The organism is Nonomuraea longicatena, from assembly GCF_039525605.1.
In the GTDB taxonomy this organism is placed as follows: Bacteria; Actinomycetota; Actinomycetes; order Streptosporangiales; family Streptosporangiaceae; genus Nonomuraea; species Nonomuraea longicatena.
The window spans coordinates 19540-76235 of record NZ_BAAAHQ010000017.1 but is presented as its reverse complement, the minus strand read 5'-3'; the positions used below and the strand labels follow the sequence as shown (position 1 = coordinate 76235).

The following is a 56696-nucleotide window of genomic DNA, read 5'->3' as shown; positions in this document are numbered from 1 at the left end:
CGGTGGTCAGCTCGGTGCCGGAGGCGGCCAGCGCCTGGTCGAGCACCTCCAGCGAAGGCGCCCCGCCGGTGCCCATGATGAGGCGGGAGGAGAACTTCTCGCCGCCGAGCAGCAGCTCATCCACCTTGCACCGCCGTGAGAACCTCGATCCGGTCCCGGTCGGCCAGCGGCGTGCTCTCCCACGAGCCGCGCGAGACCACCTCGTCGTTCACCGCCACCGCGACGCCCGCGGTGGCGGGGGTCAGCCGCCGGACGGCCTGCGCCACCGTCGTCCCCTGCGGGACCTCGTGAGCGGCCCCGTTGATCGTCACATTCACGCTGTCACCCTTTCCCTGTCTCCCTTTTCCCCGGCTCCTCTTTCCGCGTCTCCCCTTTCAGGGCTCCTCTTTCCGGGTCTCCTCCGTCTGGGCCCCTGGTCTTCGGACGGTGGCCGTCGCCGGGCGGCGGGGGTCGCAGACCGAGGCGAGGTCGTCCTCCTCGCCGAGGAGCAGGGCGGCGGTGAGCGGGGCCAGCAGGACGCCGCCCCTGTGGTGCCCGGTGGCGAGGTCCAGTCCGGGCACGCCGCTCGGCCCGATCAGCGGCAGGTTGTCCGGCGTCCCGGGGCGCAGCCCCGCGCTCACCTCGCCCACCTCCAGCTCGGTGATGCCGGGCACCAGCTCGCGGGCGTCGCGCAGCAGCTCGTACAGCCCGCCCGCGGTCACGCGGGTGTCGAAGCCGAGTTCCTCCTGCGTCGCCCCGACGACGAGTTCGCCGTCGCCGCGCGGCACCAGGTAGACGGGCTGCCCGTGCACCATGCCGCGCACGCACCTGCCCAGCAGCGGCCGGGGCGAGCGCAGCCGGACGATCTGGCCCTTCACCGGGCGGACGGGCACGTCGGCGAGATCCCGGCTCCAGGCCCCGGCCGCCAGCACCACCCGTTCAGCGGCGAGCACGCCGGAGTCCTCCAGCAGGACGCCGCGAACGGTTCCCCCGGCGCCCGTCTCGATGCCCGTCCCAGTGCCCGCCCTGGCCGTTGTTCCGGTCCCTGTTCCGGCTGCTGCCCTGGTGCCGGTCTCGCTGCCTGTCCCGGTGTCACGGACGAGTTCCAGCACGCGCTCCCTGACCACCGGGACGCCCCTGCGCTCCAGCGCGGCCAGCAGGGCGGAGGTGACACGGCGCGGATCCACCCAGGCGTCGCCGGGGGCCAGCAGGCCGCCGCGTACCGAGGGCGCGAGCATCGGCTCCAGGCGGCGGCACTCGCGGCCGGTCAGCCGCTCGACCCGCAACCCCAGCTTGTCCATGAAGCCCGCCAGCTCGTCGAGCGCGGCGAGATCGTCCGAGCCGAACGCCACGTCGAGGGTGCCGTCGGTGCGGTAGTCGAGGCCGTCGGAGCCCCCATCGCCGCCCCTGTCGCCGCCCCCATCACCGCCCGCACCACGGGCCCCGTCACCGGCGCCTTCACCGGCCCCGCCGCCGGCCGGTAGCCCCGCGTCCTCGCGGAGCTCCGCGGCGAAGGCGGGCCAGCGGGCGAGGGAGGCCGCGCCCAGCCGCAGCAGCGGCTCCTCGGTGTAGGTGACCTCGCTCACGGGGGCCAGCATCCCGGCGGCCGCATGGGAGGCGCCGGAAGCCGGGGCCGGGTCCACGACGGTGACGACGCGTCCCGCCCTGGCCAGGCGCCAGGCGACGCTGAGCCCGACGACCCCGCCGCCGACGATCACGTCCATGTCCGCTCCCTTCGCCGGCATGATCCGGATCAGGTGTCTTGCGGTCGAAGGCCCGTCCCGCCTTCCTCTCAGCCCGGTCATCGGCCGGACTCCCGCGCGTCTTACGACCCCCAGCCTACGACCTTTCTCCACACAACTCCCAAATGCCCCTTTGTTCGCCGCCGCCTGAGGGCCCGGCCGCCGCCGCCGAAGGCAGGACAGCAGCCGAAGGCAGGAGAGCAAGGGGGCGGTCGGGGCAGGGCGCGGCGGGTGAGTACCTTCGAGGGAGTCGAGAGCACGGCTGGGCGTGGACACGGATAGGGTCGCTTTGTGGATCATGTGATTGTGGTGGGGGCGGGGCTCGGCGGAATCCGCAGCGTCGAGGCGCTCCGCAGCAGGGGCTACGAGGGCCGGATCACGCTCCTGGGACAGGAGCGGCACCGGCCGTACGACCGGCCGCCGCTGTCCAAGGCGGTGCTGCTCGGCGACAGCGACTCCAGCTTCGTCGACACCGACCTCGCCGCGCTGAACGTCGACTTCCGCCCCGGCGTCGTCGCCAAGGGCCTGCGCGAAGGGATCGTCGAGACGACCGAGGGCGAACTGGCCTTCGACGGGCTGGTGATCGCCACCGGCTCGGAGCCGATCACCCTGCCCGGTGACGGGCAGCAGCACGTGCTCCGTACCCTCGACGACGCCCACGAACTGCGCGCCCGCCTGGTGTCCGGCGCCCACGTGGCGATCATCGGCGCGGGCTGGATCGGCGCCGAGGTCGCGACCGCGGCCCGCCGGGCCGGCTGCGAGGTCACCGTGATCGAGGCGGCCTCCGCACCGCTCACCCACGCGCTCGGCGCCGAGCTGGGCGCCCGTACCGTCCCCTGGTACGAGGGCATCGACCTGCGCCTCGACACCATGGTCAGCGAGGTCGTCGAAGGCGGCGTCGACCTGGTCGGCGGCGGCTTCGTCCAAGCGCACGTCGTGGTCGTCGGCATCGGTGCCAGGCCCGCGCTGGAATGGCTCGCCGGCGCCGACCTCGACCTGCACAACGGCGTCGTCACCGACGAGCATCTGCGCGCCTCCATGCCCGGCGTCGTCGCCGTCGGCGACTGCGCCAACTGGTGGTCGCGCCGCTACGGCACCCGCCTGCGCGTCGAACACTGGGACACCGCGCTGAACTCGCCGGACACCGCCGCCGCCACCTTGCTCGGAGAGGACGCCGTCTACGACCCGGTGCCCTACTTCTGGTCGGAGCAGTTCGGCCACATGGTGCAGTACGCCGGGTACCACCCGGCGGGCACGAAGACCGTGCGGCGCGAGGGGACGAGCTGGTCCACGGTGTGGCTCGACGACGCCGACCGGATCGTCGCCGTGGTGGCGGTGGACCGTCCCCGCGACCTCGTCCAGGGCCGTAGACTCATCGCCGCAGACGCCGTTCTGGACGTGGATCGCCTGGTAGATCCAGATGTCGCCCTACGGGACTGTGTTGTTTGAGCAAGCGCGGCATGTGGTAGTTGTGGTTTCGTGACGCTTTCTGTTGCACAGATCGACCGGGAGACCGAGCAGCTCGTAGACGAGTGGCTCACTCTCCCCCAAGTGGCCGCACGCCTGGAGCTCAGCATCGGGCGGGCCAAGCAACTCCTCAAGGACCACAAGCTCCTCGGCGTGAGACGAGGCAGTGGCGGGCCCCAGGTGCCCGCTGTCTTCCTTGACGGAAACGACGTGATGAAGGGCCTGCCAGGCACACTCAACGTGCTGCAGGACGCCGGTTACGACGACGTCGAGTCGTTGCGCTGGCTCTTCACCCCAGACGACTCCCTGCCTGGCTCGCCCGTCGATGCCATCAGGGCGGGTCGCCACACGGAGGTCAAGCGGCGTGCCCAAGCCCTCGCTTTCTGAAGCGCTCTCCCGGGCCCGCCTCTACCTCTGCACCGACAGTCGCCGCGACCGCGGCGACCTGGCCGATTTCCTCGACGCCGTCCTGTCCAACGGCGTGGACATCGTCCAGTTGCGAGAGAAAGGACTAGAGGCGCGTGAGGAACTCGCGCTCCTCGAAGTGTTCCGCGACGCGTGTGACCGCCATGGCCGCCTGCTCGCCGTCAACGACCGGGCCGACGTCGCCTACGCGGCCCGGCCCGACATCCTCCACCTGGGTCAGGACGACCTGCCGGTGACGTTCGCACGGGAGATACTCGGCGACGACATCCTCATCGGCAGGTCCACCCACACCGCCGAGGAGGCCACCGCCGCCTCTGCGGAGGAGGGCGTCGACTACTTCTGCTGCGGCCCGATCCTGCCCACCCCCACCAAACCCGGGCGTCCCGCGCCCGGACCCGGCCTGCTCCGCCACGCGGCGGCGCTCGGCACCGACCGGCCGTGGTTCGGAATCGGCGGCGTCGACCTGGGCAACCTCGACGACGTCAGGGCGGCGGGGGCGACCCGGGTCGTGGTGGTCCGCGCCCTCACCGAGGCCGAGGACCCCGGCGCCGCGGCAGCGGAGTTCGCGAAGCGCCTGGCCACCTGACACCCGCCCCCGTCACGCGGCCGGGCCGCTCGCCCCGCGATCGTTCCGGCCGCCCGTCCCTGTTCGCCCTGTTCGGCCCGCGATGGTTCTGGCCGGCTGTCCCCGTTGCCCCGTTCGGTCCTTGATCGTTCCGGTTGTCGCAACCCGTTCGGTCCGTGATCGTCCCGGTTGCCCCTCCCCGTGCGGGCCCGGCCCGCCGGTGCGGTCCGCGTGCCCGTTTCGCCGTCAGGTCGTCCGGGAGGTCGCGGCGACCGCGAGGGCGGCCAGCGCCTCGTGCGCCTCCGGCGTGACCGGTGCCCGGCCGAGGGCCGCCAGCGCCTGCCCCAGGTATTCGGCGATCAGGTCCTCGCACGCGCGCAGCGCCCCGGTGTCCTCGATGATCGCGCGCAGGCTCGTCACCCCCTGCTCGTCCAGCGCACGGTCGCCCAGCAACTCGCGCACGACCTGCGCGTCGCCGGCCGAGGCCGAGGCGAGCGTCCGGGCGATCAGCATGGTCCGCTTGCCCTCGCGCAGGTCGTCGCCCGCGGGCTTGCCGGTCTCCGCCGGGTCGCCGAACACGCCCAGGATGTCGTCGCGCAACTGGAATGCGATGCCGACGCGTCTGCCGTACTCGACGCACAGGTCCGTGATCCACGGCCGCTCGCCGCCCGCCGCGAGCACCAGGCCCAGCCGCAGCGGCTGCTCGACGGAGTACTTGCCGCTCTTGTACAGCGCCACCCGCAGCGCCGAGTCGAAGGTGTTCTCGCCCTGCGCCTGCTCCAGCAGGTCGAGGTACTGGCCGCACATCAGCTCGGTGCGCATGTGGTCGTGCAGCGGCTGCGCGGCCGCGAGCGCGTCGGCGGGCAGCCCGCTGGTGCGCCACATCTCACCCGACCAGATCAGCAGCAGGTTGCCGAGCAGGATCGCCGCCCCCTCGCCGAACTGCTCGGCCGAGCCCTGCCAGCCGGACTTCTCGTGCACCCCCTGGAACCTGCGGTGCGCGGACGGCATGCCGCGCCGCAGATCGCTCTTGTCCATGACGTCGTCGTGCACCAGCGCGCTCGCCTGCAGCAGTTCCAGCGAGGCCGCCGCGGAGAAGACTCCGGGCCCGTCGTCGCCGCCCGCCGCCCGCCAGCCCCAGTAGCAGAAGGCCGGACGCAACCGCTTGCCGCCCGAGAGCAGATCGTCCGCGGCGGCCATGAGCGGCTCGAGTTCGCCGTCGCCGAACGCCGGCGCCTGCCGATCGAGAAACTGCCGGAGTGAACGGTCCACCTGCTTGCGCAGGGCGTCAGTGGTCATGCATTGAGAGTAACGGCCGCTGTTGAAGGGTTCGATGCCCGGTCGCGCGGTAACCTGGAGAGCATGGCGCTTGGTCGACCCTCCGTCCTGCCCGATCGGGTTCCCACCGTACGCGAGCTGCTCGCCTCAGGCGGGCGGTCCTTCTCGTTCGAGTTCTTCCCGCCGAAGACCGACGCGGGCGAGCGACAGTTGTGGCGGGCCATCCGCGAACTGGAGTCACTGCGGCCGACGTTCGTGTCGGTGACGTACGGCGCGGGCGGTTCCACCCGCGACCGCACGGTCGACATCGTCGAGCGGGTAGCCCACGAGACCACACTGACCCCGGTCGCCCACTTCACCGCCGTCAACCACTCGGTGCGCGAGCTGCGCCACCTCGTCGGCCGCTTCGCCGACGCCGGGGTGCGCAACATCCTGGCCGTGCGCGGCGACCCTCCCGGCAACCCCACCGCCGACTGGGTGCAACACCCCGAGGGGGTCCTGTACGCCGAAGAACTCGTCCGCCTGATCCGCCAGGCGGGCGACTTCTGTGTGGGCGTGGCCGCCTTCCCGTACAAGCATCCGCGCTCGCCGTCCATCGAGTCCGACACCGACTACTTCGTCCGCAAGTGCCAGGCGGGGGCCGACTACGCGATCACGCAGATGTTCTTCCAGGCCGACGACTACCTGCGGCTGCGTGACCGGGTCGCGGCCCGGGGCTGCGGCACTCCGATCATCCCGTGCATCATGCCGGTCACCCAGATGGGCACGATCGCCCGCTCCGAGCAGCTCACCGGGGCGCCGTTCCCCGCCGATCTCGCGGTCCGGTTCGAGGCGGTGGGCGACGACCCGGCGGCGGTGCGGCGGCTCGGCATCGAGCACGGCGCGGAGCTGTGCCAGCGGCTGCTCGACGAGGGTGCCCCCGGCATCCACTTCATCACCTTCAACCGCTCCAGCGCCTCCCGCGAGGTCTTCCAGCGCCTCGACCACGAATCCCTGCGCACCGCCGTCTGATCGGCGCGGCCTCCCGCATAGCCTGGGAAGGCCCGCGCACGCGACGCCGCGCCGCAGGGAAACGGGCGAGGCCGCAGGGGCGCCGGGCTCCGACGAGCCGGACGCCGCGTCGCGCGAGAGCGCGGGCGGGTACCCCCGGTCTCGTATGGGCGTGTCAGGACGCGTTGCGCACGGGTATGGGCGGCCGATGCGGGGTCAGGGCGCGCTCGGCGTTCTCGGCAGCGGCAGCGGGCGGCCCACGATCGCGTACTGCTCGTGGCCGCCGGGGAAGACGTAGGCGCTGAGCAGGTCGGTGAAGCCGAGCGCACCGTACAGGTGGCGGGCGGCCGTCGGCCGGTCGTGGGTCGACAGGAGGGCCGAGCGCTCGGCCCGTCCCGCGCACAGCGTCTCGATCATCGCCCGGCCGATGCCCCTGCCCTGGAAGTCCGGGTGCACGTGGATCTCGGCCAGCTCGAAGGCGTCGCCCAGCCAGGCGTCCGCCTCCTGCGTGCCCGACCGCTCGGCGACCGCCCGGTAGACGACGTCGTGCCACCACTGCCCGGGTGTGCCGTGGAAGCCGTAGGCGAAGCCGACGATCCGGGGCGCCGGCTCGGCGCGGTCGTCCGTCACCTCGACGGCGCCCGGCCGCATCACCGGCGACTCGCGCAGCTCAGCCAGGTAGCACTGGAAGCGCGGGTAGGCGGCGTGGTTGTGCATGATGCCCTTGCGGCCGTCCACCTGATCGGGCGGCGGGCTCATGGCAGCCTGGTAGATCGCCATGACCGTGTCGAGCCGTCCGGCGAACTCGGCGGGGCCGGCGCCGCGGAACTCGACCACCCGCCTACTCGACGTCGGCGGGTGTGCCATCGGTGATCCGTACGAGCTCGGTGAAGCTGGTCGGGAAGACCGTGTGCGGGTGGCCGCCGGCCGCCCACACGACGTCGTGCTTGTCCAGCCAGGTGTCCACCAGGGTGCGCACCGGAGCCGGGTGCCCGACGGGTGACACGCCGCCGATCGGCTGGCCGGTGGCGGCGCGGACGAACTCGGGTGTGGCCCGCCGTACCTGGGCGACCCCTGCCGTGCGGGCGATCAGTCCGGTGTCGACGCGGTGCGCGCCGCTGGTGAGGACCAGCAGCGGGGTGCCGTCGGCGTCGAAGATCAGGCTGTTGGCGATCGCGCCGACGTCGCAGCCGAGCTGGGCGGCGGCGGTGGCGGCGGTCGGCGCCTTCTCCGTCAGGTAGACGATCTCGCCCGCGACGCCGAGCTCCCGAAGGACGGCGGCGACATGCGCGGCGTTGGACGGCAACTTCTCTGGCATGCGGACACTCTAAACAGGTTGACGCTGCGTTTACCGTTTTTAAGGGTGGTATAGGGTCATTTGACTCGATTGTTAGTGAGCTGGAGGGGTGGGTTCACGTGCGGGGAGCACTCTCGACGGCGGCGGTTCTGACGGCGGCGGCCGTCGCGTTCACCGGCGGCGGCCTGGCCGCGACGGCCGCGTCCGCCGCGACGACCTCGGTCTCTACGGCACCGCTCGCGCAGGCCGGTTCGGCGCAGGCACCGAGCAACACAGCACAGGCCCAGACACAGACACAGACACAGACACAGACACAGACACAGCGCGGGACGGCGCAGGCTCCGGGCAAGACGCTGAGGCTCGGTGCCAAGGGCGAGGCCGTCGTCCGGCTGCAGGAGCGCCTGCGTGAACTCGGCTACCGGCCGGGCCGGGCCGACGGCAGGTACGGCGGCACCACACTGGCCGCCGTCTGGGCCTTCCAGAAGGTCAACGGCCTCCGCCCGAACAGCACGGTCGGCGCCCGCACCTGGGCGGCGCTGGAGTCGCCCAGGGCGCCCAAGGTCCTGGTGCCGAACGGCAGGAGCACCCGGGCCGAGGTCAACCTGAGCACCCAGATCATGGTCATGTACGTCTCGGGGAAGCCCGCCCTCATCAGCCACATCTCCTCCGGCAGCGGCGTCGCCTACTGCGAGACGACGAAGTGGCAGGGCAAGACCCAGCGGTTCTGCGGTTCGGCCCGCACGCCGACGGGCGACTACCGGACCACCTGGCGGCGCTCGGGCTGGCACAAGTCGTACTTGGGCGAGCTGTACAACCCGATCTTCTTCAACGGCGGCATCGCCTTCCACGGCGCGCTGTCGGTGCCGCTGCGCCCCGCCTCGCACGGCTGCGTACGGCTGCCGATGAACGTGGGCGGCGAACTGCCCGGCCTGCTCGGCAAGGGCGTGCCCGTGCACGTCAGGGGCGCCTTCAGGGGCTGAGAGCGTCGAGGTCGGCCCAGCACGCCTCGGGCACCGGGTGGCGCAGGGCGGCCAGAGCGGCGCGCACGTGCGCGGGCTCGTGCGCGCCGATGAGGACCGAGACGATGGCCGGATGCCGCAGCGGGAAGCCGAGCGCCGCCGCCGCCACCGGCACGCCGTGGGCGGCGCACACGTCGGCGATCCGCCGGGTTCGAGGAGAGGCGGAGGCTGCGCCGTCGGTGGCGAGCCCGCCCCGGTGGAACAGGCCGGCGGCCACGACGGCGACGCCGCGCTCGTGGCACAGGGGCAGCAGGTCGGCGAAGGCCGAGCGGCGCAGCAGCGTCGCCTGGTCGGCCGCCAGGAGCACGTCGGGGTCGGCGTTCCTGACGTAGTCGGCGAGCATCCCGGACCGGTTCATGCCGACGCCGATCGCCCGCACGACGCCCTGGGCGCGCAGTTCGGCCAGCGTGGCGAAGCCCTCCTCCAGCGCCTGCGGCCAGTGGTGGTCGGGGTCGTGGACGTAGAGGACGTCGACGTGGTCGAGACCGAGCCGGGTCAGCGAGTCGTCGAGGCTGCGCAGCACGCCGTCGCGGGAGAAGTCCCAGGCGGCGTGGCGGTCGTCGGGGATCGCGAAGTCCGGAGGGCGTCCCGGCCCCCGGCGGACGAGCCGGCCGACCTTGGTGGAGACCAGGTAGCCGGCACGGGGGAGCCCGCGCAGGGCCTGGCCGAGACGCCGCTCGGCCAGGCCGAGGCCGTAGTAGGGGGCGGTGTCGAAGTAGCGCACGCCCGCCTCCCAGGCGGCCTCGACGACCGCGTGGGCCTGGGCGTCCGTGATCGCCCGCAGGTAGTTGCCGAGCGGGCCGCCACCGAGGCCGAGCTCCGGCAGGGCGAGGACGGTCACCGTCCGGGCTCCAGGTGCAACCAGGTGGTGACGACGGGGGTGACGGCCTCCAGGTGGTGGTCCTCGCCGGCCTCGACGACGAGCACGTCCCCGGCCGCGAACGCCGAGGGCTCGCCGTCGAGGTGGATCACCCCGGTCCCGGACAGGACTATGAAGATCTCCGGGTCCGGGTGGGTGTGCCGCCCGTTGCCGTGGCTGACGGCGCCGGGCGGCAGCGAGGAGACGCCGCCGGAGGCGATCCGGTAGCCGGGCAGGCCGATGCCGCCCGGGTGCTCGGCCAGTGTGCTCCTTCTCATCGCGCCTCCAGGGGAGAGGGCGCGTGCGCCCTCGGGTCGGCAGGGTGTCACACCGGGACGCCGCTCTCCTTGGCCGCGAGGTCGATGGCGGCCAGTTCCTCCGTGGTGAGGCCGAGCCGGTCGACGGCGGCCACGTTCGCCTCCAGTTGCTCCGGACCGGACGCGCCGACCAGCACGGAGGTGACGCGGGGGTCGCGCAGCGCCCATGCCAGCGCGAGCTGCGCCACCGTCTGCCCGCGCGTGGCGGCCAGCCCGGCGAGGGCCCGGACGAAGGCGAGGACCTCGGGCGTCACCTGGTCGGCGGTCAGGAACCGGCCCTCGGCGGCCCGCGAGTCGGCCGGGATGCCGTCGAGGTAACGGTCGGTCAGCAGGCCCTGCGCCAGCGGCGAGTAGACGACGCAGCCCGCGCCCACGGACTCCAGCACGCCCAGCAGTTCGTCCTCGATCGTCCGGCGCAGCAGCGAGTACGCGGGCTGGTGCACCAGCAGCGGCGTGCCCAGCGAGCGCAGCATCGCGGCGATCTCGGCGGTGCGCGCGGGCGAGAAGTTGGACACGCCCACGTACAGCGCCCGGCCGGAGCGCACGAAGTGGTCGAGGGCCGCAGCCTGCTCCTCCAGCGGCGTATCGGCGTCGTCGCGGTGCAGGTAGAAGATGTCCACGTGGGCGAGGCCGAGCCGGGCGAGCGAGCGGTCGAGCGTGGCCAGCAGGTGCTTGCGGGAGTTGCCGCTGCCGTACGGCCCGTCCCACATGGGGTTGGCGCCCTTGGTGGCGACGACGTACTCCTCGCGCAGCCCGCGCAGGTCCTTGGCGGCGATGGCGCCGAAGGTCTCCTCGGCGGAGCCGAGCGGCGGGCCGTACCTGTCGGCCAGGTCGAAGTGGGTGATGCCCAGGTCGAGGGCCTTGCGCAGGATGGCGCGCCGGCCGTCCAGCGCCTTGCCCTCCCCGAAGTTGTGCCACAGGCCGAGGGAGACCGCGGGCAGCAGCAGACCGCTGCGCCCGCACCGCCTGTACGGCTGGCGTTCGTAGTTCACGTACCGTCTACCTTCCAGCTATCCCGGTGAGGGTGACGCCCCTGATGAACGTCTTCTGAGCGATGAAGAAGATGATCACGATGGGCATCATGGCGATCAGCGCCACCGCCATCATCTGGTTGTACTGCGTCGCGTACTGATCGGTAAACAGGCCGAGGCCGAGCGGCAGCGTGAATTTCTCCGTCGTGCGGATGTAGATCACCGATTCCAGGTACTGGTTCCAGTTGCCGACGAAGGAGAACAGGCAGATAGCGGCCAGCGCCGGTTTCGACAGCGGCAGCATGATCCGCCACAGGATCCGCAGTTCCGAGGCGCCGTCGATGCGGGCGGCGTCGATGAGCTCCTGCGGGATGGTCGTGAAGAACTGCCGCAGCAGGAAGACGTAGAGCGCGACGCCGAAGAACTCGGGCACGATCAGCGGCAGGTAGGTGTCCACCCAGCCGAGCTTGGAGAACAGGATGAACTTGGGCACCAGGGTGATCTCCCTGGGGATCATCATGGTGGCCATGAGCGCGCCGAACATCAGCGTCGCCGCCCCCGCCCGCATCCGCGCGAAGGCGTAGGCGGGCAGCACACAGGAGATCAGGTTGCCCAGCACCGACAGCGCGGTGATGAGCACGGTGTTCAGCATGAACGTGGTGTAGTCCAGTGATCCCGCCCAGCCTCGGACGAAGTTCTCCCAGTGGAAGGAGTCGGGCAGCCACTGCGGGGGGAAGGCGAGGTTCTCGGCGTCGGACTTCAGCGACGTGGTGATCATCCACAGGAACGGCAGCACGAAGACGACCGTTCCGGCGATCAGCAGCACGTACGCTCCCGCGCGCTGGGCCCGCCTGACGCGCTCGGCCTGCGTGGCCGTCAGCGGCCGGGGCGGCTTCCGCGCGGGCGCCCGCCCGTGTGACCCCCCGTGTGACCCCCCGTGTGACCCTACGAGCATCGCCGGCACCTCACCTGAACTCGTAGTGGACCCACCGCCGCGCCAGCGCGAACTGGACGGCGGTGACGGCGATGATGACGGCGAACATCGCCCACGACAGCGCGGCCGCGTACCCCATGTCGAAGTAGACGAAGGCGTGCCGGTAGATGTAGAGGCCGAGGACCATGGTGGCGTTGCCGGGCCCGCCCTCGGTCATGGCCAGGATGAGCACGTAGCCCTGCAGGGCGCCGATGAAGCCGGTGACGACGTTGAAGAAGATGACCGGCGACATCATCGGCACGGTGACGCTCCAGAAGCGGCGCCACCAGCCCGCCCCGTCGATCTCGGCGGCCTCGTAGAGGGTCTTCGGGATGCCCTGGAGCCCGGCCAGGTAGATCACGATGGTGTTGCCCGCGCCCCACACGGCCATGAGCACCAGGGCGGGGATGGCCCACTCCTGCGAGGCGAGCCAGCCCGGCCCCTGGATGCCGACGGTGGCCAGCACCTTGTTGATCAGGCCGTAGTCGGGGTGCAGGATGTTCAGCCACAGCAGCGCCGTCGCGAGGCCGGAGACCACGGACGGCATGTACATCACCGTCCTGAACAGGCCCTGGAAGCGCAGCGGCTGGTTGAGCAGCAGCGCCATCCCGAAGGTGAAGGTGACGCCGAGCACGACGTAGCCGACGCCGTACTGCACCGTGTTCTCGATCGACTCCCAGAACTCGGCGTCGGCGAACATCCGCTCGTAGTTCGCGAGGCCGACCCAGGACGGCGACCTGAGCAGGTTCCAGTCCATGAAGCTGACGACGATCGCGGCGGCGATCGGCCCGGCGGTGAACACCACGAAGCCGATCAGCCAGGGCGAGGCGAACAGGTGGAAGCGGCGCGCCTCCCGCCGGGCGAGCGTGGTCATCAGGCGATCTGGTTCTCGGCCAGCAGCGGCCCGACCTTGGCGGCGATCTCGTCGAGCGCCGTCTTGACGTCGATCTTGCCGAGCAAGGCGCGCTCCCAGATGGGCTTCGCGGTGTCGACGGCCTTCTTGGTCGCGGGCAGGCGCAGCACGCCCTCACTGGTGGCGTAGTCGGCGAGGATCTCCTTGACCAGTTCGGCGGTCTCGGCGGGGATGCCGAGCGCCTCGGCGTTGGGCAGCCAGGCCGACTGGCGGGCGGGGGCGCTGATGCGGCGGAACCGGTAGCCGGAGGAGGACAGGAACTCGTAGATGTACAGCCACGCGGCCTCCTTCTGCCGCGAGCCCTCGGTGATGACCAGGGCGCTGCCGACGGCGGGGGAGAAGCGGCCCTTCGGCCCCTTCGGCACGTGGGTGGCGCCCCATGCGAACGCCTTCTGCTTGGCCAGCTCCGTCATGATCCAGGCACCGTTGATGTGCATCGCGGCGTGGCCGGACTTCCACGGGTCCACCTTCTCCAGCAGCAGTTCCTCGGCCAGGCTGGGGGTGGCGCCGTCCTTGAGCAGCAGGTCCAGCCACATGGACATGGTCCTGACCGCCTCCGGCGAGTTGATCTCGACCCGGGTCTCGTCGGCCGACAGGAAACGCGCGCCGAACGGCAGGAGGAAGACCGTCGCCAGGTCGGGGGCGGGTTTGGCCGTCGGGGAGAAGCCGTAGATCTTGGTGGCGCCGGAGCCGCTCTTCAGTTTTCTGGCGGTCTCGACCATCGTGTCGAAGGTCCACGACTCGTCGGGGTACTTCAGCCCGGCCTTGTCGAAGAGGTCCTTGTTGAAGTAGAGCAGCTTGGGCGCCATGTCGGTGGGCAGGCCGTACAGTGCGCCGTCGCGGCGGAAGTAGGCCAGGCCGGCCTCGGGGAGGTCGTCGGCGGCGAACTCGGGGGAGCGGGCGATGAAGTCGTCCAGCGGGGTGAGGATGCGGTTGGCGATGAAGTTCTGCGTCCAGGAGTAGTGGTTGTACATCACGTCCGGCAGCGAGCCGCCCGCCGCCTGGGCCATGTACTTGGTGAGGAAGCCGTCGAAGGTCGAGGTCTCGCGCTTGATCTCGATGTTCGGGTGGCGCTTCCTGAAGAAGTGGTCGAACTGGAGGTTGCGCACCTCGGCGATGATGTCCGAGGTGGTGGCCACGGTGATCGTCACCTTGGCCGCCGGTTCTGGCACGTTCGTCCTGGGCCAGGTCAGCGAGTCGTTCAGTGCCTCGGCCTCGGCGAAGGGCCAGGTCTCGTTGCCCGGCCGGTTCGGGTCGAGGGTCTGCAGGCCGGTCTTGACCGGCGCGGTCGCCTGCTGCCGTTGGCGGGTGTCGCCGCCGCAGGCGGCGATCACCGGCATGGTCGCGGCGGCCGCTGCGAGGGCCAGGATCTGCCGCCGGTTCATCTCCATGGGGCTGGCCTTTCACAGGAAGATCTCGATGACCGGCACGGCCACGTCCGGGCGCCGCACCGGGAGCCGGAGGGTGAGGGTGCCGGGTGGGAGCGCGCCGAGCTTGGTGTTGCCGCTGTCGATCGCCGGGTCCGGGTTCTCGAAGCGGATCTCCGAGGCGTCGTCGAGCAACTGCGCGTAACGGGCCAGGCCGGACAGGCCCGGCAGGTGGACATGCCGGTACGGCCAGGCGAACAGGTGCAGGTAGAGCCGGTCGCCCCGCTGGGTGTATCGGCAGTCGGGCGGTGCCGTGAACGCGCTCGGCCCGGCGCCGTGGATCGAGCGGCCGTGCAGCCGCATCCACTCCCCGATGCCCCGCAGCGTGGCCAGCGCCCGGGGCTCCAGCTCGCCCCGGCCGTTCGGTCCGACGTTCAGCAGCAGGTTGCCGTCCTTGGAGACGGTGTCGACCAGCATGCGCACGAGCAGGTCGACGGGTTTGAAGTCGAGGTTGTCGCGGTCGTAGCCCCAGCTCCCGTTGAGCGTCTGGCAGGACTCCCATACCTCGCCGGGCGGCTCCGGCGGCTGGAACTGCTCGGGGGTGACGAAGTCGCCCGGGATCTCCAGCCGGTTGTTGACCAGGATGCCCGGCTGCAGGCGCCGGACGAGGGCGAGCAGCCCTTCGGAGTCCCAGTCGGCGGCGCCCTTGCCGCCGGGCGTCGGCCGTCCGGCGCGGCGCCGCGCCGAGTAGGAGAAGTCAAACCACATGGTGTCGACCGGGCCGTAGCGGGTGAGCAGTTCCTCGACCTGCCCGTGCAGGTAGGCGCGGTACTTCGCCATGTCGCGCGGCGGCGCGTCGCCCTGGTCCTCGCCGAAGCGGGGATGCAGCCCGTCGACGGGGAAGTCGGGGTGGTGCCAGTCGATGAGAGAGTGGTAGAAGCCCACGCCGAGACCGCGTTCGCGGAAGGCGTCCACGATGGGGCCGACCAGATCCTTCCCGTGGGGGGTGCCCGCGACCGAGTAGTCGGTGAGAGCGGAGTCCCACAGGCAGAAGCCGTCGTGGTGCTTGGTGGTGAGCACCATGTAGCGCATGCCCGCCGCGTCGGCGGCCTCGGCCCACGCCCGGGGGTCGAACAGGTCCGGTTGGAAGCGGTCGAAGTATCGCCGGTACTCGGGGTCGGTCAGGTGCTCGCGCTGCATCACCCATTCGTGCCGGGCGGCCAGCGCGTACAGACCCCAGTGGATGAACAGCCCGAAGCGCTGCGCACGGAACTCGGTCAGTCTCGCCGCAAAGGTCCGATGACTCAGGGGCATGGCCGTACCGTAGACCTGGTAATTAACTTCGTCAAGAATTGAATTGCAATCGTTTGCAGCCTAAGCTCGGGCGCACTGTGGGCCGGCCCAGGAGGTCTCATGTCGCAGTGGACATGCAGTGAAGACGATCTGGAAGCGACCGTCGGACTGTCCGAGGCCGGTGAACTTTGGTGGGAGGTGCGGCACGCCGGCCGTCCGATGATCGGACGCTCACGGCTGGGCCTTCGGACCGCGCACGCCGACCTGAGCCGGGGCCTGGCCTTCCAAGGGGTCGCGAGCACCCGCGTGGAGGAGACCTACGAGACGGTGACCGGCAAGAGCCGGGGCCACCGGTACGCGGCGACCGAATGGACCTTCGCCTTCGGCGGCGGGCTGGAACTGCAGGTGCGGGTCGGCTCCGGCGGCGTGGCCTACCGCTACCGCGTGAGCTGGAGCGGGCCCGTCACCGTCTGCGAGGAACTGTCGGAGTACGTCCTCGACCCCGGCGCCCGCGCCGTCCTGCTGCCCTACGAGAACGGCCGCTGCGACTACGAGGAGATCCACCACCACACCACCGTCGGCGCGGCCGAGCGCATCCTGTACGGCTACCCGTCCCTGTTCCAGATCGGCGAGAGCTGGATGCTGGTCACCGAGTCCGACCTCGACGGCGGCTACGCCGGTTCCCGGCTGCGCAACGACGGCGGCGCCCTCCGCCTCGACCTGCCCGACCCGTACGTCACCGCCGCCAGCCCGCTCACCACCCCGTGGCGCCTGGCGATCATCGGCGACCTCGCCGCGATCGTCGCCAGCGACCTGGTCACCAGCCTCGCCCGGCCGTCGCGGGTGGCGGACACCTCCTGGATCCGGCCCGGCGCCGCCGCCTGGTCGTGGTGGTCGGACGGCCCCTCCACCCGCGACCTCGACGCCCAGAAGGTCTGGGTCGACTTCGCCGCCGCCATGGGCTGGCCGTACCTGCTGGCCGACTCCGGGTGGAGCAAGGACTGGATGCCGGAACTCATCGCCTACGCCCGCGACCGGGGCGTCGGCGTCTGGCTGTGGTCGCACTGGCAGCACGTGGACAGCGAACTCGAACACCGCGAGAAGCTCGCCCTGTGGAAGCGGTGGGGCGCCGTCGGCGTGAAGATCGACTTCACCGAGTCCGACGGTCAGGACCGCATGCGCTGGTTCGACTCCGTCCTCGCCGCCACCGCCCGCCTGGAACTCATGGTGGTCTTCCACGGCGGCACCATCCCGCGCGGCACCGAGCGCACCTGGCCCCACTTCATGACCGCCGAGGCGGTCAAGGGCGCCGAGTGGATCAAACCCCGGCCGGGCAAGGAGCCGCTCTACCCGCCCGCCCACTACCTGGCCCTGGCCTTCACCCGCAACGTGCAGGGCCCGATGGACTTCACCCCCGTCACCTTCACCGCCGTCCGCAGCATCTCCGCCGGGTTCGAACTGGCGCTGTCGGTGCTGTTCGAGTCGGGGGTGCAGCACTTCGCCGACGGCATCGAGTCCTACGGCGCCCGCCCGGAGGCCCGCCGCCTGCTGTCGCGCGTCCCGGTCGCCTGGGACGAGACCCGGCTGCTCGGCGGCGACCCCGCCGACCACATCCTGCTGGCCCGCAGGCACGGCGAGGTCTGGTACGTCGGCGCCGGCGTCGCCGGTCCGGCCCGGACCCTCACCGTGCCGCTCGGCTTCCTCGGCGACGGCGAGTGGATCGCCGAGATCTACCAGGACGCCCCCGGCGACCGCATCGCGGAGGCGAAGGCCGTCGTCCGCGCCGGGGGCGGACTCGACCTGCCCGTCGCCGCCGACGGCGGGTTCACGCTGCGGTTGGCGCGCGGCTAGCCGTACCCCACGAAGGAGAGGACCCGTGCACCCCACCAGGATCGGTGCCGCAGCCGCGGCCGCCGTCGCCGCCCTCGGGCTCTTCACCGCTCCGACCCAGGCGGACCCGGACGAACGCGGCGGCACGCTCGTCGCCCAGACGACCGCCACCCACGCCCGTGTTCACAGCGACCGCCGCCCCATGGGCGCCGGGCTGTACGACGCGAAGGCGAACAGGACCCACATCTCCTGGATGGGCAAGGACTCCGGCGCCTACGTCCAGGAGTACGACCACGGCACCGGCCGCTGGAGCACTCCCGTCAAGGTCGGCTCCTCGTTCAAGGACAAGCACAACTACCCGGTCATGGTCCAGGCGGACGACGGCAGGCTGCTGGTCTTCCACGGCGCCCACAACTCGCCGCTGCGCCTGGCCACCCGGGCGGCCGACGGCACCTGGAGCGACCGTAGCCTCGGTGACGTCGCGCCGTACCACGCCTCCTACCCGAAGGCCCTCAAGGCGAGCGACGGCGACATCTACGTCTTCTTCCGCGACACCCTCAAAGAGGATGACCGGACCAAGTTCGTCGACGACCGGCCGATGCAGTACCTGGTGTCCACCGACGACGGCACCACCTGGAAGAGCTCGGGTGAGCTGACCGGTCATCCGTACATCCTCGGCTCCGAGCGCGCGGACAACATGGACGAGGTGTACATGGCCGAGATCACGCAGGCGCGCGGCCGCTTCCACCTGCTCTGGACGATGGCCGGCGGCGGGCACCCCGACGTGCATGGACACGGCACCCAGATCCACGACGTCTTCTACGCCGCCTTCGACCCGGCCACCCGGCGCTTCGCGAGCGTCACCGGAGAGGACCTCGGCGACCAGCTCGACGAGAACGAGATGCTCACCAAGGCGATCGTCTGGCGCAGCAACCGCGAACTGCTGCACGGTACCGGCTTCACCCACTCGGTGCAGACACTCTCCGACGGCCGCCCGGTCATCGTCTTCTACGACAACCAGCCGGGCGGGCAGCGCCCCTGGCTGACCGCCGGACGCTGGAGCGGCAGGCAGTGGGAGTTCACCCGCCTCACCCAGGAGTACGGTCTGCTCGACAGCGAGAAGATCGGCCCCGACACCCTGCGTGTCTACACCACGCGCGGCAGCGAACCCGGCATCACCGCCTTCCTGCTCGACCGGGGCCGGACCTGGCGCCGGGGCCAGTACATCTGGACCGACACCAGACTGCAGAAGGGCAACGTCATCGAGGGCGGAAGGGACCCGGTCCGGATGGTGGCCGAGACCAACACCGGCACCCAGGACCAGAGCGCGCAGATCGGCAACGTGTACGCCGTGGGAGAAGCCAGATGATCAGACGACTCGCCGCCGCCCTCGTCCTGCTGGTGGCCGTCGCGCCCGCCGCGCACGCGCGGGACCAGGGGGCACCGCGCTGGGAGCTGCGCTGGAACCCCAGCCCTCACAAGGACGGCGTCGCCGCCTTCGAGGCGCTGGAGGACGACCGGCGCGGCTCGCACCCCGAGGGCCTGCCGCACGTGTACGCCGAGCGCGGCGCCTGGCGCTTCGACTCCCACACCGTCGACCGCGACGGCGCCGACCGTCAGCGCAACGAGGCGCGCGGCATGCGCGACGGCCGGGGCCGGGCGCTGGAGATCCGCGAGGACGAGGTCTGGCGCATCAGCTGGCAGATGTACATACCGGACACGCTCGACGCGACCACGTCCTTCAGCCACGTCTGGCAGCTCAAGACCTCGGACATCGGCACCCCCGTCGCCCAGCTCTCGCTGCCGGTCAGAGGCGGCGTCCAGAAGATCGAGGCGCGCCACTGGACCCTCGCCGACAACACCACCCGCCCCTTCGCCGCCCACGACCTCGAACCCATCCAGAACCGGTGGGTCACCACCACCGTGGAGATCGGGGCGAGCGACCGGGGGTACCTGCGCTGGATCCTCCAGGACGGCCGCACGACCCTCGTCGACCAGCGGATCGACGACATCGACCTGCACTGGAGCGACGAGCAGTACAACCGCCCCAAGTGGGGCGTCTACCGCAGCGTCCGCAGCGCCGGGCTCCAGGACACCCACCTGCTCGTCAGGGACCTCAAGGCGTGGACGCTCGGGCCGGTGAACCCGCCCGTCACGCTGCCGCCGCCCGACACCTCCGCCGGGGCCCACGAGGCCGAGCGCGTGGGCAACGTCTTCGAGGGCGCGGCCGAGCCCGTCTACTGCCGGATCTGCTCCGGTGGCCGCAAGACCATCCTCATCGGCGGCAACACCTACGATCACACAAGGGTGCGCGGCATCCTGTCGGAGACCTCGGGGCCCAGGGAGATGACCGTGCACGCCGTCGTTGACGGCGCCCAGACCTTCCGGATCAGCGTCAACGGGGCCGACTCCGCCGAGGTGACCATGACGGGGACGCGGGAGCGGGTCGCGACGGCGACCGTACCGGTGACGTTGATCGCGGGCGTCAACGACATCCGCTTCTTCAACCTCTCCGCCCGCTCGCCCGAACTGGACAAGATCGTCATCAGGTAGGCGGACGAGACACTCCCGGTCCCGGTGCGGCCCACACCGCCGGGGCCGGGAGCATCACCGGTTCTTTAACCGGGCACCGGTGAGTTCTCCTCTCCCCCGGGGTCTATATGGGGAGAGAAGGGAGTACCACCATGAGCAGACCTGTACTCGGCAGCATCCTGCTGGCCAGCACCGACCCCGCCCGCCTGCGGGACTGGTACGTGAACGCCCTGGAGCCGGAGGCGGTGTCGGAGGACGACGCCTACCGTTTCCTGCGGTTCGGCGACTTCCACGTGCTCATCGACCGGCGGGCCGACGTCTCGGACCGAAACCCGGAGCCGGGCCGGCTGATCCTCAACTTCGACGTGCCGGACGCCAAGGCGACCGCCGCCCGCATGGACGGCCTCGGCGTCACCTGGCTGGCCGGACTGGAGGACCGCGACGGCTCGCTGTTCGCCACCGCGATCGACCCGGACGGCAACTATGTGCAGATCATCGAGCTGAGCCCGAAGCACCGGGCGGAGCTGGAGGCCGGCTGATGTTCGCCGACACGCGGGCCTACAGCGGCTTCTCCGTGAACGACGTCCAGGCGGCCAGGGACTTCTACGAAGGCGTCCTCGGCATCCGCGTCTCGGAGGCGAACGGCATGCTCACCCTGCACCTGGCGGGCGGCAGGGACACGCTCGTCTATCCCAAGGGCGATCGGCACGCCCCCGCCTCCTACACGATCCTGAACTTCCCCGTCGCCGACATCGAGCAGGCCGTCGACCGGCTCGCCGAACGCGGGGTGCGTTTCGCGCGCTACCCGGGGATGCCGCAGGACGACAAGGGGGTGATGCGCGGGGACGGCCCGCCGATCGCCTGGTTCACCGACCCGGCGGGAAACATCCTGTCGGTCGTCCAGGAGTGACGAGCCGGAGCAGCCCACCGGTCGGTACCTCGACCTCGCACACGCCCGCGAGGTCGAGGTCCGCCTCGGCCACCTGCCGTCCCCGGCAGTCGTAGACCGTGCTCTCCGCCCGTGTCCCGGGGGCCGGGCGGAGGAGCACGCCGGTGGAGGCGTCGGCGTTGGCCAGCCACCACACCCCGCCGCCCTCGGGCACCGAGACCGCCACGTCGGCGTACCTGCCCGTGACGGCGACGCCGTCGCCGTACGCGCTGACGAGCGGATAGTGCAGGTCCGGCCGCGACGGGACGAACCGGCCGCCCTGCAGCACGTCCGCGTGCTCGCGGAAGAAGGCCAGCCAGAACCGCAGCACCTCCAGTTGCGCGGGGCTCTGCGCCGACAGGTCGACCGAGATCTGCGGCACCGAGAACAGCACGTTGAGAAGCTGCGCCGCCACCCGCTCCGGGCTCTCACCCGGATGCCACATGAGCATGTCGGAGTGGACGGCCACGGGCCCGGCCACCAGGCGCAGGTCCACCGTGCGCTGCCGGTTGTGCAGCGGGCTCAGCGGGCAGTCGGAGGCCCTGATCATCGTCGCGTGCGGGCGCAGCCCCGGGCTCGTGTACGGCTGGCGCAGCTCGATCGGCGCGTCCGGGGGCAGCCCGGCCGAGATCTGGGCCATGAGCCGCCGCACGCCCTCGGTCACGTCCGCGCAGTCGGCCTCGGGACCGGGCTCCGGCGGGTCCTCGACGGCGAACTGGTCGATGAAGTCGATCTTGAGGCCGTCCGCGCCCCACTCGCGCACCGCCCTGGTCACGTTGCCGGCGAGCAGATCGCGGATGTGCGGGTAGCGGGGATCGACGACGACCGCGTTCATGTGCGGCCGGTACGTCAGGCTGTAGGCCCGTACCCGCTCCCACAGGCGTGTCCGCCGCCCCACGAACGGCAGCGCGTACCACAGCAGGTAGGCCAGGCCGTTCTCGCGCACCCTGGCCACGTGGGCGGCCGGGTCGGCGAAGGTCGGCTCCCACTCGCCGACGTGGGCGTAGCCCCTGCCCCGGTCGTCGCTGTGCCAGCCGTCGTCCACGATGATCGCCGCGCAGCCCAGCTCGGCCGCGAGCGCCGCCTGCCGTTCGACCGCCTCGGCGGTGACGTGCTGCTGCATCGCGTACCAGGTCGAGTAGGCGGGCAGCCGGGCCGCGAGGGGCACCGGCCGCGCCGGGGGCCGCCACCAGGCGGCCACGTCGGCGAGCGTGTCGGCGAAGTGCCTGCCGCTGAGGTCGAGGCGCAGCCGCAGCCCGGCCGAGGGGCTCGCCTCGTGCTCGGCCCAGAAACCGAACTCGCCGGTCTCCTCGACGACGCCCGTGCGGACGAGCACGGGCCGTTCGGCCTCACCGACGGCGTACGTGCACAGCGACCGGTCGCCGGTGCCGACGAGCGCCCCGGCGGGCGCCCCCTTCTCCAGCGACGTCCGCCTCGGCCGGCGCCAGAAGGGCGGCAGCCCCCGGTGCTCGCCGCTGTCGGGCACCCAGAAGGCGACCGCGTCCACACACGGGATCCGCCACGCCGCCCGGACCTCGGCCGGTCGGTCGGGGACGATCAGGATCTCCGCCACACCGGCTGCGGGGCGGGTGAGCGTCCAGGTCAGGGCGGTGGAGGCGGTCGCCTCCACCGCGAGGTCGCCGAGCCCGGTCGCCATGGTGACCGCGTGTGTCGCTGCCGCGTCGTCGTGCGGCTGCCAGATGGCGGTGGTCACGGGGTCATCGCTCCTGGAGGGTGAAGAGGGTCTGGATGGCGACGGCCGCGGCGCCGCGCGCCCACTGCTCGAACGGCCGGGGCCGCAACACCAGCAGGCAGTCGGCGGCGGCGCCGAACGCCTGCTGGGTGAAGGACTGCCGCAGGTGTTGCTCCAGCAGCTCGTAGGCGGCCAGGCCGGGCAGGTCGCCGCTGACCACGATGCGCTCCGGCCCGATCAGGTTGGCCATCGCGGCCATCGCCCGCCCGAGCGCGGTGCCCGCACGGGCGAAGACCTCCCGGGCGGCCGGGTCTCCCGCGCGTGCGGCGGCGATGGCGCCGTCCAGTGTCAGCTCGGGCTCGCCCAGGGCGCGGCGGGCGGCGTGGAGGACGGCGGGGATGCCCGCGATGGCCTCCACGCAGCCGCGCCCGCCGCAGTGGCAGGGCGGGCCGTCGCCGCCGACGGGGACGTGGCCGATCTCCCCGGCCACGCCTCTGGCCCCGGTGACCAGGCGGTCGTCGACGACGACCGCGCAGCCGATGCCGAGGCCGATCGTGACCAGGGCGAAGGAGGAGGTGCCGACGCCCTCGCCGAACCAGTGCTCGGCCACGGTGAGGGCCTTGACGTCGTTCTCGACGGTGACGGCCAGGCCGGTGGCGCCGGTGGCGAGCTCGCCGAGCGGTACGTCGTGCCAGGACAGGAACGGGGAGTAGCGCACCAGGCCGGTGGCCCGGTCGACGTCGCCGGAGACGGCGAGGCCGAGGCAGCGGCAGCGCTCTCGGTAGGCGGGGGAGCGGCCGAGCAGGTCGCCGGTCAGCGCGGCGAGTTCGGCGGCAACCGTCTCCGGCGCGGTCGAGGGCAGCGGGCGGTGGGCCGAGGCGACCACTTCGGAGCGCAGGTCGGTGACCACGCCGATCAGCTCCTCGTGGGTGATCTTCACGCCCAGGAAGTACTCGCGGTCGGGGCGGACCGCGAGGGGGCTGGCCGGGCGGCCGGCCCCCGGGCCGGTGCGCTCGGTGGCGGCCAGTTCCGCCAGGTAGCCCGCCTCGATGAACGGCCGGGCCGCCTTGGTGACGGCGGCGGACGACAGGCCGGTGCGCCGGGCGATCTCGACCCTGGAGACCGGACCCTGCGTGAGGACCATCGTGAAGACCGCCGCCGCGGCCGGGGTGGTGATCGTGGCCCTGGGGCGGGCGAGGTCGAGCATGGACGCATAGTAGCAGTAATTAACTTCGTCAAGAATTGAATTCGTCCGGGGGGCGGCCTACGCTCCGCCTCATGCCCCTCGTGACCTTCGACGCGGCGCGTCGGCGCTGGTCGCTGACCACTCCGGCGACCAGTTACGTGATCGGCCTGGCCGACGACGACACCCCCGTCTGCCTCCACTGGGGGCCGCGCCTCACCGGCGAGCAGGCCGCCGCACTGCCCCCGGCCGGGCGGCGGCCCGTCAGCAGCTTCGACGGGATCTCCGGCGGCGAGGAACTCCTCACCGAGGCCGGCGCCCGCTTCGGCCCCGCCTCCCTGCAGATCCGCTTCCCCGGCGGCGACACCGGCGTCGAATGGCGCCACCTCGGCCACGACATCGACCGCGGCCACCTCACCCTGCGCATGGGCGACCGGGCGCACGACCTGGAGATCGCCCTCCACTACCGGGTCCGCGACGACAGCGACGTCGTCGAACGCTGGACCGAGATCGCCGCCGAGGAGGAGGTCACCCTCCTGCGCTGCGACTCGGCCGCCTGGCGGCTGCCGCCGCTGCCCGGCTACCGCCTCAGCCACGCCGTCGGGGCCTGGGCGGCGGAGAACCAGGTGCGGCGGGAGGAGGTGCCCGTGGGGGAGACCGTACTGACCAGCAGGAGAGGCATCACCAGCCACCAGGCCAACCCGTGGCTCATGCTCGACGCCGGGGACGCGGGCGAGGAACACGGCGAGGTGTGGAGCACCGCGCTCGCCTGGAGCGGGAGCTGGCGCGTCACCGTCGGCCGCACCGCCGAGGGCGCCGTGAGCTGGACCGGCGGCTTCGGCCACGAAGGGCTCACCTGGCGGGGGCGCTCCTGGACCACCCCCGTCTTCGCGGGCCTCTACTCCTCGGACGGCTTCGGCGGGACCAGCCGCGCCTGGCACGCCCACATCGCCGCGCACGTCCTGCCCGCCGCCGGCGAACTGCGGCCCGTCCTCTACAACTCGTGGGAGGCCGTCGGCTTCGACGTCGACGAGGACGGCCAGAAACGCCTGGCCAAGCTCGCCGCCCGGATCGGCGCCGAGGTCTTCGTCATGGACGACGCCTGGTTCGGCGGACGCACCTGCGACCGCGCCGGGCTCGGCGACTGGTGGCCCAACCCCGAGCGCTTCCCCGGCGGGCTCCGACCCCTCATCGACGAGGTACGGCGGCTCGGCATGCGCTTCGGCATCTGGGTCGAGCCCGAGATGGTCAACCCCGACAGCGACCTGTACCGTCAGCACCCCGACTGGGTGATCCACCAGCCCGGCCGCGAGCGCACCGAACTGCGCAACCAACTCGTGCTCGACTTCTCCCGGCCGGAGGTCGCCGCATGGGCGCACGGCTGGCTCGACCGGCTCGTCCGCGAGCACGGGATCGACTTCGTCAAATGGGACTGCAACCGCACCGTCACCCAGGGCGGCCACGACGCGCTCTGGATCGAGCACACCCGGGCCGTCTACGCCGTGATCGACCGGCTCCGGGCCGACCATCCCCGCCTGCGCGTCGAGGCGTGCTCCGGCGGCGGGGGCCGTACCGACCTCGGCATGCTCGCCCGCACCGACCAGATCTGGACCTCGGACAACACCGACGCCGCCGACCGGATCGCCATCCAGCACGGCTTCAGCCAGATCTACCCCGCCCGCGCCATGGCCGCCTGGGTCACCGACAGCCCCAACCCCGTCACCGGCCGCCGCAGGCCGCTGGACTACCGCTTCCACGTCGCCATGGCGGGCGCCCTCGGCGTCGGCGGCGACCTGCCCGCCTGGAGCGAGGCCGAACTCGACCGGACGGCGGCGCTCGTCGCCCTCTACAAGGACATCCGGCCCGTCGTCCAACTCGGCGAACTGCGCCGCCTGCGCGGGGGCGTGCAGTACACCCACGAGGACCGGGTCGTCGTTCTCGTCTTCCGCGGCCCCACCGCACACGGCTCGCCCGCCGTCCCGCTGCGGCTGGCCGGGCTCGACCCGCAGGCCCGCTACCGCGACGAGGACACCGGCGACCTGCACCACGGCCTGCTGCTCACCAGCCTCGGTCTCACCCCGGACCTGCCGAGGGAAGACCACGCCAGCGCGCTGATCCGCCTGCGTAAGGAGCCGTCTTGACGCGCCGCCACGCCATCGTCGGCCTGGGCCACCGGGCCGGAATGTACGTCGAGGCCCTGCGGGGCGACTGGGCCCACGCCGGGCCCCTGGTCGCCTTCTGCGACACCAACCCCGCCCGCATGGCCGCCTACGGCCCCGTCGTCCCCGCCTACGCTCCCGGCGACTTCGGGCTGCTGCTGGAGCGCGAACGGCCTGACGTCGTCATCGTGACCAGCCCCGACCACACCCACCACCACTTCGCCGTCGCCGCGCTGGAACGCGGCTGCGCCGTCATCGTGGAGAAGCCCCTCGCCACCACCGCCGCCGCCTGCGCGGCCGTCGCCGAGGCGGCGGGCGAGGTGACGATCACCTTCAACTACCGCTACGCGCCCCGCAACTCCGAGGTCAGACGGCTGATCGCCGAGGGCGCCATCGGCACCGTCACCTCCGTGCACTTCGAATGGCTGCTCGACACCGTGCACGGCGCCGACTACTTCCGCCGCTGGCACCGCGACAAGGCCAACTCCGGCGGCCTGCTCGTCCACAAGTCCGGCCACCACTTCGACCTGGTCAACTGGTGGCTCGGCGCCACCCCCGTTAGCGTGTACGCCCACGGCGACCTGCGCTTCTACGGCGACGCCAACGCCCCGGGTCCCCGTCCGGCCCGCAGCCGGGACTCCGGGCTGGTCGGCACCGACCCCTACTCCCTCGACCTGCGCGCGGACCCCCGCCTCGACCGCCTCTACCTCCAGGCCGAGCACGAGGACGGCTACCACCGCGACCAGGACGTCTTCGCCCCGGGCGTCACCATCGAGGACAACCTGTCGGTGCTCGTCCGCTACGACGACCGCGCCCTGCTCACCTACTCGCTCAACGCCCACGCTCCCTGGGAGGGCTACCGCGTCGCCCTCAACGGCACGCTCGGCCGCGTCGAACTCGACGTCGTCGAACGCGAATGGGCCGACCCCGGCGCGGCCGCCGCGCTCGGCAAGGGCGCCCGCCGCCTCGAACCCGGCAGCACCCGGACGCGCGGCGAGCGGCTTGTCCTGCAACGGCACTGGGAACCCGCCCGGGAGATCCCCATCCCGAAGGGGAGGGGCGGGCACGGCGGCGGCGACCGGCTGCTCCTCGACGACCTGTTCGGCCCCCGGGACGGCGAGCGCGCCCCGGACCCGCTCGGACGCCGGGCCGACCACACCGACGGCATCAAGGCGGCGAGCATCGGCATCGCCGCCAACACCTCCCTGGAGACGGGGGCGCCGGTCCGCCCATGACCGGCGCGTCGCGGACGGCTCTCTCGTCGGGGCGCGCATCGGCGCGGGCCGGCTGGTCGCCGGTGGACGAGGAGGTCAGACCGCCGGTGGGGGAGGCATGGGCGCGCAGGGCCGCGGCCGTCGCGATTCGGGACCTGTCCGTCCATCGCCGGAGTCCCTGGGTGGGGTGAGCCGCCGCACCCCTTCGAGCGCGACCGTGGTGCCGATCTTGACCGCATCCTCGATCCGGGCGTTCGGCTCGCCCTTGAGCAGCACCATCATGGCGGCCACCTTGATCGCGCCCACGACGGCGCCCACCGCCGCCGCGGCCTGCTCGGGGCTCAGCTCGCCCGCGAACACCTCGTGGAGCGTCCACGCCAGCTGCGTCTGTGAGTCGAGCATGACCTGCATCGCCCTGGCCTGGAGGGCGGGGGCCGCAAGGACCAGGCGGGTGCGCTGTGTGTCCAGCGACAGGTGGAGGTCGTTGTCCTCGATCGTGAACTCCATGCTGTCGGACACCATCCGGCTCAGCAGGTCGGCCACCGGCTCGCCGGGGCGGCGTCCGGCCAGCACCGCCTGGGCGCGCCGCAGCCGGGCCTCGGCGTCGAAGAAGAGCACGTCCTCCTTGCTGTCGAAGTAGCTGAAGAACGTCCGGGGCGAGATGTCGGCCTCGGCGGCGATCTCCGCGAGCGTGGTCTGCTCGTAGCCCTTCTCGGTGAACAGCCGCAGTGCGGCCTCGATCAGGGCGTGCCTGGTGCGCACCTTCTTGCGCTCGCGTAGCCCGCTCATGCTCGAACTCTACAACCACTAACTTTTTGCAACCATTGCAAAACTGCACTGATTGATGTTTTCCTTGGATCATGACCACTCTTCCGATGGAGCGTGAAACGCCGTTCGACCCGCCGGGCAAGCTGCTCGACCTCGCGGCACGGGCGCCGATCCACCGCATGACGTACACCGACGGCCACCTCGGCTGGCTCGTCACCGGCCACGCGCTGGGCCGGGCCGTACTTGCCCATCCGGATTTCACCTCCAGCCCCAAAGACCTCCACCCGCCGGTGCCCGGCAGGGAGAAGGTCTTCGGCGGGGGCTCCGACTTCCTCACGCCGCCCGGGTTCTTCATCCGGATGGACCCGCCGGAGCACACCAGGTTCCGCAAACTGCTCACCGGCCAGTTCACCGTCCGCCGGATGCAGCGGCTCGAACCCCGGATCACCGAGATCACCGAACAGGTCCTCGACGCCATGCGGCCGCCCGCCGACCTCGTGGAGGACTTCGCGCTGCCGATCCCGTCGCTGGTGATCTGCGAACTGCTCGGGGTGCCGTACGAGGACCGTGACAGCTTCCAGGACGACACCCGCGTCATCGTCAACCTGGAATCCGAGGCGGAGGAGATCTTCGCCGCGGGGGGACGCCTCCAGGCCTACTTCGCCGACCTCGTGGCGAGGAAGCGGGCCGAGCCCGACGACGCCCTCATCAGCGGCCTGCTCGAACTCGACGACGAAGACCTGGTCGGCGTCGCCTTGCTGCTGCTCGTCGCCGGTCACGAGACCACCGCGAACATGCTCGGCCTCGGCACCTACGCCCTGCTCACGAACCCCGACCAGCTCGCCGTGATGCGCGAGCGCCCGTCGGTCGTCGACGGCGCCGTCGAAGAGCTCCTCCGATACCTGTCGATCATCCACCTCGGCCCGTTCCGCGTCGCCACCGCCGATGTCAGCATCGGCGGCCAGACCATCAAGAAGGGCGACAGCGTCACGATCTCCACCTCGGCCGCCAACTTCGACCCCGCACGCTTCCCCGACCCCGCCCGCCTCGACCTCACCCGGCAGGCCACCGGCCATCTCTCCTTCGGCCACGGCATCCACCAGTGCCTCGGGCAGCAACTGGCCCGCATCGAGATGCGGATCGCGTTTCCCGCGCTGCTGCGGCGATTCCCCGAACTTCGCCTGGCGTGCGATCCCGCGGAGGTTCCGATGCGTTCGCACATGTCAATCTACGGGGTGCACCGTCTGCCGGTAACCTGGTGATCATGAAAGTCAATGCGGACCGGTCTGTGTGCATCGGTGCAGGGATGTGTGCCCTGACGGCCCCTGCCGTCTTCGATCAGGACGACGACGAGGGCCTGGTGGTCCTTCTCACCGAGGAGATCCCCGACGACCGCCATGAGGTGGTATGCCGGGCGGTCACCCTGTGCCCTTCGGGGGCGCTCTCGCTGGAGAACGACCCCAGCTCCTGATCCGCCCCATTCGGGCATCCGGCATCCACCAGAGGACCGGGCCGCCCTCGCTCACCCGGCCCGCCGTCCTCGGTGGCCGCATGCCCGAACCAGGGCTCGGTGTCCGGCGTGGGCCCCGGACACCCGGTGCGGACCCGCCACTCCCGCGGGCCCGCACCACCCGGCGGTCCGGCCGCTCCTGCACTACCGCCTCTCCCCGCCCCCGGCCGGCGAACACCGTGGCCTCGCCCGTGTGAGCGAGGCCGTCGAGCCACGACGCCGATGCCTCGCCGTTGGGCGCCCGTGCGACGCCCGCCGCTGACCGCCTTCGTCCGCCGGTCGGGCGGAGAGTCTCGCACGCCAGGTCGTAAGCCGTTGGGCGTTCGGTGCTGGTGCGACGCCTGCCGATGGACGCCTGCCTCCGCCGGTCGGTCCCGGAGATTCTTGCTTGTCGGGTCGGTAAGGCGTTCGTGCGTTGGTGCGTTCGGTGCTGGCGCGACGCTTGCTGATGACCGCCTGCCTCCGTCGCTCAGGCCGGAGAATCTCGCCCGCCAGGTCGGCAAGCCGGAGCACGGCGCGGGCTGCAGGAGTGGGGGGGTGAGAGCACGGCCACCCAGAAGCGCGCCGCGGGGCGCCCGGTGGCCGGACTCAGGCTCCGTGGCGGAGGGGCGCGAAGATTGGCCGCGTGGCATCGGGGCGGAGAACCGGCTGCGTGGTGTGAGGGGTGTGGAGAACTGGCCGTGTGGTGTGAGGGGTGTGGAGAACTGGCCGTGTGGCGTGGACGCTTGACGGTAATGCTTTTGCGTCTCGTGAAGTGGGCGAGCGCGGGCATGGCAATGGGCCGGTCCGGAGCGGCGCTCGCGGACGGCGAGAGGTGTCTGGCCCGTCAGGGTCGTCAGGGTCGTCAGGTGAGGCGGGCCATGCGCGGCTTCGGGGCCGGGTGGCTCAGCCCGCCAGTTGGATCGGGAGGGGCGGCTGGGTGGGGGCGCCCAGGAGTTCTTCGGCCGTTCTGACGAAGGTCTCCGCCTCGGACAGCAGTTCGTCGGCGTCGGCCGCGCTGATGCCGCGCACCATGCCCGCCTCGGCGGCGGCGCGCTTGGCGGCGCTCACCGAGAAGTAGGCCGCCCACTCGGAGAGCCGGGGCTCGGCCTCGGGCAGGAGCTCCCACGCGCTGCGCAGGCGGCGTCTGCGTCCCTCCATGGGACGTGGGCGTGCGGCCAGGATGGCGGCCGCCGCCCGCAGCGCGGCGAGGTGGGCCGAGACGTAGCGGGTGGCCGGGGTGCGGGCCGTGACCGCCTCGGTCAGGTGGGAACGTGAATCCGCCAGGTATGCCCGCACCGTGGCCGGCAATCCGGGCCCGGTGGTCTCTGGCTGCCTTGGGGACATCTTGCGCGCCTCCTTGGGGGTTGTGGCGGCTGCCGGCGTTCCCGCCGGTGAAGCCAACGATCGCAGACCCCACCGACATTTCCGCCGGGCGGCCGGACGAGGAGCTTCCCCTCTCCCCGTCCGGCCGGGACGCGCCCGATCGTCTCCGCCGACGACGAGGACACGCCCTTTCGCCCGTGGACCCTGGCCGCGGGCAGCCGCCATGGGGATGGCGAAGTGCCCGCGACCAGGTCCTGCGCGAACGTGAGCCGCGAGCCTCACGTTCGCTATCGAACATAGTTTCGATCGACGTGGATGTCAATCACTTGGAGAACACAAGTTCGATCGCCGCCCCATGCTTCACATCGTTCCCGCCTCGGCCCACCGATCTGATGTCTCAAACGCCCGAATCCCCTAGCGAAAGGCCCCGGATCTCTTACGGCGCGGCCACCCTCGGCCGCGTCCACGCTGCGTAGGCGCCTCGGCTGAAGGGCGGACCGCACTCGCCGTGATCGCGGAGGAGGCGATGGCGTTCACCGGCGCTCGGCGCCCGCCGCACGACAGCCCGGTTGCCGGGCACCGGTCGCGAAGCGGGGAGAACCCCGCTCGTGCGGGCGAGGCGATGACGGATCCCGATGTCGGACAGTACGCTCAGGGCCCGCTCATGCGGGCGAGACGATGACGTGGCCGACGACCTGGGGAGGAGCGCGTGGTGGGGGCGCTAGGGCGAAGGGGCGAACGGGTGCGAACCAACTGATCCAATGAATCAACGGTGAAGGAGCGGCCAGTGGGAGACGTCAGGTTGGCAGGGGCTGTGGAGATGCCCGATCACTGCTGGGTACGCGGGCGCGGCCTGCGGCATGGGCTCCCCGAGGGGCCGTTGCCGGAGTTCGGCCTCTACCTGGTGTCGGCGCGGGTCTGGCGCAAGCAGGAGGTCGCCTGGGAGCACATCTGGGTTGAATGGCCGGACTTCCTGCTGCCGCGTGACCGTGACGCCGCCGTACGCGCGATCCGGGAGTTGCATCGGCGAGCTCTCGACGGGCAGCGGGTCGAGGTGGCCTGCGGAGGAGGTGTCGGTCGGACGGGAACCGTCATGGCCTGCCTGGCGACACTGTCCGGGCTGGCGCCGGACAAGGCGGTGAACTGGGTGCGTGAGGAATACCATCCCCGGGCCGTCGAGACGCCGTGGCAGCGCCGCTGGATCGGCCGGTTCGCGGAGTGACGTCCGGCGTGACGCCCGGCCGTCCGCATGACGGCGGCCGCCCGATTGTCTGCGGGACGCGGATGCGCGGGCCATCCGTGGGGCGGCGGCCACCCGTGAGGCGGCGGTCATCCGTGGGGCGGCTGCCACCCGCGACGGCGGCTGCACGGGGCGGCGGCCGCCCGGTTGTCTGCGGGACGCGGATGCGCGGTCATTCGTGCGGCGGCGGCCGCGCGGGGCACGGATGCGTGGGACGGCGTGCCCCCGGGAGGTATCGATCGTCGTAAGAACCGCGCGGGGCGCGGGTGCGTGGGACGGCGGCCGCGCGGGCTGCGGCCGGTCTTCACGACGCCGTCAGGGCGGGTTCGGGTGAACGGAGCACGCGTCCTGGAGCCCCGGCCCTGAAGCGGTCGTCCTGAAGGTGCTCACCGCGGTGCGCGCCTCGTATGGAGCGTGAGCACGACGAGGGGGCGTGTCGCGACACGCCCCCTCGTCACCTGCCTGACGTCAGAACGACTCGACCGCGCGGCGGGCCTCCGCGTCGAGCACGCCCCAGCTGATCAGTTCCTCGGTCAGCTCGCTCGGCGACTTGTCGTAGATCACCGCCAGGGAGCGCAGGTCCTCCTGGCGGATCGACAGCACCTTGCCGTTGTAGTCGCCCCGCTGCGACTGGATGGTGGCCGCGTAGCGGGCCAGGGCCCCGGCCTTCTCCTTGGGCAGCGCGGCAAGGCGCTCAAGGTCGATCACGAGCTTCGGCGTCGGCCCGAGCGGGCTCGGCGCGGCGCCTCCGGGCAGCAGCTCGGAGACGGGCACCCCGTAGAAGTCGGCAAGCTCGGCAAGCTTCTGCACCGTGACCGCCCGGTCGCCACGCTCGTAAGAGCCCACGACCACGGCTTTCCAGCGGCCGCGTGACTTCTCCTCGACCCCGTGCAGGGACAGGCCCTGCTGGGTGCGGATGGCGCGGAGTCGCGCACCCAGCGACTTTGCGTACTCAGACGGCATTGTTTTGGCCCCCGGCTTCTCGTATGTACTTCTATCGGTAGATTGTGCCCCCTTGCGGCGGATCGCCGGGCCACCGGGGGTCGTGTGCCGAGCGCGGCACCATCGGCAGCCGTGGCTCCGGATTTACTCCGGATCGCCGCGAGGTGTGGTTACGCACAGTGACGGTAAAGGGGGGAAAGCCGGAGGTCAAGCTGATTGGAAAAAAGATGCTGAATCCGGTCCGACATGGATCGCCTCAATCGCCCCTGTTGCCCCATTAATACCAGTACTTAGGCATAGTTTGCCGGAGGATATCCCCCCTACGGCTCGCGGGTGAGGATCATCACCGGCCGGGTGGCCGCCTTGACGATTTTGATCGAGGTGTCGCCCAGGAAAACCCGCCTCAGCGGCCCTGTACTGCTCGACGCGCAGATGATCAGCTCGCCCGGCAGCCAGTCCGTCTCCGCCAGCGCGCGGGCCACCGTACGGCCCTCCAGGACCTCCACGTCCACCTCCAGCCTCCGCCGCTGGCCGCGCGCCGCCGCCCGCAGGTCGGCGGCCGCCTGCCGGCGCAGGCTCTCGGCCATCTCCTGCTCGATCCTCGCCCTCCTGCCCCCGTCGACGACCAGGGTGACCAGCCGCAGCGGCACGTCCAGACCGGCCGCCGTCCGCGCGGCGAGCGGCACCGCCGCGTCGCAGCCGGGACCGCGCCGGTAGGCCACCGTCAGCCGCTCGAACTCCGGCGGACCGTCCTCCGCCCAGCCCTTCGGCGCCAGCAGCACCGGCACCGGCGAGGAGTGCAGCAGCTGATCGGCCGTACTGCCGAGCGAGATGCGCCCCCTGCCGCCGCCGGGTGCCGAGCCGATCACGACCACGTCCACGTCGCGGCGGCGGGCCAGTTCGACGAGCCCGCGCCCGCTGCCCTTGTTCGTGTGGACCACGTACTCGGCCTCCGGCCCGCCCCGCTCGCCGATCAGCCCGCGCGCCTGCTCCAGCGTCGCCGCCGCCTGCTCGCGCAGGTAGGCGCGCCAGGCGCTCTCGTCGGCCCTGGCCGGCCCCGGGGTGTTCCAGACCGGCGGCTGTACGGTCGCCACCGCCAGCCGCGCCCCCGCCTGGCGCGCGAGCGCGAGTGCGAGGGTCAGCGCGTCGCGTCCCCTGGGTTCCGGGATGAACCCGGTGAGCACGTTCTCGATCTTCATGACTGCATCTCCGTGCGCAGGCGGGAGTGACGGTAGCCGTACAGGAAGTAGCAGCCGAACCCGACGGCCAGCCACAGCAGGAACGCCACCCACGTGACCCCGGCCAGCCCGGCCATGACCACCACGCACATGATCACCCCGAGGACGGGCGTCAGCGGGAAGAACGGCGTCTTGAAGTCGCGGGGCAGATCCGGCCGCGTACGGCGCAGCACGATCACCCCCACGTTGACGATCGCGAACGCGAACAGCGTGCCGATGCTCGTCGCCTCGGCGAGCTGCCCGAGCGGGATCAGCCCGGCCAGTACGGAGACGAACGACGCCACGATGAGCGTGTTGGCCACCGGCACCTGGCGGCGCGGGTTCACCTTCTGGAACACGCGCGGGATCAGCCCGTCGCGCGACATCGCGAACAGGATGCGGGTCTGGCCGTACATGACGGTGAGCACGACGCTGGCGATGGCGATGACGGCGCCGAAGGACACGATGACGCCCGGCCAGGTGGCGCCGGTGGCCAGGTTGACGATGAGCGCGAGGCCGGCCTCGGTCGTCTCGGGGTTGAACTCGGTCCACGGCATGGCGCCGACCGCGGCCGTGGCGACGAGCACGTAGACGACGGTGACGATGACCAGCGACAGCACGATGGCCAGCGGCAGGTCGCGCCGGGGGTTCTTGGCCTCCTCGCCCGCCGTGGAGGCCGCGTCGAAGCCGATGTAGGAGAAGAACACCTGGGAGGCCGCGGCGGTGATGCCGGCGATGCCGAGCGGGGCGAACGGGGTGAAGTTCTGCGCCTGGAACGCGGTGAAGGCGACCACGCAGAAGAACAGCAGCACCGCGACCTTGATGAGCACGAACACCACGTTGGCGGCGGCGGACTCCGAGGCGCCGCCGAGCAGCACCCAGGTGGCCAGCAGCACGATGAGGATGGCGGTGACGTTCACGACGCCGCCGCTCTCGCCGGGGGAGTGGGTGATCGCGGCGGGCAGTTGCCAGCCGAACAGGTCCTGGAGGAAGGCGTTGAGGTACTGCCCCCAGCCGACGGCCACGGCGGCGACCGACACGGCGTACTCCAGCATCAGGCACCAGCCGCACACCCAGGCCACGATCTCGCCGAGCGTCGCGTAGGCGTAGGAGTACGACGAGCCGGACACCGGGATGGTCCCGGCCAGTTCGGCGTAGCTCAGCGCGGAGAACAGCGCGGTGATCGCGGCCATCACGAACGCGAGGATCACGGCCGGGCCCGCCTTGGGAACCGCCTGGCCGAGGATGACGAAGATGCCGGTGCCGAGGGTGGCGCCGACGCTGAAGAGCGTCAGCTGCCACAGGCCCATGGTCCGGCGCAGCTCGCCGCCCTCGCCGTGCCCGGCCTCGCCGACGATCTCGTCGGTGGGCTTGGTGCGCCACAACTGCCGCATCAGGGTCACCGTCACCTCCGGTTCTGGATCTAGAGCGTGCTGGTCAGGGGCCAGGTGGCGCTCGGCGTCACGATCGTGCCCGCCGTCCCGTCGAGGATCCGGGCGGCCTGGTCGAGGCGGCCGATCGCGGCCATGTCGCCGGTCGTCTCGACGAAGCGGCACACGGCCTCGACCTTCGGCCCCATCGAGCCCGGCGGGAACTCGATGGCGCGCAGCTCGTGCGGCGTGGTGTGCCCGATCTCGCTCTGCCGCGGGGTGCCGTAGTCGCGCATGACCCGGGCGACGTCGGTCAGGATGAGGAAGGCGTCGCACTCCAGGGCCTCGGCCAGGACCGAGGCCGTCAGGTCCTTGTCGATGACGGCCTCGACGCCCGTGAGGCGTCCCTGCGGGTCGCGGACGACCGGAACCCCGCCGCCGCCCGCGCAGACCACCACGACGCCGTCGCGCACGGCCCTGCGGATCAGCCGGGTCTCCACGACCCGCTGCGGCGTCGGCGAGGGGACGACGCGGCGCCAGTACGGCCCGTCCGGCTTGACCGTCCAGCCGTTCTCGCGGGCGAGCTTCTCCGCCTCCTCCCGTTCGTAGACGCGCCCGACGAACTTGGCCGGATCGTCGAAGGCCGGATCGACGGCGGAGACCAGGGTCTGAGTGACCAGCGCCATGACCTGCCTGCCGGGCAGCGCGTTCTGCAGCGCCTGAAGGATCCAGTAGCCGATCATGCCCTGGGTCTCGGCGCCGAGGGTGTCGAACGGGTACGGCCCGCTCAGCTCGCTGTCGCCGGCGCTCTCCAGCGCCAGGACGCCGACCTGGGGGCCGTTCCCGTGTGTGATGATCAGCTCGTGCTCCTCCGCGAGCGTGGCCAGCGACCTGACGGCGACGGCCACGTTGGCGATCTGAGGGGCGGCGTCCGGTTTCTGCCCGCGCTTGAGGAGCGCGTTGCCGCCGAGCGCGACGATGACCCGCATCGCGCTCAGTCCCCGAGGGTGGCCACCATGATGGCCTTGATCGTGTGGAGCCGGTTCTCGGCCTGGTCGAAGACGATCGAGCGCGCGGACTCGAAGACGTCCTCCGTCACCTCCAGGGACGGCAGGCCGGTCTTCTCGAAGATCTCCTCGCCGACGGCGGTCTCGCGGTTGTGGAAGGCGGGCAGGCAGTGCATGAACCGCACCCTGGGATTGCCGGTGAGCTCCAGGACCCGGTGGTCGACCCGGTAGGGCCGCAGGAGCTCGATCCGCTCGTCCCACACGCGTTTCGGCTCGCCCATCGACACCCACACGTCGGTGTAGACGAAGTCGGCGCCCTCGACGCCCTTCGCGACGTCGTCGGTGACGGTGATCCGCGCCCCGGTGCTCCGGGCCAGTTCCTCGGCGGGCCGGACGACGAGCCCCGGGTCGGGCCGCAGCGCCTTCGGCGCCACGAGGCGCACGTCCATGCCGAACATCGCGCCCGTCACCAGCAGCGAGTTGCCCATGTTGTTGCGGGCGTCACCGAGGTAGGCGAACGACAGCTCGCGCAGCGGCCGCTCGCCGTGCTCCCGCATGGTCAGCATGTCGGCGAGCATCTGCGTCGGGTGCCACTGGTCGGTCAGCCCGTTCCAGACCGGCACCCCCGAGTAGGCGGCCAGCTCCTCGACGTGCGCCTGAGCGCTGCCCCTGTACTCGATGCCGTCGAACATCCGGCCGAGAACGCGGGCGGTGTCCTTGACCGACTCCTTGTGCCCCATCTGCGACCCGGCCGGGTCCAGGAAGGTGACGTGCGCGCCCTGGTCGTGCGCGGCGACCTCGAACGCGCAGCGGGTGCGCGTCGAGGTCTTCTCGAAGATCAGCGCGATGTTCCTGCCGCGCATCCGCTGCCGCTCGGTCCCGGCGTACTTGGCCGCCTTGAGGTCGGCGGACAGGCGCAGCAGGAACGCGAACTCCTCCGGTGTGAAGTCGAGCTCCTTGAGGAAGCTGCGCCCGCGCAGGTTGAATGCCATGTGGTCCCCCGAAACCGTTCGTCAGATGCCGTCGCGCTCCAGCGGGCAGCTCATGCAGCGGGGCCCGCCGCGCCCCCTGCCCAGCTCGGAGCCCCTGATGGTGATCACCTCGATGCCGTGGGAGCGCAGGTGGTTGTTGGTCGTGGTGTTTCGCTCGTAGGCGAGCACCACGCCGGGCTCGACGGCCAGGACGTTGCAGCCGTCGTCCCACTGCTCGCGCTCGGCCGCGTACACGTCCTGGTGGGCGGTGAGGACGGTGATCTCGTCCAGGTCGAGCGCCCGCGCGATGGCCTTGTGCATGTCCTCGGCCGGGTGGTCGGTGACCTTGAGCTCCTTCTCGGTGTCACCGGGCTCGATCGTGTACGACGGCAGCATGCCGAGCCCGGCGTACTGCGTGAACACGCCCACGTCCACCATGGTCATCACGGTGTCCAGGTGCATGAACGCCCGCGCCTTCGGCATGTTCAGCGCCACGATCTTCCGGGCGCCCGCCGAGTGGAAAAGGTTGCGCGCGAGCATCTCGACCGCCTGCGGCTGGGTGCGCTCGCTCATCCCGACGAGGACGGCGCCGCGCCCGATGACCAGCACGTCCCCGCCCTCGATGGTGGCGGGCGCGACCGCGGTGCCCGGCATCCACACGTTGAACCCGCCCTCGTCCGGCTTGCCGAACCCGGCGGCGAAGGCCGGATGGAAGCGGTAGACGGCCTCCAGGTTGATCGTCTCGGCCTGCCGGGCCTTCTTGCGCATCGCGTTGATCGACACGCCGTTGTAGATCCAGCAGGAGGTGTCGCGGGTGAACAGGTGGTTGGGCAGCGGCGGCAGGACGAAGTCCTCCTCGGTGAGCGCGTGGTAGGCCACGCTCTTGGGGTCCACGCCGCGCTCCAGCATCTCGCCCTTGGTGATCCCGCCGGTCAGGAACGGCTGCAACTCGGCGGAGGGCATCGCGTCCAGTGTGTTGCGCACGGCGTCGGTGGCCAGCGGGCCCAGCCAGCGCTCGTCCACGACGTGCTCCAGCACGTGCTTGCGGGCCTCGGGGATGTCGAGGGTCTCGCGCAGCAGGTCGGCCAGCAGCCACACGGTGACGCCGAGTTCGCGCAGCACCCGCTGGAACTCCTCGTGCTCCTCCACGGCCCGCTGCACCCAGAGCACGTCGTCGAAGAGGAAGTCGTCCTTGTTGGTGGGGGTCAGGCGCTTGAGGGCCAGCCCCGGCCGGTGCAGCAGTACCTGACTGAGCCTGCCCACCTCGGAGTCGACGTGAAAGGTCATGTGTCTGCCGTCCCTAGTCGGTCGTCGGAGTGGTTTCGCGCGGGCCGTACTCGCCGCGCCTGGACTTGACCCAGATGTAGACGGGCACGCCCACGAGGAGCATCAGGAAGCCGATGAAGATCGCGTCCTTCCCGGCGCCGTACGTCATCCAGAAGGCGAACAGGATCGCCACGGCGCAGACGGCCAGGTCCCGCCCCAGCCGCGCGCCCTGGATCCGCCTGGCCCCCGTGACGAGCCAGTACAGCTGGGCGCAGGCGGAGAAGAAGTACGGGATGACCGTGGTGAAGGTGGCGATGAGCAGGATCGCGTCGAACCCGGTGTCGGTGCCCAGGTAGTTGTAGAGCATCGCGGCCGTCGTGAGCGCCGTGCCCACCACGATGCCGATCCAGGGGGCGCCGCGCCGGGTCTCGCGGGTGAACGCCTTCGGGAACATGCCGTCGCGGGCGGCGGCCAGCGGCATCTCGGCGACCAGCATGATCCAGCCGCTGAGCGCGCCGACGCCGGACACGATGGCGCAGGCGGCCATGATGCCGCCGCCGACGCCGCCGCCGAACATGTTGTTGATGGCGTCGGCGAAGGGGGCCGTCGAGTGGGGGAGCCGCTCGTACGGCACGGTGCCGAAGACGGCCACGGTGGACAGCAGGTACATCGCCGCGCAGATCAGCACGCCGTACACGCTGGCGCGGCCGATGTTGCGCCTGGGGTCGCGCACCTTCTCGGCGACGATGGTGCCGCTCTCGACGCCGGAGTAGATGAACAGGGCGAGCGCGCCCGCCGTCGACAGGGCGGCCGCCCAGTTTCCCCCGGTGGCGTTGAACGGGCCGAAGTTCGCGCTCTGGACGAAGAACAGGCCGACCACACCGACGAAGACCAGCGGGATGAACTTCAGCACGGTGGTGACCAGTGCGAAGGTGCCGATGTTCCGCACGCCGGACAGGTTGATCAGCGCCGGGAGCCACAGGCCGACCAGGGCGATGGCGATCTGCCCTCCGGCGCTGTCCCAGTGCAGGAAGTAGTTGACGTAGTTGACCCAGACGACGACGATCGCGGCGTTGCCGATCCAGGCGGTCAGCCAGAACGACCAGGCGGTCCAGAACCCGGTGAACTCGCCGAAGGCGTCGCGGGCGTAGGCGTACGGCCCGCCCGCCGAGGGGATGCGGGCGCCGAGCCGGCCGAAGACGACGGCCAGCGCCACGGCCCCGACGGTGACGAGGACCATGGCGAGCAGGCTGACGGTCCCGTACGCCGACAGCGAGGCGGGCAGCAGGAAGACGCCGGTGCCGACGATGTTGCCGACGACCAGGGCGGTGGCCTGGGCGAGGCTGAGCTTGCCCGGTTCGGAGTCCTGTCCTGCCGCCGCGCCGTCGCCCGGGGGCGACCGGTCGGAGGTCAGCCCGCTTCGCGGACTGTCGCCGACAGGTCCACCCATGCGCGCCCCCCGGCACCGTCGTCACAGGACAAACGGTGACGTGCCCCTAGAGGTAGGGACTAACACGGCGGGTGCCCGGAAATTACCTGATCACGGTCTGGGTCAGGGGATCGGGTGAACCGGTGCTGAGCGCGAGCGCGACGGTGAAGACGGCCAGGCACACGGCGATCAGCGCCACCGGCCACAGCTCGCGCGCCGAGCGGGTGTCGGCATCGGCATCGGCATCCTCGTCGTGGGCGGCCAGGCGGGCGGCGAGGGCGGGCTCCTCCGCGCGGATGCGGCGCGCGATGGCGTCGAGCTCGGCCTGCTCGCGCGCGGACAGCGCCATGACATAACTCCCCCCGAAACCTGAAAGGAGGTTTTATCCTGATTCTTCCGCTTTCGCCAAATCGTCAGCGGTGCTCCAGCGCCTCGGCGCCGCTCACGATCTCGGTGATCTCCGTCGTGATCTCGGCCTGCCTGGCCTCGTTGGCCTGCCGGGTCAGCTTCTCGATCAGCTCCGTCGCGTTCTCCGTCGCGGCCATCATCGCCGTGCGCCGCGCCGCGTGCTCGGCCGCCGCCGACGACAGCATCATGTACCAGATCCGCGAGCGCACGTACTTGCGCAACAGCGCGTCCAGCACCTCGTGCGGCGACGGGTCGAACTCGTAGGGCGCCTTCGGGAAGCCGCCCGGCGGCCGCACGTCCTCCTGCTCGACCTCCTCCACCTCCATCGGCAGGATCCTGGTCGCCACCGCCTTCTGCGTCAGCATCGAGACGAACTCGGTGTGGACCACGTGCACCCCGCCCACCCCGCCCTCGCGCGTCGGCATGTCGAACGCCTCGATGAGCGTCTGCCCGACCTCCGCCGCCGTCGCGTACTCGGGCCGCCCGGTGGACCCCGTCCACCGCCCCGCCGTCCCGAGGCCGCGGAAGTCGAACCACTCGGCCCCCTTGCGCCCGACCACGTAGTGCACGACCTCCTTGCCCTGGCGCTCGAACAGCGCGCGCAGGGCCTGGCCGTGCTTGATCACGTTGTGGTTGTAGCCGCCCGCGAACCCCCGGTCGCTCGCCATCACCAGCACCGCCACCCGCGAGGCGTCCGGCCGCTCGTTGAGCAGCGCGTGGCCGATGTGCAGGTGGTGGCTCACCAGCGCCGAGACCGCCCGGGAGATCTCCCGTGAGTACGGCTCGGCCGCCGAGGCCCGCTCGCGCGCCCGGCCCACCCGCGCCGAGGCGATCAGCTCCTGCGCCCGCGTGATCTTGGCCGTGGACCTGACCGACCTGATCCGCTGCCGGATCCGGCGAAGCTCCGCACCCAACGTAACCCTCCGATCACAGAACGTGCCAGACCAGGCTAACCCCAGCGGGCCCCGCCGTATCGTCGCTGGTAGTGCCTGGTACTGTGTGTCCCGACCGACACCCTTTTAAGTCCCGTCCCGTGAGGCGGGGAAGGTGGTGAGATCCCGCATGTCCCAATCCAGGGCCGTCCTCGAAGGCCCCGACATCCACCGGGCGCTGACCCGGATCGCGCACGAGATCCTCGAGCGCACCAAGGGCGCCCAGGACGTCATCCTCCTCGGCATCCCGACCAGGGGCGCGACGCTCGCCGACCGCATCGCGGCCCGGCTGGAGCAGGTCGAGGACGTCAAGGTCCCGCGCGGCTCGCTCGACATCACGATGTACCGCGACGACCTGCGCTCCAAGCCCGCCCGCGCGCTCGGCCACACCGAACTGCCCGCAGAGGGCATCGACGACCGGGTCATCGTCCTCGTCGACGACGTCCTGTTCTCCGGCCGCACCATCCGCGCCGCGCTCGACGCGCTCAACGATCTCGGCCGCCCGCGCGCCGTCCAGCTCGCCGTCCTCGTCGATCGGGGCCACCGCGAGCTGCCCATCCGCGCCGACTACGTCGGCAGGAACCTGCCCACCGCCAAGAGCGAGAAGGTCAAGGTCCTCCTGCGGGAGAACGACGGGCGCGACGCCGTGGAGCTGATCAAGTGAACAAGCACCTGCTTTCGGCCGCCGACCTCACCAGGGACGACGCGCTGCTCATCCTCGACACCGCCGAAGAACTCGCCAGGGTTTCGGAACGGTCCATCAAGAAGCTGCCGACACTGCGCGGCCGCACCGTGGTCAACCTCTTCTTCGAGGACTCCACCCGCACCCGCATCAGCTTCGAGGCCGCCGCCAAGCGCCTGTCGGCCGACGTCATCAACTTCTCCGCCAAGGGCTCGTCCGTCTCCAAGGGCGAGTCGCTCAAGGACACCGCCCTGACGCTGGAGGCCATGGGCGCCGACGCCGTCGTCATCCGCCACGGCGCCTCCGGTGCCCCGCACCGCCTGGCCGACTGGGTGCGCGGCAGCGTCGTCAACGCCGGAGACGGCACCCACGAGCACCCCACACAGGCCCTGCTCGACGCCTTCTCCATGCGCCGCCGCCTCGGCTCGCTCGACGGCCGCCGCGTCACGATCGTCGGCGACGTGCTCCACTCCCGCGTCGCCCGCTCCAACGTGCTGCTCCTTGCCACCCTCGGCGCCGAGGTCACCCTCGTCGCCCCGCCCACGCTGCTGCCCGTCTCGGTCGGCACCTGGCCGTGCGAGGTCTCCTACGACCTCGACGCCGTCCTGCCCAAGTCCGACGCCGTCATGATGCTCCGGGTGCAGAAGGAGCGCATGAACGCCGCCTACTTCCCGAGCGAGCGCGAGTACTCCCGGCGCTACGGCCTCGACCGCGACCGCTTCGCCAAAATGCCCGACGAGGCCATCGTCATGCACCCCGGCCCCATGAACAGGGGCATGGAGATCGCCGCCGAGGTGGCGGACTCCGCGCGCTCGACCATCGTCGAGCAGGTCGCCAACGGCGTGACCACCCGCATGGCCGTCCTGTACCTGCTCCTCGGGGGAGAGATCTGATGCTGATCGCCAACGTACGGATCCTCGGCGGCGAGCCCGCCGACATCAGGATCGAGGACGGCCGCGTCGCCGAGATCGGCACCGGCCTCAAGGGCGGCGCCGAGGTCGTCGACGGCAGGGGCGCCGTCGCGCTGCCCGGCCTGGTCGACCTCCACACCCACCTGCGCGAGCCCGGCCGGGAGGACGCCGAGACCGTCCTCACCGGCACCCAGTCGGCCGCCAGGGGCGGCTACACCGCCGTCCACGCCATGGCCAACACCTCGCCCGTCGCCGACACCGCCGGTGTCGTCGAGCAGGTCTACCGGCTCGGCCAGGAGGGCGGCTACTGCGACGTGCGGCCCGTCGGCGCCGTCACCGTCGGCCTGGAGGGCAGGCAGCTGGCCGAACTCGGCGCCATGGCCGACTCCGCCGCCCGGGTCCGCGTCTTCTCCGACGACGGCCGCTGCGTGGACGACGCCGTCCTCATGCGCCGCGCCCTCGAGTACGTCAAGGCCTTCGACGGCGTCGTCGCCCAGCACGCCCAGGAGCCCAAGCTCACCGAGGGCGCCCAGATGAACGAGGGCGTCGTCTCCGGCCGCCTCGGCCTGGCCGGCTGGCCCGCCGTCGCGGAGGAGGCGATCATCGCCCGCGACTGCCTGCTGGCCGCACACGTCGGCTCGCGCCTGCACGTCTGCCACGTGTCCACCGCGGGCTCCGTCGAGATCATCCGCTGGGCCAAGTCCAAGGGCTGGAACGTCACCGCCGAGGTCACGCCCCACCACCTGCTCCTCACCGACGACCTCGTCGAGGACTCGCCCAACGGCCCCTACAACCCCATCTACAAGGTCAACCCGCCGCTGCGCACCCGAGCCGACGTCGAGGCGCTGCGCACGGCCCTCGCCGACGGCACCATCGACGTGGTCGCGACCGACCACGCCCCCCACCCGGTCGAGGACAAGGAGACCGAGTGGGCGGCCGCCGCCATGGGCATGATCGGCCTGGAGACCGCGCTCAGCGTCGTCCAGGAGGCCATGGTCGACACCGGCCTGCTCGACTGGGCGGGCGTCGCCGCGCGCATGTCCGCCAAACCCGCCGAGATCGGCCGCCTGGCCGGCCACGGCCACCCGATCGAGGCCGGGGCCCCGGCCAACATCGTCCTGTACGACCCCTCCGCGCGCACCGAGGTCGATCCACGCGGGTTCACCTCCAAGAGCCGCAACACCCCGTACGAGGGCATGACCCTGCCCGGCCGCGTGATGGCTACCTTCCTGCGCGGCAAGCCCACCGTCCTCGAAGGGAAGCTGGTGTGACCGACGCGGTGCTCGTCCTGGAAGACGGCCGTTTCTTCCTCGGAACCCCCTACGGCGCCGAAGGCGAGACGTTCGGCGAGATGGTCTTCAACACCGGCATGACCGGCTACCAGGAGACCCTCACCGACCCCTCCTACCACCGCCAGATCGTGGCGATGACCGCGCCCCACATCGGCAACACCGGAGTCAACGACGAGGACCCCGAGTCCTCGCGGGTCTGGGTCGCCGGATACGTGGTGCGCGAGCCCTCCCGCGTGGTCTCCAACTGGCGGGCCACCCGCTCGCTCGACGCCTACCTCAAGGAGCAGGGCGTCGTCGGCATCGCCCTGCGCGGCACCCGCGCGCTCACCCGCCACCTGCGCGAGCGCGGCGCCATGCGCGCCGGCATCTTCACCGCGCCCGGCGAGCCGGTCGAGGCCCTGGCCGAGCGGGTGCGGCAGGCGCCCCTCATGGAGGGCGCCGCCCTCGCGGCCGAGGTGTCCACCGCCCGGCCGTACGTGGTGCCCGCCGTCGGGGCCAAGCGGTTCACCGTGGCCGCCGTCGACCTCGGCATCAAGGGCATGACGCCGCAGCGCATGGCCGAGCGCGGCTGCGAGGTGCACGTGCTGCCCGCGGACGCCACCTTCGAGCAGATCATGGCGGTACGTCCCGACGGCGTCTTCTTCTCCAACGGGCCGGGCGACCCGGCCACCGCCGACGTCACCGCCCTGCGGAAGGTGCTGGAGGCCAGGGTGCCGTTCTTCGGCATCTGCTTCGGCAACCAGCTCTTCGGACGGGCGCTGGGCCTTTCCACCTACAAGCTGCGCTACGGCCACCGGGGGGTCAACCAGCCGGTCAAGGACGTGCGCACCGGCAAGGTGGAGATCTCCGCCCACAACCACGGCTTCGCCGTACAGGCGCCGCCGGCGTTCGACACGCCGTACGGGCCGGGTGAGGTCAGCCACGTCAACCTCAACGACGGCTGCGTCGAGGGGCTGCGGCTGCTCGACGGGCGCGCCTTCAGCGTCCAGTACCACCCGGAGGCGGCCGCGGGGCCGCACGACGCCGCATACCTTTTCGACGAGTTCTGTGAGGTCATGAGCCGTGCCCAAGCGTGAGGACATCTCGTCGGTCCTGGTGATCGGCTCCGGCCCCATCGTCATCGGGCAGGCGTGCGAGTTCGACTACTCGGGCACCCAGGCCTGCCGCGTGCTGCGCGACGAGGGCTTCCGGGTGATCCTGGTCAACAGCAACCCGGCCACGATCATGACCGACCCCGAGTTCGCCGACGCCACCTACGTCGAGCCGATCACCCCCGAGTTCGTCGAGAAGATCATCGCCAAGGAGCGCCCCGACGCGCTCCTGCCGACGCTGGGCGGGCAGACCGCGCTCAACACCGCCGTCGCGCTGCACGAGGCGGGCGTGCTTGAGCAGTACGCCGTCGAGCTGATCGGCGCCGACTTCGACGCGATCCAGGCGGGGGAGAACCGCGAGCGTTTCAAGGAGATCGTCGCCAAGGTCGCGCGCGAGCACGGCCTCAACGCCGAGTCCGCCAAGTCGATCATCTGCCACACCATGGACGAGTGCCTGGCCGCCGTGCCCGAGCTGGGCTACCCGCTGGTCGTGCGGCCCTCCTTCACCATGGGCGGAGTCGGCTCCGGCTTCGCCCACGACGAGGCCGACCTGCGCCGCATCGCGGGCGCCGGGCTCGACGCCTCGCCGACCACCGAGGTGCTCCTGGAGGAGTCCATCCTCGGCTGGAAGGAGTACGAGCTGGAGGTCATGCGCGACAAGCACGACAACGTGGTCATCGTGTGCTCCATCGAGAACATCGACCCGATGGGCGTCCACACCGGCGACAGCGTGACCGTCGCGCCCGCGCTGACCCTCACCGACCGCGAGTACCAGAACATGCGCGACGTGGCCATCGCGGTCATCCGCGAGGTCGGCGTCGACACCGGCGGCTGCAACATCCAGTTCGCGGTCAACCCGCGCACCGGCCGCATGATCGTCATCGAGATGAACCCGCGCGTGTCGCGCTCCAGCGCCCTGGCCTCCAAGGCCACCGGCTTCCCGATCGCCAAGATCGCCGCGAAGCTGGCCATCGGCTACACCCTCGACGAGATCCCCAACGACATCACCAAGGAGACCCCGGCCTCCTTCGAGCCGACCCTCGACTACATCGTGGTCAAGGTGCCGCGCTTCGCCTTCGAGAAGTTCCGCGGCGCCGACCAGACCCTCACCACGCACATGAAGTCGGTGGGCGAGGCCATGGCCATCGGCCGCTCGTTCACCGAGGCGCTGCAGAAGGCGCTGCGGTCGCTGGAGAAGAAGGACTCGGCCCTCTCGTGGGCCGGGCCCGTCGAGGACAGGACGGCGCTGCTCGACGCCTGCCGTACCCCCCACGACGGGCGGCTGCGCACGATGCAGCAGGCGATCAGGGCCGGCGCCGCCGCCGCCGACCTGGTCGAGGCCACCAGCGTCGACCCCTGGTTCGTCGACCAGCTCATGCTGCTCGACGAGGAGGCGCGGGCGCTGGCCGAGGCCGCGGAGCTGTCTCGCGAGGTGCTGGAGCGGGCCAAGCGGCACGGCTTCTCCGACGCCCAGATCGGCGAGATCAGGGGGCTCGGCGAGACCCGTGTGCGCGACCTGCGCCACGCTCTCGGCCTGCGCCCGGTCTACAACACCGTCGACACCTGCGCGGCCGAGTTCGCCGCCCGCACGCCCTACCTCTACTCGACCTACGACGAGGAGAACGAGGTCCCGTACGGCGAGCGGCCCAAGGTCCTCATCCTCGGCTCCGGCCCCAACCGCATCGGCCAGGGCATCGAGTTCGACTACGCCTGCGTGCACGCCTCCTTCGAACTGTCGCGCGCCGGGTTCGAGACCGTCATGGTCAACTGCAACCCCGAGACCGTCTCCACCGACTACGACACCTCCGACCGGCTCTACTTCGAGCCGCTCACGCTGGAGGACGTCCTTGAGGTCGTCCACGCCGAGCAGCAGACCGGCCCGGTCGTGGGCGTCATCGTCCAGCTCGGCGGCCAGACGCCGCTCGGCCTGGCCCAGGCGCTCAAGGACGCGGGCGTGCCCGTGGTCGGCACCTCGCCCGAGTCGATCCACCTCGCCGAGGAGCGCGGCGCGTTCGGCCGGGTGCTGGCCGAGGCCGGGCTGCCCGCGCCCAGGCACGGCACCGCGCTCAGCGTCGCCGAGGCCCTGGAGATCGCCGAGGAGATCGGCTACCCGGTGCTGGTGCGTCCCTCGTACGTGCTGGGCGGCGCCGGCATGGCGATCGTCTACGACGACGAGACCCTGACCACGTACATGGCGGCCCAGGAGGGCGGCCACCCGGTGCTCGTCGACAAGTTCCTCGACGAGGCCATCGAGATCGACGTCGACGCGCTGTTCGACGGCGAGGAGCTCTACCTCGGCGGCGTCATGGAGCACATCGAGGAGGCCGGGATCCACTCCGGCGACTCGGCGTGCGCGCTGCCGCCGATCACCCTCGGCGGCAACGACATCAAGCGCATCCGCGCCGCCACCCTCGGCATCGCCGAGGGGGTCGGGGTGCGCGGGCTGCTCAACGTCCAGTACGCGATGTCGGCCGGTGTCCTGTACGTCCTGGAGGCCAACCCCCGGGCCAGCCGTACGGTCCCCTTCGTGTCGAAGGCGACCGCGGTGCCGCTGGCGAAGGCGGCCGCCCGCGTCATGATGGGCGCCACGATCGCCGAACTCCGCGCCGAGGGCATGCTGCCCGCGACCGGCGACGGCGGCACCCTGCCGCTGGATGCCTCGATCGCGGTCAAGGAGGCGGTGCTGCCGTTCAACCGCTTCCGGGGCGTCGACACCGTGCTCGGCCCCGAGATGCGCTCGACCGGCGAGGTCATGGGCATCGACGAGTTCTTCGGCATCGCCTACGCCAAGTCGCAGGCGGGCGCGTACGGCGAGCTGCCGGTCAAGGGCCGCGCCTTCGTCTCGGTCGCCAATCGGGACAAGCGCTCGATGATCTTCCCGGTGCGCGCGCTGGCCGATCTCGGCTTCGAGATCCTCGCCACCGAGGGCACCGCCGAGGTGCTGCGCCGCAACGGGGTCCATGCCAAGATCGTGCGCAAGCAGAGCGACGGCGAGGGACCCGGAGGTGAGCCCACGATCGTCCGGCGCATCCTGGACGGCGAGGTCGACCTGATCGTCAACACCCCGTTCGGCAGCCCGGGGCAGTCGGGGCCGAGGCTCGACGGCTATGACATCCGCACCGCGGCGGTGCTGCGCGGCATCCCGTGCATCACCACGGTCCAGGGACTCGCCGCGGCCGCCGCGGGCATCCAGGCCAAGGTTAGGGGCGATGTTGGCGTACGGTCCCTCCAGGAGCACGCACGAGCGCTTCGGGGGTGACCCCGCAGGAGGTGAGCGACACTGGCCGGCACACCGGTGCAGGTGACGGGCACGGTGCTGACGACGCGCCGGGTCGACGCCTATCATGCGCTGACCGTGGTGGCGCCCGGCATCGCCGAGCGCTTCCGCCCCGGCCACTTCGTGAGCGTGTCGGTGGGCGGCGCGCGCACCTCGATGGTGACGCGCCGCGCCCTGTACGTCCACGACGTCAAACCTGAGTACGGCGGCACGGTGGAACTCGTCTTCACCGCCGCCGGGCCGGGCACCTCCTGGCTGGCCGAGCGGCGCGCCCGTGACACGATCGCCCTGGTGGGACCGCTCGGGCGGCCGTTCCCGCTGCCGCGCGACCCGTGCCACTGCGTGCTGGTCGGCGCCGAGCACGGCGCCGCCGTCCCCATCCCGCTGGCCGACGCGCTGGCCGAGCGCGGCTGCCGGGTCGACTTCGTGCTCGGCGCGGCCTCGGCCGACCGGGTGTTCGGCGCGATGCGGGCCAGGCGCATGGCCGAGCGCGCCACGGTCACGCTCACCACGGAGGACGGCTCGCTCGGCGTGCGCGGCGCGGTCACGGACGCGCTGCCCGGCGTGATCGCCGACACCCGCGCCGACGTCGTGTACGCCTGCGGCCCGATGCGCACGCTGCGCGAGGTCACGGCGGTGGGGATCGAGGCCGGCATCCCGGTCCAGGTGGCGGTGGAGGAGTCGATGGCGTGCGGCATCGGCATCTGCATGACGTGCGTGCTGCCGGTCATCGGCGACGACGGCGTGACGCGGATGCTGCGGGCCTGCGCCGACGGCCCGGTGTTCAGGGGGGAGCGGGTGCGGTTCGAGGACGTCGGGACGATCCCGTTCGACGCGCTCGGCGCGCCGGGGGGTGGCGCCCGACATGTCGGTTGACATGCGGACCTTCCTCGCGCACGTCGAACTCGCCAGCCCGGTCACCACCGCCGCGGGGTGCGCGGCGTCGGGCCGCGAACTCGCCCAGTTCTTCGATCTGCACCGGCTCGGCGCCCTCGTCACCAGGTCGATCACGATGGCGCCGCGCGCCGGGCGGCCGACGCCGCGCATGGCGGAGACGCCGTCGGGGATGCTCAACGCGGTCGGCCTCCAGGGGCCGGGCATCGACGTCTTCCTCGAACGCGAGCTGCCGTGGCTGGCCCAGCGCGGCATCAAGACCATCGTCTCGATCGGCGGCGGCACCGTCGCCGAGTACGCGGCGCTGGCGCGCAGGCTCGCCGACGCGCCGGGCGTGACGGCCGTCGAGGTCAACCTGTCGTGCCCGAACATCGAGGACAGAGGCCGGGTGTTCGCCCGCGAGGGCGGTGCGGCCGCCGAGGTCGTCGCCTCGGTCCGCTCGGTCATGAGGTACGACGCGCCGGTCGTGGCCAAGCTCGCACCGGACGTGGCCGACATCGTCTCGGTGGCGCGGGCCTGCGTGGACGCGGGCGCCGACGCCCTTTCCATGATCAACAATCCGCTCGGCATGAGCATCGACACCGTCTCGCTGCGCCCGGCGCTCGCCGCCGTGACCGGGGGACTGTCGGGCCCGGCCGTGCTGCCGCTGGCGGTGCGGTGCGTGTGGCAGGTCCACTCGGCGCTGCCCGGCACACCCATCGTCGGCGTCGGCGGCGTCATGACCGGCGAGGACGCCTTCCAGCTCGTCCTCGCCGGAGCCTGCGCGGTCGGCGTCGGCACGGCGCTCTTCCACGACCCCTACGCGTGCCTGCGCATCGAGCGCGAACTCGAGGACCTGCTGCGCGCACGCGGCTTCCAGCGCCTGGCCGACGCGGTCGGCCTGGCCCATCGCCCGCCGGGCAGCCCCGCCCGCCACCTGCACGAGGAGAGCTCCCTGTGACGCCGAGTCCCGCCCCCATCGCCGTCGCGCTCGACGCGCCGGACCTCGCGACCGCCGCCCGCTGGGCCGGGCTGGTCGCCCCGCACGTCACCACCGTCAAGGTCGGGCTGGAGCTGTACCTCCGCCACGGGCCGGACGTGGTCGCGGCCGTGCGGGAGGCGGGCGAGCTGAGCGTCTTCCTCGACCTGAAGCTGCACGACATCCCCAACACCGTCGCGGGGGCCGCAAGGGCCGTCTCACGGCTGCGGCCGTCGATCCTGACGGTCCACGCCTCCGGGGGGCCCGCGATGATCCAGGCGGCCGTCGAGGGCGCGCCAGGGGCCAGGATCGCGGCGGTGACCGTGCTCACGTCGATGACGGAGGCCGATCTCGCCGCCGTCGGGCTGGCCGGGCCCGCCGAGGCGGCGGTGCGGCGGCTGGCGGCGATGGCGGTGACGGCGGGGGCGACGGCGGTGGTGTGCTCGCCGCACGAGGTGGCGGCCGTGCGGGCGGAGGTCGGACCCGACGTCCTGCTGATCACGCCGGGGGTGCGTCCCGAGGGCGGCGGCACGCAGGACCAGGCGCGGGTGGCGACGCCCGAGCGGGCCCTGGCCGACGGCGCGGACCTGCTGGTGATCGGCCGCCCGATCACGGGCGCCGAGGACCCGGGCGCCGCCGCGGCGGCCATCGCGGCCGCCCTGCGCAAGGCGGGCTGAGCGCGGGCGCCCGTCGCGCCGCGTCCCCCGACGGCGGGCCTTCCGTTACCGCGCGTTCTCTCCGATGGGCTTTCCGTTACGGCGCGGCCCCCTTACCCGCCCCCCGCCGACGTGCGTTTCCGGCCGTGCGCCACGCCACTCGCCGCATCGCGTCCCGCCGTGACGGCGTTCCCTTACCCGAGTAAGGCCCCGGCCCTTACCGGAATATGCCTCCGGCGTTCCTGAGAAGGCTCTCAGGGCGTTTTCGGGAGCTCCCGGTGGACGGATAAGGGGGCGGCGTCTCGGCGGGGCGTAGGACGCTTTCAGGAGCGGCGCCCGGAGAGGCGCGCACACGGCGGCGGGGCGCGGTGGGGCGGCTTCGCCGTGAAGGTGGGTTCGGGCCGCGGAACGCGGACCCCGCCGGGCCGGACGCGGGCATGGCACGGCCCGCAACCCTCGGCGGCGCCGGGGTTCGCGGCCCCTGGCGGGGTCGCCGCGACAGGCATGATCACTTTAGCGGCAACCCCGTGAGAAGCGGGAAGTGAACGCGATTCGGTCACCACACGGTAGTTTTCCGAGCACGGAGAGTGAACGTCTCGATTTTGTCGTGACAGAAACCGCTCTTGGCGTTGCCTAGGTGGCGATGACCAGCTAGTTTCCCCTCTCGTCCGAGTACATCGACAGAAATTCGAGGTGACCCGGCGTGGCTCTTCCTCCCCTGACCCCCGAGCAGCGCGCCGCAGCCCTTGAGAAGGCTGCCAAGGCCCGTAAAGAGCGTGCCGAGGTCAAGAACCGGCTCAAGCATGGCGCGGTTTCTCTGGCTGAGGTGCTCAAGGACGGGCAGACCGACGACGTCATCGGCAAGATGAAGGTGTCGGCGCTTTTGGAGTCGCTCCCCGGCGTGGGCAAGGTGCGCGCCAAGCAACTCATGGAGCGGCTCACGATCGCCGAGTCGCGCCGTGTGCGCGGTCTCGGCGCGAACCAGAGGGCAGCCCTCGAGCGCGAGTTCGGTGGTGGCGAGAGCTAATCTCGTCTTCACACGAACGAGCTGCTTCAAACGGGGGGTAGGAAGTGACCGACAGGTCTTGGTCCGACAGTACGAGGACCCGTGACACGGCGGTCGGCTTCCCTCCTCCCAGACGTCTGACGGTCCTGTCCGGGCCGTCGGGCGTCGGTAAGTCCACGGTCGTCGCCGAGATCCGGCAGGCACACCCAGAGGTGTGGCTGTCGGTCTCGGTGACCACCAGGAAGCCCCGCCCCGGAGAGGTGCACGGGCTCCACTACTTCTTCGTCGACGGCCCCGAGTTCGACCGGCTCGTCGGCGCGGGCGAACTCCTCGAATGGGCCGAGTTCGCCGGCAACCGCTACGGCACGCCGCGCGCGGCCGTGCTGGAGCGGCTCGGCGCCGGGATCCCCACGTTGCTGGAGATCGACCTTGAGGGCGCGCGGCAGGTCCGCGAGGCGATGCCGGAGGCGCTGCTGGTCTTCCTCGCCCCGCCCACCTGGGAAGAGCTTGAGAAGCGGCTGCGCGGCCGAGGCACCGAGCCCGACGACGTCATCGAGCGCCGCCTCGCCGCCGGACGCGTCGAGATGGCGGCCGAACCGGAATTCGACCTCACCCTGGTCAACACGAATGTCCAGGACGTATGCCACCGGCTGATAGCCTTGATGACCGACCCTCAGGGGGTCGCGACATCCACCAACCGAGAGGTCTGACACCGTGGCAGGAATGTCCCCGGTCGCTGAGGGCATCACCAACCCGTCGATCGACTCGCTGCTCGACATCGTCGACAGCAAGTACTCCTTGGTGATCATGGGCGCCAAGCGCGCCCGCCAGATCAACGCCTACTACTCCCAGCTCGGCGAGGGCCTGCTGGAGTACGTCGGCCCGCTGGTCGAGACGCACGCCCAGGAGAAGCCGCTGTCCATCGCACTGCGCGAGGTCTCAGAGGGCCTGCTCAACGCGGAGCCCATCGAAGGCGCGGTCTGACCTTCGCGATGAAGGTCGTCCTCGGAGTCAGCGGCGGCATCGCCGCGTACAAGGCGTGCGAACTGCTGCGCCTGTTCACCGAGTCGGGGCACGAGGTGCGGGTGGTCCCCACCCGCGACGCCCTGCGCTTCGTCGGCGAGCCCACCTGGGCCGCGCTGTCGGGCAATCCGGTGTCCACCGAGGTGTGGGACGACGTCCACGAGGTCCCCCACGTCCGCATCGGCCAGGGCGCCGACCTCGTCGTCGTCGCGCCGGCCACCGCCGACGTGCTCGCCAAGGCCGCCCAGGGGCTGACGGGCGACCTGCTCACCACGACGCTGCTCACGGCGCGCTGCCCCGTGGTGTTCGCGCCCGCCATGCACACCGAGATGTGGGAGCACCCGGCCACCCGCGCCAACGTGGCCACGCTCCGCGAGCGCGGCGCCGTGGTCATCGATCCCGCCTCCGGCCGCCTCACCGGCGCCGACACCGGCCCCGGCAGGCTGCCCGACCCGCCCGAGATCTTCGACGTCTGCCGCGCGGTGCTGCGCGGCGTCCCTCGCGACCTGGCCGGGCGCAGGGTCGTCGTCTCGGCGGGCGGCACCCGTGAGGCCATCGACCCGGTGCGCTTCATCGGCAACCGCTCCTCCGGCCTGCAGGGCTACTCCCTGGCCCGCACCGCCGTCGCGCGCGGCGCCGAGGTCACCGTGATCGCCGCCAACGTGGCGCTGCCCGACCCGGCGGGCGCCAAGGTGGTGCGCGTGGAGTCCACGGCGGAGCTCCGGGAGGCGGTGCTGTCCGCCTCCGACGGCGCGGACGCGGTCGTGATGGCGGCGGCGGTCGCCGACTTCCGGCCGGTCGCGCGGTCCGACTCCAAGATCAAGAAGACGTCCGGCGAGCCTGAGCCGATCCACCTGGCCGAGAACCCCGACATCCTCGCCGAACTCGGCGCGCGGCGGGCCGCCGAGGGGCAGGGGCCGTCGGTCATCGTGGGGTTCGCGGCCGAGACCGACAACGTGCTGGCCAACGGGCGCGACAAACTGGCCCGCAAGGGGTGCGACCTCCTGGTGGTCAACCAGGTGGGCGAGGGGCTGGCGTTCGGGCGGCCCGACAACGCCGCCACCATCCTGTCTGCCGACGGCGCGTCGGCCTACGTGCCGCTCGGGCCCAAGGACGATCTGTCCGACGCCGTGTGGTCGCTGGTGTCGGCCCGTCTCTGACCGCCGCGCTGTTCCGGCCGTTCCCGATCTTCTGCCTGTTGCGGGCGGTCGACGTCACGGGCGATCGACGTCGTGGCCCGTCCCCGCCTTGTCGCGGCCGATCGACGTCGCGGCCGATCCATGTCACGCCGATCCATGCCACGGCCCGGCCACGCCTTCGCCCTCGCGCCGCACCCTGTCGACGGCCTCCAGGGGCACGCTCCTCCCCGCACCGGTTCTCGCCGTGACGACTCCGCCGCCGGCCGTCCGAGGGCGCCGGCAGGGAACCGCCGTCCGTGACCCCGGGAGGGGCTTGGCGGGCGGTGTTCCGGCGGGGTGTCTTCCGGAGCGTGGCGCTCGGAGAGGCCCCTGGGCCGGAGCGGCGGGCGGCGGGTGGGGGCGGCTTCGCCGTGATGACGGGAAGCCGTGATGGCTGGGAACAGGGAGATACCCCGACGGGCGGCAAGGTAAAGGGAGGACCTGACGAAGCGGATATATGTGTACACGCTCCGCAGTCAGGGGATGGGGTGCCCAGGGGCTGGTTCGGGTTCGACGGGGGCGGTCGGCGTTGTCTGCTTGGGGCTTCTTGCTGCGTGTCGTCATTCTCGCCGTCGCGTGCGTCGCGACGGCGAGCGCCGCGCGCGCCGACTCGCCCCAAGCCCTCGACCAGACCGTCACCGACCGCGCCCACGTCCTCGGCTCGCGGCTGCCCGAGGTCCAGGGCGCCGTGGACCAGCTCGACTACCAGCACGGCGTGCGCCTGTACGTCGTCTACATCCCCGACTTCTCCGGCTGGAGCCCCACCACCTGGGCCGACCAGACCGCCGGGCTCAGCAGGCTCGGCCGCGACGACCTCGTCCTCGCCGTCGCCACCCGCGAACGCCGCTACGCCGTCTCCGCCGACGAGGACTTCCCCCTGCCCGACGGCACCCTCGACGCCGTCGCCAAGTCCGCCATCGCCCCCGCGCTGCGCCGGGGCGACTGGGCGGGCGCCGCCATCGCCGCCGCCCACGGGTACGGCGTCGCGCTCGCCGCCCCCAGGCCCGCCGCGGCCTCGGGCACCGGCTGGCTGCTCGGCGGCGTCGGCGTGCTCGCCGTACTGGGCGGCGGCCTCTACCTGCTGAGCCGCCGCCGCAGGTCCCGCCGCGAGCGGGCGGCGGCCAAGGACCTGGAGACCAGAGCCGGACAGGCGCTCGTCCACACCGACGACGCGGTCAAGACCTCCGAGCAGGAGGTGGGCTTCGCGACCGCCCAGTTCGGCGAGGAGGCGGCCGGTCCCTTCGCCTCGGCCCTCGCCTACGCCAAAGGCGAACTCGACCAGGCATTCCGCCTGCGCCAGCGCCTCGACGACGAGATCCCGGAGGACGCCGCCACCCGCAAGGCCATGCTGGAGGAGATCGTCAGGCGCTGCGCCGACGCCAACGCCCGCCTCGACGCCGAGTCCGAGGCGTTCGATCGGCTGCGCGACCTGGAGAAGCAGGCGCCGAAGGTGCTGGCGGAGGTCGAGCAGGCGTACGCGGAGCTGCGGCCGGGACTCGCGGAGGCCCGCCGGGTCCTGGCCGGCACCGCCGAGCGCTACGACCCCGTCGCGCTCACCCCCGTCGCCACGAACGCCGACGAGGCGGCCACCCGCCTGGACTTCGCCGGCCAGACCCTCGCCGCCGCCAGGACCTCGCTCGCGGCGGGCGAGTCCGGCCCCGCCGTCGCCCGCGTCCTCGCCGCCCAGTCCGCCGTCGACCAGGCGCGGCGGCTCCTCGCCGCGGTGACCAGACGGGCCGGCGACATCGCCCAGGCGGCCGCCGCGCTCAAGCCCGCGCTGGAGACCGTCGCCGCCAACCTCGCCGCCGCCAAGGCCCTCGCCGCCGACACCAGGTACACGGCCGACCTGGCCGCCCAGATCGCCTACGCCGAGAGCACCGCCACCCAGATCGCGACCGACGTCGCCGGCAGTCGCATCGACCCGATCGCCCTGCTGCGGCGCGTCGAGGAGGCCCAGGCGACGCTCGACCGGGCGCTCAAGGGCGTACGCGACAAGCAGGCCCGCCGGGAACAGGCGCGCGGACTGCTCGACCAGGCGCTGCTCACGGCCCGCAGCGAGATCGCCGCCACCGGCGACTTCATCACCGCCAACCGGGGCGCCGTCGGCAGCTGCACGCGCACCCGCCCCGCCTCGGCCGGGCGCCTGCTCGCGCAGGCCCACGCCCAGGCGGCCGAGGACCCCGCCACCGCCCTCGCGACGGCCCAGCGCGCCGACCTGCTCGCCCAGGAGGCCGGGCGCGCCGCCCGCTCCGAGGTCCAGGCGTTCGCGTACGGCGGCAGCGGGGGCGGCAGTGGCGGCGGCAGTGGCGGCGGCCGGGCCGTGATGGGCGCCGTCCTCGGCGGCATCCTCATCGACGGGATGCTCGGC

The 56696-nt window shown here is 71.8% G+C and carries 54 protein-coding genes and 1 riboswitch (1 of these 55 running past the window's edge); of the genes, 28 read left to right on the top strand and 26 right to left on the bottom strand.

Annotated elements, in window-relative coordinates:
* The 3 genes from ABD120_RS18130 to ABD120_RS18120 all read right to left on the bottom strand — a co-directional run.
* Positions 1-124: the 5' end (the start) of a thiazole synthase gene (locus ABD120_RS18130; protein ID WP_343951088.1), read on the bottom strand. 632 nt of this gene lie to the left of the window's left edge; the window shows 124 of its 756 coding nt (coding positions 1-124); the start codon lies at positions 122-124; its stop codon lies off the left edge, out of view.
* Positions 117-317, bottom strand: coding sequence for a sulfur carrier protein ThiS (gene thiS, locus ABD120_RS18125; protein ID WP_343951087.1), 201 nt, complete (start codon positions 315-317; stop codon positions 117-119). Before thiS ends, ABD120_RS18130 begins: the two co-directional genes overlap by 8 nt.
* 57 nt (positions 318-374) lie before the next feature.
* Positions 375-1703 carry an FAD-dependent oxidoreductase gene (locus ABD120_RS18120; protein WP_343951086.1) on the bottom strand — a complete coding sequence of 443 codons (1329 nt, stop codon included), beginning with the start codon at positions 1701-1703 and terminating at the stop codon, positions 375-377.
* Positions 1693-1809, bottom strand: a riboswitch (TPP riboswitch). It overlaps the preceding gene by 11 nt.
* 203 nt (positions 1810-2012) lie before the next feature.
* On the opposite strand from ABD120_RS18120, the gene ABD120_RS18115 reads away from it, so the two are divergent.
* The 3 genes from ABD120_RS18115 to thiE are packed head-to-tail and all read left to right on the top strand — an operon-like array spanning position 2013 to position 4200.
* Positions 2013-3170 (top strand): NAD(P)/FAD-dependent oxidoreductase, encoded by a 1158-nt coding sequence (locus tag ABD120_RS18115; protein ID WP_343951085.1) that lies wholly within the window; start codon positions 2013-2015, stop codon positions 3168-3170.
* Between the two features lie 30 nt (positions 3171-3200).
* Positions 3201-3575 (top strand): Rv2175c family DNA-binding protein, encoded by a 375-nt coding sequence (locus ABD120_RS18110; RefSeq protein ID WP_343951084.1) that lies wholly within the window; start codon positions 3201-3203, stop codon positions 3573-3575.
* Entirely contained in the window at positions 3553-4200 is a 648-nt protein-coding gene (thiE, locus tag ABD120_RS18105; RefSeq protein WP_343951083.1) for a thiamine phosphate synthase, read from the top strand. Before ABD120_RS18110 ends, thiE begins: the two co-directional genes overlap by 23 nt.
* A 225-nt stretch (positions 4201-4425) precedes the next feature.
* Here the strand turns inward: thiE and ABD120_RS18100 are convergent, their stop codons facing one another.
* Entirely contained in the window at positions 4426-5478 is a 1053-nt protein-coding gene (locus tag ABD120_RS18100) for a polyprenyl synthetase family protein (RefSeq protein ID WP_343951082.1), read from the bottom strand.
* A 63-nt stretch (positions 5479-5541) separates the two neighbouring features.
* Between ABD120_RS18100 and metF the strand changes: the two genes are divergently transcribed.
* Positions 5542-6468, top strand: a complete 927-nt coding sequence (gene metF, locus ABD120_RS18095) for a methylenetetrahydrofolate reductase [NAD(P)H] (RefSeq protein ID WP_343951081.1) — start codon at positions 5542-5544, stop codon at positions 6466-6468.
* A gap of 195 nt (positions 6469-6663) precedes the next feature.
* Here metF and ABD120_RS18090 read toward each other — a convergent pair whose 3' ends face one another.
* A complete protein-coding gene (locus ABD120_RS18090; RefSeq protein WP_343951080.1) occupies positions 6664-7284 on the bottom strand; it encodes a GNAT family N-acetyltransferase in 621 nt (206 codons plus the stop codon).
* A gap of 4 nt (positions 7285-7288) precedes the next feature.
* Positions 7289-7765 carry a YbaK/EbsC family protein gene (locus ABD120_RS18085; RefSeq protein WP_343951078.1) on the bottom strand — a complete coding sequence of 159 codons (477 nt, stop codon included), beginning with the start codon at positions 7763-7765 and terminating at the stop codon, positions 7289-7291.
* Positions 7766-7863: 98 nt separating this feature from the next.
* On the opposite strand from ABD120_RS18085, the gene ABD120_RS18080 reads away from it, so the two are divergent.
* Positions 7864-8724 carry a L,D-transpeptidase family protein gene (locus ABD120_RS18080; protein WP_343951077.1) on the top strand — a complete coding sequence of 287 codons (861 nt, stop codon included), beginning with the start codon at positions 7864-7866 and terminating at the stop codon, positions 8722-8724.
* Here the strand turns inward: ABD120_RS18080 and ABD120_RS18075 are convergent.
* From ABD120_RS18075 to ABD120_RS18045, 7 genes are read right to left on the bottom strand one after another with little or no spacing between them, the layout of a single operon-like run.
* Positions 8714-9604, bottom strand: coding sequence for an aldo/keto reductase (locus tag ABD120_RS18075; RefSeq protein WP_343951076.1), 891 nt, complete (start codon positions 9602-9604; stop codon positions 8714-8716). The genes ABD120_RS18080 and ABD120_RS18075 overlap by 11 nt on opposite strands.
* On the bottom strand, positions 9601-9900 hold the full coding sequence (locus ABD120_RS18070; RefSeq protein WP_343951075.1) for a cupin domain-containing protein: 300 nt from the start codon (positions 9898-9900) through the stop codon (positions 9601-9603). The genes ABD120_RS18075 and ABD120_RS18070 overlap by 4 nt, the downstream gene beginning before the upstream one ends.
* A gap of 47 nt (positions 9901-9947) precedes the next feature.
* The gene (locus tag ABD120_RS18065; RefSeq protein WP_343951074.1) at positions 9948-10931 is read right to left on the bottom strand and encodes an aldo/keto reductase; all 984 of its coding nucleotides are present in this window, start codon (positions 10929-10931) and stop codon (positions 9948-9950) included.
* A 7-nt stretch (positions 10932-10938) separates the two neighbouring features.
* Complete coding sequence (locus ABD120_RS18060) at positions 10939-11865, bottom strand: carbohydrate ABC transporter permease (RefSeq protein WP_343951073.1); 927 nt, start codon at positions 11863-11865, stop codon at positions 10939-10941.
* A 10-nt stretch (positions 11866-11875) separates the two neighbouring features.
* Entirely contained in the window at positions 11876-12757 is an 882-nt protein-coding gene (locus ABD120_RS18055; protein ID WP_343951072.1) for a carbohydrate ABC transporter permease, read from the bottom strand.
* On the bottom strand, positions 12757-14187 hold the full coding sequence (locus ABD120_RS18050) for an ABC transporter substrate-binding protein (RefSeq protein WP_343951071.1): 1431 nt from the start codon (positions 14185-14187) through the stop codon (positions 12757-12759). Before ABD120_RS18050 ends, ABD120_RS18055 begins: the two co-directional genes overlap by 1 nt.
* A 12-nt stretch (positions 14188-14199) precedes the next feature.
* Entirely contained in the window at positions 14200-15477 is a 1278-nt protein-coding gene (locus ABD120_RS18045) for an alpha-L-fucosidase (RefSeq protein WP_343951070.1), read from the bottom strand.
* 99 nt (positions 15478-15576) lie between these two features.
* Here ABD120_RS18045 and ABD120_RS18040 point away from each other — a divergent pair, with 99 nt between their 5' ends.
* The 5 genes from ABD120_RS18040 to ABD120_RS18020 all read left to right on the top strand — a co-directional run bounded on the left by ABD120_RS18040 (position 15577) and on the right by ABD120_RS18020 (position 20728).
* Positions 15577-17307, top strand: coding sequence for a glycoside hydrolase family 97 protein (locus ABD120_RS18040; protein ID WP_343951069.1), 1731 nt, complete (start codon positions 15577-15579; stop codon positions 17305-17307).
* 25 nt (positions 17308-17332) lie between these two features.
* Positions 17333-18655 carry a BNR-4 repeat-containing protein gene (locus ABD120_RS18035; protein ID WP_343951068.1) on the top strand — a complete coding sequence of 441 codons (1323 nt, stop codon included), beginning with the start codon at positions 17333-17335 and terminating at the stop codon, positions 18653-18655.
* Positions 18652-19839 carry a carbohydrate-binding protein gene (locus ABD120_RS18030; RefSeq protein WP_343951067.1) on the top strand — a complete coding sequence of 396 codons (1188 nt, stop codon included), beginning with the start codon at positions 18652-18654 and terminating at the stop codon, positions 19837-19839. The genes ABD120_RS18035 and ABD120_RS18030 overlap by 4 nt, the downstream gene beginning before the upstream one ends.
* A gap of 131 nt (positions 19840-19970) precedes the next feature.
* Positions 19971-20357, top strand: a complete 387-nt coding sequence (locus tag ABD120_RS18025) for a VOC family protein (protein ID WP_343951066.1) — start codon at positions 19971-19973, stop codon at positions 20355-20357.
* The gene (locus tag ABD120_RS18020; protein WP_343951065.1) at positions 20357-20728 is read left to right on the top strand and encodes a VOC family protein; all 372 of its coding nucleotides are present in this window, start codon (positions 20357-20359) and stop codon (positions 20726-20728) included. Before ABD120_RS18025 ends, ABD120_RS18020 begins: the two co-directional genes overlap by 1 nt.
* Here ABD120_RS18020 and ABD120_RS18015 read toward each other — a convergent pair.
* A complete protein-coding gene (locus ABD120_RS18015; RefSeq protein WP_343951064.1) occupies positions 20685-22460 on the bottom strand; it encodes a glycoside hydrolase family 36 protein in 1776 nt (591 codons plus the stop codon). The two genes, ABD120_RS18020 and ABD120_RS18015, sit on opposite strands and share 44 nt — an antisense overlap.
* A 4-nt stretch (positions 22461-22464) precedes the next feature.
* Positions 22465-23646 carry an ROK family protein gene (locus tag ABD120_RS18010; RefSeq protein ID WP_343951063.1) on the bottom strand — a complete coding sequence of 394 codons (1182 nt, stop codon included), beginning with the start codon at positions 23644-23646 and terminating at the stop codon, positions 22465-22467.
* A 71-nt stretch (positions 23647-23717) separates the two neighbouring features.
* On the opposite strand from ABD120_RS18010, the gene ABD120_RS18005 reads away from it, so the two are divergent.
* Positions 23718-25763: an alpha-galactosidase gene (locus tag ABD120_RS18005; protein ID WP_343951062.1), complete on the top strand. Its 2046-nt coding sequence runs from the start codon at positions 23718-23720 to the stop codon at positions 25761-25763.
* Positions 25760-27016 (top strand): Gfo/Idh/MocA family protein, encoded by a 1257-nt coding sequence (locus ABD120_RS18000; protein ID WP_343951061.1) that lies wholly within the window; start codon positions 25760-25762, stop codon positions 27014-27016. Before ABD120_RS18005 ends, ABD120_RS18000 begins: the two co-directional genes overlap by 4 nt.
* A 75-nt stretch (positions 27017-27091) precedes the next feature.
* Here the strand turns inward: ABD120_RS18000 and ABD120_RS17995 are convergent, their stop codons facing one another.
* A complete protein-coding gene (locus ABD120_RS17995; protein ID WP_343951060.1) occupies positions 27092-27784 on the bottom strand; it encodes a TetR/AcrR family transcriptional regulator in 693 nt (230 codons plus the stop codon).
* A 71-nt stretch (positions 27785-27855) separates the two neighbouring features.
* Between ABD120_RS17995 and ABD120_RS17990 the strand changes: the two genes are divergently transcribed.
* Together ABD120_RS17990 and ABD120_RS17985 are read left to right on the top strand one after the other, a co-directional pair.
* Positions 27856-29025, top strand: a complete 1170-nt coding sequence (locus tag ABD120_RS17990) for a cytochrome P450 (protein WP_343951059.1) — start codon at positions 27856-27858, stop codon at positions 29023-29025.
* A gap of 2 nt (positions 29026-29027) precedes the next feature.
* On the top strand, positions 29028-29234 hold the full coding sequence (locus tag ABD120_RS17985; RefSeq protein ID WP_343951058.1) for a ferredoxin: 207 nt from the start codon (positions 29028-29030) through the stop codon (positions 29232-29234).
* 924 nt (positions 29235-30158) lie between these two features.
* Here ABD120_RS17985 and ABD120_RS17980 read toward each other — a convergent pair.
* Positions 30159-30599, bottom strand: coding sequence for an SAV_6107 family HEPN domain-containing protein (locus ABD120_RS17980; RefSeq protein WP_343951057.1), 441 nt, complete (start codon positions 30597-30599; stop codon positions 30159-30161).
* Between the two features lie 766 nt (positions 30600-31365).
* On the opposite strand from ABD120_RS17980, the gene ABD120_RS17975 reads away from it, so the two are divergent.
* Positions 31366-31800 (top strand): protein-tyrosine phosphatase family protein, encoded by a 435-nt coding sequence (locus ABD120_RS17975; protein ID WP_343951056.1) that lies wholly within the window; start codon positions 31366-31368, stop codon positions 31798-31800.
* A 486-nt stretch (positions 31801-32286) separates the two neighbouring features.
* Here ABD120_RS17975 and bldD read toward each other — a convergent pair whose 3' ends face one another.
* The 9 genes from bldD to ABD120_RS17930 all read right to left on the bottom strand — a co-directional run bounded on the left by bldD (position 32287) and on the right by ABD120_RS17930 (position 41342).
* Positions 32287-32781 (bottom strand): transcriptional regulator BldD, encoded by a 495-nt coding sequence (bldD, locus tag ABD120_RS17970; protein ID WP_055503136.1) that lies wholly within the window; start codon positions 32779-32781, stop codon positions 32287-32289.
* A 299-nt stretch (positions 32782-33080) separates the two neighbouring features.
* Positions 33081-33959 (bottom strand): universal stress protein, encoded by an 879-nt coding sequence (locus tag ABD120_RS17965; protein ID WP_343951055.1) that lies wholly within the window; start codon positions 33957-33959, stop codon positions 33081-33083.
* Positions 33956-35371: an amino acid permease gene (locus tag ABD120_RS17960; protein ID WP_343951225.1), complete on the bottom strand. Its 1416-nt coding sequence runs from the start codon at positions 35369-35371 to the stop codon at positions 33956-33958. The genes ABD120_RS17965 and ABD120_RS17960 overlap by 4 nt, the downstream gene beginning before the upstream one ends.
* 29 nt (positions 35372-35400) lie before the next feature.
* Positions 35401-36336 (bottom strand): carbamate kinase, encoded by a 936-nt coding sequence (arcC, locus tag ABD120_RS17955; RefSeq protein WP_343951054.1) that lies wholly within the window; start codon positions 36334-36336, stop codon positions 35401-35403.
* A gap of 5 nt (positions 36337-36341) precedes the next feature.
* A complete protein-coding gene (gene argF / locus ABD120_RS17950; RefSeq protein ID WP_343951053.1) occupies positions 36342-37346 on the bottom strand; it encodes an ornithine carbamoyltransferase in 1005 nt (334 codons plus the stop codon).
* 21 nt (positions 37347-37367) lie between these two features.
* Entirely contained in the window at positions 37368-38612 is a 1245-nt protein-coding gene (locus ABD120_RS17945) for an arginine deiminase (RefSeq protein ID WP_343951052.1), read from the bottom strand.
* 13 nt (positions 38613-38625) lie between these two features.
* Positions 38626-40041, bottom strand: coding sequence for an amino acid permease (locus tag ABD120_RS17940; RefSeq protein WP_343951051.1), 1416 nt, complete (start codon positions 40039-40041; stop codon positions 38626-38628).
* Between the two features lie 82 nt (positions 40042-40123).
* Complete coding sequence (locus tag ABD120_RS17935; protein ID WP_343951050.1) at positions 40124-40369, bottom strand: DUF3040 domain-containing protein; 246 nt, start codon at positions 40367-40369, stop codon at positions 40124-40126.
* 64 nt (positions 40370-40433) lie between these two features.
* Positions 40434-41342 (bottom strand): F0F1 ATP synthase subunit gamma, encoded by a 909-nt coding sequence (locus tag ABD120_RS17930; protein ID WP_343951049.1) that lies wholly within the window; start codon positions 41340-41342, stop codon positions 40434-40436.
* A gap of 148 nt (positions 41343-41490) precedes the next feature.
* Here ABD120_RS17930 and pyrR point away from each other — a divergent pair, with 148 nt between their 5' ends.
* The 13 genes from pyrR to ABD120_RS17865 all read left to right on the top strand — a co-directional run.
* Complete coding sequence (pyrR, locus tag ABD120_RS17925; RefSeq protein ID WP_343951048.1) at positions 41491-42024, top strand: bifunctional pyr operon transcriptional regulator/uracil phosphoribosyltransferase PyrR; 534 nt, start codon at positions 41491-41493, stop codon at positions 42022-42024.
* Positions 42021-42935, top strand: a complete 915-nt coding sequence (locus ABD120_RS17920; RefSeq protein WP_343951047.1) for an aspartate carbamoyltransferase catalytic subunit — start codon at positions 42021-42023, stop codon at positions 42933-42935. The genes pyrR and ABD120_RS17920 overlap by 4 nt, the downstream gene beginning before the upstream one ends.
* Complete coding sequence (locus ABD120_RS17915) at positions 42935-44224, top strand: dihydroorotase (RefSeq protein WP_343951046.1); 1290 nt, start codon at positions 42935-42937, stop codon at positions 44222-44224. The genes ABD120_RS17920 and ABD120_RS17915 overlap by 1 nt, the downstream gene beginning before the upstream one ends.
* Entirely contained in the window at positions 44221-45321 is a 1101-nt protein-coding gene (gene carA / locus ABD120_RS17910; protein ID WP_343951045.1) for a glutamine-hydrolyzing carbamoyl-phosphate synthase small subunit, read from the top strand. The genes ABD120_RS17915 and carA overlap by 4 nt, the downstream gene beginning before the upstream one ends.
* Positions 45308-48595, top strand: a complete 3288-nt coding sequence (gene carB / locus ABD120_RS17905) for a carbamoyl-phosphate synthase large subunit (RefSeq protein ID WP_343951044.1) — start codon at positions 45308-45310, stop codon at positions 48593-48595. The genes carA and carB overlap by 14 nt, the downstream gene beginning before the upstream one ends.
* 36 nt (positions 48596-48631) lie before the next feature.
* Positions 48632-49489, top strand: coding sequence for a dihydroorotate dehydrogenase electron transfer subunit (locus ABD120_RS17900; RefSeq protein ID WP_343951043.1), 858 nt, complete (start codon positions 48632-48634; stop codon positions 49487-49489).
* Positions 49479-50447 carry a dihydroorotate dehydrogenase gene (locus tag ABD120_RS17895; protein ID WP_343951042.1) on the top strand — a complete coding sequence of 323 codons (969 nt, stop codon included), beginning with the start codon at positions 49479-49481 and terminating at the stop codon, positions 50445-50447. Before ABD120_RS17900 ends, ABD120_RS17895 begins: the two co-directional genes overlap by 11 nt.
* Positions 50444-51142 carry an orotidine-5'-phosphate decarboxylase gene (gene pyrF / locus ABD120_RS17890; protein WP_343951041.1) on the top strand — a complete coding sequence of 233 codons (699 nt, stop codon included), beginning with the start codon at positions 50444-50446 and terminating at the stop codon, positions 51140-51142. Before ABD120_RS17895 ends, pyrF begins: the two co-directional genes overlap by 4 nt.
* Positions 51143-51824: 682 nt before the next feature.
* On the top strand, positions 51825-52148 hold the full coding sequence (gene mihF, locus ABD120_RS17885) for an integration host factor, actinobacterial type (protein ID WP_157244637.1): 324 nt from the start codon (positions 51825-51827) through the stop codon (positions 52146-52148).
* A gap of 44 nt (positions 52149-52192) precedes the next feature.
* A complete protein-coding gene (gmk, locus tag ABD120_RS17880) occupies positions 52193-52837 on the top strand; it encodes a guanylate kinase (protein WP_425563993.1) in 645 nt (214 codons plus the stop codon).
* Between the two features lie 4 nt (positions 52838-52841).
* Positions 52842-53111, top strand: a complete 270-nt coding sequence (gene rpoZ, locus ABD120_RS17875) for a DNA-directed RNA polymerase subunit omega (protein WP_343951040.1) — start codon at positions 52842-52844, stop codon at positions 53109-53111.
* Between the two features lie 8 nt (positions 53112-53119).
* On the top strand, positions 53120-54310 hold the full coding sequence (gene coaBC / locus ABD120_RS17870; protein WP_343951039.1) for a bifunctional phosphopantothenoylcysteine decarboxylase/phosphopantothenate--cysteine ligase CoaBC: 1191 nt from the start codon (positions 53120-53122) through the stop codon (positions 54308-54310).
* 565 nt (positions 54311-54875) lie between these two features.
* The coding region (locus tag ABD120_RS17865) for a TPM domain-containing protein (protein ID WP_343951038.1) at positions 54876-56696 on the top strand (1821 nt) is incomplete at its 3' end.

What these genes read in the sequence shown, in the direction of transcription:
- argF (WP_343951053.1), bottom strand. Translation starts at nt 37,346, where the DNA reads ATGGCATTCAACCTGCGCGGGCGCAGCTTCCTCAAGGAGCTCGACTTC.
- bldD (WP_055503136.1), bottom strand. Translation starts at nt 32,781, where the DNA reads ATGCCGTCTGAGTACGCAAAGTCGCTGGGTGCGCGACTCCGCGCCATC.
- ABD120_RS17995 (WP_343951060.1), bottom strand. Translation starts at nt 27,784, where the DNA reads ATGAGCGGGCTACGCGAGCGCAAGAAGGTGCGCACCAGGCACGCCCTG.
- ABD120_RS18020 (WP_343951065.1), top strand. Translation starts at nt 20,357, where the DNA reads ATGTTCGCCGACACGCGGGCCTACAGCGGCTTCTCCGTGAACGACGTC.
- pyrR (WP_343951048.1), top strand. Translation starts at nt 41,491, where the DNA reads ATGTCCCAATCCAGGGCCGTCCTCGAAGGCCCCGACATCCACCGGGCG.
- ABD120_RS18060 (WP_343951073.1), bottom strand. Translation starts at nt 11,865, where the DNA reads ATGCTCGTAGGGTCACACGGGGGGTCACACGGGGGGTCACACGGGCGG.
- ABD120_RS17985 (WP_343951058.1), top strand. Translation starts at nt 29,028, where the DNA reads ATGAAAGTCAATGCGGACCGGTCTGTGTGCATCGGTGCAGGGATGTGT.
- ABD120_RS18040 (WP_343951069.1), top strand. Translation starts at nt 15,577, where the DNA reads ATGTCGCAGTGGACATGCAGTGAAGACGATCTGGAAGCGACCGTCGGA.
- ABD120_RS17895 (WP_343951042.1), top strand. Translation starts at nt 49,479, where the DNA reads ATGTCGGTTGACATGCGGACCTTCCTCGCGCACGTCGAACTCGCCAGC.
- ABD120_RS18030 (WP_343951067.1), top strand. Translation starts at nt 18,652, where the DNA reads ATGATCAGACGACTCGCCGCCGCCCTCGTCCTGCTGGTGGCCGTCGCG.
- ABD120_RS18120 (WP_343951086.1), bottom strand. Translation starts at nt 1,703, where the DNA reads ATGGACGTGATCGTCGGCGGCGGGGTCGTCGGGCTCAGCGTCGCCTGG.
- ABD120_RS18050 (WP_343951071.1), bottom strand. Translation starts at nt 14,187, where the DNA reads ATGGAGATGAACCGGCGGCAGATCCTGGCCCTCGCAGCGGCCGCCGCG.
- coaBC (WP_343951039.1), top strand. Translation starts at nt 53,120, where the DNA reads ATGAAGGTCGTCCTCGGAGTCAGCGGCGGCATCGCCGCGTACAAGGCG.
- ABD120_RS18025 (WP_343951066.1), top strand. Translation starts at nt 19,971, where the DNA reads ATGAGCAGACCTGTACTCGGCAGCATCCTGCTGGCCAGCACCGACCCC.
- arcC (WP_343951054.1), bottom strand. Translation starts at nt 36,336, where the DNA reads ATGCGGGTCATCGTCGCGCTCGGCGGCAACGCGCTCCTCAAGCGCGGG.
- ABD120_RS17990 (WP_343951059.1), top strand. Translation starts at nt 27,856, where the DNA reads ATGACCACTCTTCCGATGGAGCGTGAAACGCCGTTCGACCCGCCGGGC.
- ABD120_RS18085 (WP_343951078.1), bottom strand. Translation starts at nt 7,765, where the DNA reads ATGCCAGAGAAGTTGCCGTCCAACGCCGCGCATGTCGCCGCCGTCCTT.
- ABD120_RS18100 (WP_343951082.1), bottom strand. Translation starts at nt 5,478, where the DNA reads ATGACCACTGACGCCCTGCGCAAGCAGGTGGACCGTTCACTCCGGCAG.
- ABD120_RS18055 (WP_343951072.1), bottom strand. Translation starts at nt 12,757, where the DNA reads ATGACCACGCTCGCCCGGCGGGAGGCGCGCCGCTTCCACCTGTTCGCC.
- ABD120_RS18045 (WP_343951070.1), bottom strand. Translation starts at nt 15,477, where the DNA reads ATGCCCCTGAGTCATCGGACCTTTGCGGCGAGACTGACCGAGTTCCGT.
- ABD120_RS17945 (WP_343951052.1), bottom strand. Translation starts at nt 38,612, where the DNA reads ATGACCTTTCACGTCGACTCCGAGGTGGGCAGGCTCAGTCAGGTACTG.
- ABD120_RS17915 (WP_343951046.1), top strand. Translation starts at nt 42,935, where the DNA reads ATGCTGATCGCCAACGTACGGATCCTCGGCGGCGAGCCCGCCGACATC.
- ABD120_RS17960 (WP_343951225.1), bottom strand. Translation starts at nt 35,371, where the DNA reads ATGCGGCAGTTGTGGCGCACCAAGCCCACCGACGAGATCGTCGGCGAG.
- ABD120_RS17965 (WP_343951055.1), bottom strand. Translation starts at nt 33,959, where the DNA reads ATGAAGATCGAGAACGTGCTCACCGGGTTCATCCCGGAACCCAGGGGA.
- ABD120_RS17935 (WP_343951050.1), bottom strand. Translation starts at nt 40,369, where the DNA reads ATGGCGCTGTCCGCGCGCGAGCAGGCCGAGCTCGACGCCATCGCGCGC.
- ABD120_RS17980 (WP_343951057.1), bottom strand. Translation starts at nt 30,599, where the DNA reads ATGTCCCCAAGGCAGCCAGAGACCACCGGGCCCGGATTGCCGGCCACG.
- ABD120_RS18005 (WP_343951062.1), top strand. Translation starts at nt 23,718, where the DNA reads ATGCCCCTCGTGACCTTCGACGCGGCGCGTCGGCGCTGGTCGCTGACC.
- ABD120_RS18010 (WP_343951063.1), bottom strand. Translation starts at nt 23,646, where the DNA reads ATGCTCGACCTCGCCCGCCCCAGGGCCACGATCACCACCCCGGCCGCG.
- metF (WP_343951081.1), top strand. Translation starts at nt 5,542, where the DNA reads ATGGCGCTTGGTCGACCCTCCGTCCTGCCCGATCGGGTTCCCACCGTA.
- ABD120_RS18070 (WP_343951075.1), bottom strand. Translation starts at nt 9,900, where the DNA reads ATGAGAAGGAGCACACTGGCCGAGCACCCGGGCGGCATCGGCCTGCCC.
- ABD120_RS17940 (WP_343951051.1), bottom strand. Translation starts at nt 40,041, where the DNA reads ATGGGTGGACCTGTCGGCGACAGTCCGCGAAGCGGGCTGACCTCCGAC.